The sequence below is a fragment of the Staphylococcus sp. KUGN1 genome, from assembly GCF_045984185.1.
Taxonomy (GTDB): Bacteria; Bacillota; Bacilli; order Staphylococcales; family Staphylococcaceae; genus Staphylococcus; species Staphylococcus warneri_A.
In genome coordinates, this window is the sequence record NZ_JBJQIL010000001.1 from 807,400 (window position 1) to 865,070 (window position 57,671).

Annotated in this window: 59 protein-coding genes, 4 pseudogenes and 1 riboswitch (1 of these 64 running past the window's edge); of the genes and pseudogenes, 18 read left to right on the forward strand and 45 right to left on the reverse strand. The window is 32.8% G+C overall.

The features are described from left to right. The first annotated feature begins 93 nt into the window (after nt 1–93). Both ACJQQZ_RS04030 and ACJQQZ_RS04035 read left to right on the forward strand, forming a co-directional pair. Nucleotides 94–867 (forward strand): HAD-IIB family hydrolase, encoded by a 774-nt coding sequence (locus ACJQQZ_RS04030; protein WP_124228321.1) that lies wholly within the window; start codon nt 94–96, stop codon nt 865–867. 58 nt (nt 868–925) lie between these two features. Beyond that, nucleotides 926–1,942 carry an ABC transporter substrate-binding protein gene (locus tag ACJQQZ_RS04035; RefSeq protein WP_408023073.1) on the forward strand — a complete coding sequence of 339 codons (1,017 nt, stop codon included), beginning with the start codon at nt 926–928 and terminating at the stop codon, nt 1,940–1,942. An 89-nt stretch (nt 1,943–2,031) separates the two neighbouring features. Here the strand turns inward: ACJQQZ_RS04035 and ACJQQZ_RS04040 are convergent, their stop codons facing one another. The 5 genes from ACJQQZ_RS04040 to ACJQQZ_RS04060 form a co-directional block, all read right to left on the reverse strand. After that, on the reverse strand, nt 2,032–2,739 hold the full coding sequence (locus ACJQQZ_RS04040; RefSeq protein ID WP_124228319.1) for an ABC transporter ATP-binding protein: 708 nt from the start codon (nt 2,737–2,739) through the stop codon (nt 2,032–2,034). Continuing rightward, complete coding sequence (locus ACJQQZ_RS04045; protein WP_124228318.1) at nt 2,732–3,505, reverse strand: ATP-binding cassette domain-containing protein; 774 nt, start codon at nt 3,503–3,505, stop codon at nt 2,732–2,734. Before ACJQQZ_RS04045 ends, ACJQQZ_RS04040 begins: the two co-directional genes overlap by 8 nt. 1 nt (nt 3,506) lies before the next feature. Next, nucleotides 3,507–4,322, reverse strand: a complete 816-nt coding sequence (gene nikC / locus ACJQQZ_RS04050; protein WP_145505252.1) for a nickel transporter permease — start codon at nt 4,320–4,322, stop codon at nt 3,507–3,509. Beyond that, on the reverse strand, nt 4,312–5,310 hold the full coding sequence (gene nikB / locus ACJQQZ_RS04055) for a nickel ABC transporter permease (RefSeq protein ID WP_145505256.1): 999 nt from the start codon (nt 5,308–5,310) through the stop codon (nt 4,312–4,314). The genes nikC and nikB overlap by 11 nt, the downstream gene beginning before the upstream one ends. Before the next feature lie 110 nt (nt 5,311–5,420). Continuing rightward, nucleotides 5,421–5,771 (reverse strand): hypothetical protein, encoded by a 351-nt coding sequence (locus ACJQQZ_RS04060; protein ID WP_075778807.1) that lies wholly within the window; start codon nt 5,769–5,771, stop codon nt 5,421–5,423. A gap of 198 nt (nt 5,772–5,969) precedes the next feature. Between ACJQQZ_RS04060 and pepF the strand changes: the two genes are divergently transcribed. Continuing rightward, nucleotides 5,970–7,781, forward strand: a complete 1,812-nt coding sequence (pepF, locus tag ACJQQZ_RS04065; protein ID WP_408023074.1) for an oligoendopeptidase F — start codon at nt 5,970–5,972, stop codon at nt 7,779–7,781. 118 nt (nt 7,782–7,899) lie between these two features. On the opposite strand, the gene phoU is transcribed toward pepF, so the two are convergent. The 6 genes from phoU to cvfB form a co-directional block, all read right to left on the reverse strand. Further along, nucleotides 7,900–8,547, reverse strand: a complete 648-nt coding sequence (gene phoU, locus ACJQQZ_RS04070) for a phosphate signaling complex protein PhoU (RefSeq protein ID WP_002451347.1) — start codon at nt 8,545–8,547, stop codon at nt 7,900–7,902. Between the two features lie 3 nt (nt 8,548–8,550). After that, a complete protein-coding gene (pstB, locus tag ACJQQZ_RS04075) occupies nt 8,551–9,426 on the reverse strand; it encodes a phosphate ABC transporter ATP-binding protein PstB (RefSeq protein ID WP_124228314.1) in 876 nt (291 codons plus the stop codon). Nucleotides 9,427–9,513: 87 nt separating this feature from the next. Then, the gene (pstA, locus tag ACJQQZ_RS04080) at nt 9,514–10,443 is read right to left on the reverse strand and encodes a phosphate ABC transporter permease PstA (RefSeq protein ID WP_002451349.1); all 930 of its coding nucleotides are present in this window, start codon (nt 10,441–10,443) and stop codon (nt 9,514–9,516) included. Nucleotide 10,444: 1 nt separating this feature from the next. Beyond that, nucleotides 10,445–11,371, reverse strand: coding sequence for a phosphate ABC transporter permease subunit PstC (gene pstC, locus ACJQQZ_RS04085; protein ID WP_002451350.1), 927 nt, complete (start codon nt 11,369–11,371; stop codon nt 10,445–10,447). A 188-nt stretch (nt 11,372–11,559) separates the two neighbouring features. Further along, nucleotides 11,560–12,540: a PstS family phosphate ABC transporter substrate-binding protein gene (locus tag ACJQQZ_RS04090; protein ID WP_002451351.1), complete on the reverse strand. Its 981-nt coding sequence runs from the start codon at nt 12,538–12,540 to the stop codon at nt 11,560–11,562. Nucleotides 12,541–12,881: 341 nt separating this feature from the next. Further along, the gene (gene cvfB / locus ACJQQZ_RS04095; RefSeq protein WP_002451352.1) at nt 12,882–13,790 is read right to left on the reverse strand and encodes an RNA-binding virulence regulatory protein CvfB; all 909 of its coding nucleotides are present in this window, start codon (nt 13,788–13,790) and stop codon (nt 12,882–12,884) included. 145 nt (nt 13,791–13,935) lie between these two features. Between cvfB and ACJQQZ_RS04100 the strand changes: the two genes are divergently transcribed. The 9 genes from ACJQQZ_RS04100 (at nt 13,936) to lysA (ending at nt 24,468) form a co-directional block, all read left to right on the forward strand. Beyond that, nucleotides 13,936–15,537, forward strand: a complete 1,602-nt coding sequence (locus tag ACJQQZ_RS04100) for an ABC-F family ATP-binding cassette domain-containing protein (protein ID WP_002451353.1) — start codon at nt 13,936–13,938, stop codon at nt 15,535–15,537. Between the two features lie 383 nt (nt 15,538–15,920). Then, a riboswitch (Lysine riboswitch) is annotated at nt 15,921–16,097 on the forward strand. 82 nt (nt 16,098–16,179) lie between these two features. Next, nucleotides 16,180–17,385: an aspartate kinase gene (locus ACJQQZ_RS04105; RefSeq protein ID WP_171970146.1), complete on the forward strand. Its 1,206-nt coding sequence runs from the start codon at nt 16,180–16,182 to the stop codon at nt 17,383–17,385. Nucleotides 17,386–17,443: 58 nt separating this feature from the next. Continuing rightward, nucleotides 17,444–18,433: an aspartate-semialdehyde dehydrogenase gene (locus tag ACJQQZ_RS04110; protein WP_124228312.1), complete on the forward strand. Its 990-nt coding sequence runs from the start codon at nt 17,444–17,446 to the stop codon at nt 18,431–18,433. 1 nt (nt 18,434) lies between these two features. Continuing rightward, nucleotides 18,435–19,319 (forward strand): 4-hydroxy-tetrahydrodipicolinate synthase, encoded by an 885-nt coding sequence (gene dapA, locus ACJQQZ_RS04115; RefSeq protein WP_124228311.1) that lies wholly within the window; start codon nt 18,435–18,437, stop codon nt 19,317–19,319. Further along, the gene (gene dapB, locus ACJQQZ_RS04120) at nt 19,319–20,041 is read left to right on the forward strand and encodes a 4-hydroxy-tetrahydrodipicolinate reductase (RefSeq protein WP_002451357.1); all 723 of its coding nucleotides are present in this window, start codon (nt 19,319–19,321) and stop codon (nt 20,039–20,041) included. The genes dapA and dapB overlap by 1 nt, the downstream gene beginning before the upstream one ends. 23 nt (nt 20,042–20,064) lie before the next feature. Further along, a complete protein-coding gene (gene dapD, locus ACJQQZ_RS04125; RefSeq protein ID WP_002451358.1) occupies nt 20,065–20,784 on the forward strand; it encodes a 2,3,4,5-tetrahydropyridine-2,6-dicarboxylate N-acetyltransferase in 720 nt (239 codons plus the stop codon). A 184-nt stretch (nt 20,785–20,968) separates the two neighbouring features. Further along, nucleotides 20,969–22,120, forward strand: coding sequence for an amidohydrolase (locus ACJQQZ_RS04130; RefSeq protein ID WP_037552151.1), 1,152 nt, complete (start codon nt 20,969–20,971; stop codon nt 22,118–22,120). Between the two features lie 3 nt (nt 22,121–22,123). Continuing rightward, entirely contained in the window at nt 22,124–23,200 is a 1,077-nt protein-coding gene (locus tag ACJQQZ_RS04135; RefSeq protein ID WP_124228310.1) for an alanine racemase, read from the forward strand. A 2-nt stretch (nt 23,201–23,202) separates the two neighbouring features. Next, the gene (gene lysA, locus ACJQQZ_RS04140; protein ID WP_075778799.1) at nt 23,203–24,468 is read left to right on the forward strand and encodes a diaminopimelate decarboxylase; all 1,266 of its coding nucleotides are present in this window, start codon (nt 23,203–23,205) and stop codon (nt 24,466–24,468) included. A gap of 289 nt (nt 24,469–24,757) precedes the next feature. Here lysA and cspA read toward each other — a convergent pair whose 3' ends face one another. Beyond that, nucleotides 24,758–24,958 carry a cold shock protein CspA gene (cspA, locus tag ACJQQZ_RS04145; protein WP_002433901.1) on the reverse strand — a complete coding sequence of 67 codons (201 nt, stop codon included), beginning with the start codon at nt 24,956–24,958 and terminating at the stop codon, nt 24,758–24,760. Nucleotides 24,959–25,144: 186 nt separating this feature from the next. Further along, on the reverse strand, nt 25,145–25,453 hold the full coding sequence (gene msaA / locus ACJQQZ_RS04150) for a regulatory protein MsaA (protein ID WP_145505267.1): 309 nt from the start codon (nt 25,451–25,453) through the stop codon (nt 25,145–25,147). A 157-nt stretch (nt 25,454–25,610) separates the two neighbouring features. Between msaA and ACJQQZ_RS04155 the strand changes: the two genes are divergently transcribed. From ACJQQZ_RS04155 to ACJQQZ_RS04165, 3 genes are read left to right on the forward strand one after another with little or no spacing between them, the layout of a single operon-like run. Then, nucleotides 25,611–25,880, forward strand: coding sequence for an acylphosphatase (locus ACJQQZ_RS04155; RefSeq protein ID WP_002451363.1), 270 nt, complete (start codon nt 25,611–25,613; stop codon nt 25,878–25,880). Nucleotides 25,881–25,906: 26 nt separating this feature from the next. Beyond that, nucleotides 25,907–26,530: a 5-bromo-4-chloroindolyl phosphate hydrolysis family protein gene (locus tag ACJQQZ_RS04160; RefSeq protein WP_049423448.1), complete on the forward strand. Its 624-nt coding sequence runs from the start codon at nt 25,907–25,909 to the stop codon at nt 26,528–26,530. A 24-nt stretch (nt 26,531–26,554) separates the two neighbouring features. Then, nucleotides 26,555–27,691 carry a toxic anion resistance protein gene (locus tag ACJQQZ_RS04165; protein WP_049423509.1) on the forward strand — a complete coding sequence of 379 codons (1,137 nt, stop codon included), beginning with the start codon at nt 26,555–26,557 and terminating at the stop codon, nt 27,689–27,691. 37 nt (nt 27,692–27,728) lie between these two features. Here ACJQQZ_RS04165 and brnQ3 read toward each other — a convergent pair whose 3' ends face one another. From brnQ3 to ACJQQZ_RS04190, 5 genes are all read right to left on the reverse strand, one after another. Next, entirely contained in the window at nt 27,729–29,072 is a 1,344-nt protein-coding gene (brnQ3, locus tag ACJQQZ_RS04170; protein WP_124228309.1) for a branched-chain amino acid-like transporter carrier protein BrnQ3, read from the reverse strand. 126 nt (nt 29,073–29,198) lie between these two features. Then, nucleotides 29,199–31,088, reverse strand: coding sequence for a vWA domain-containing protein (locus ACJQQZ_RS04175; protein ID WP_124228308.1), 1,890 nt, complete (start codon nt 31,086–31,088; stop codon nt 29,199–29,201). Nucleotides 31,089–31,100: 12 nt separating this feature from the next. After that, entirely contained in the window at nt 31,101–31,892 is a 792-nt protein-coding gene (locus ACJQQZ_RS04180) for an ATP-binding protein (RefSeq protein WP_002451190.1), read from the reverse strand. Between the two features lie 131 nt (nt 31,893–32,023). Then, complete coding sequence (locus tag ACJQQZ_RS04185; protein ID WP_002451189.1) at nt 32,024–32,227, reverse strand: DUF6501 family protein; 204 nt, start codon at nt 32,225–32,227, stop codon at nt 32,024–32,026. 36 nt (nt 32,228–32,263) lie between these two features. Beyond that, nucleotides 32,264–33,073: a VOC family protein gene (locus ACJQQZ_RS04190; protein WP_049423440.1), complete on the reverse strand. Its 810-nt coding sequence runs from the start codon at nt 33,071–33,073 to the stop codon at nt 32,264–32,266. Between the two features lie 232 nt (nt 33,074–33,305). On the opposite strand from ACJQQZ_RS04190, the gene ACJQQZ_RS04195 reads away from it, so the two are divergent. Further along, nucleotides 33,306–33,476, forward strand: coding sequence for a hypothetical protein (locus ACJQQZ_RS04195; RefSeq protein ID WP_002451187.1), 171 nt, complete (start codon nt 33,306–33,308; stop codon nt 33,474–33,476). A 101-nt stretch (nt 33,477–33,577) separates the two neighbouring features. Here the strand turns inward: ACJQQZ_RS04195 and ACJQQZ_RS04200 are convergent, their stop codons facing one another. The 22 genes and pseudogenes from ACJQQZ_RS04200 to ACJQQZ_RS04305 all read right to left on the reverse strand — a co-directional run bounded on the left by ACJQQZ_RS04200 (nt 33,578) and on the right by ACJQQZ_RS04305 (nt 53,048). Further along, nucleotides 33,578–34,282 carry a hypothetical protein gene (locus tag ACJQQZ_RS04200; protein WP_049423436.1) on the reverse strand — a complete coding sequence of 235 codons (705 nt, stop codon included), beginning with the start codon at nt 34,280–34,282 and terminating at the stop codon, nt 33,578–33,580. After that, on the reverse strand, nt 34,282–35,121 hold the full coding sequence (locus ACJQQZ_RS04205) for an ABC transporter ATP-binding protein (protein WP_124228307.1): 840 nt from the start codon (nt 35,119–35,121) through the stop codon (nt 34,282–34,284). Before ACJQQZ_RS04205 ends, ACJQQZ_RS04200 begins: the two co-directional genes overlap by 1 nt. A 165-nt stretch (nt 35,122–35,286) precedes the next feature. After that, nucleotides 35,287–36,573 carry a dihydrolipoyllysine-residue succinyltransferase gene (sucB, locus tag ACJQQZ_RS04210; protein WP_124228306.1) on the reverse strand — a complete coding sequence of 429 codons (1,287 nt, stop codon included), beginning with the start codon at nt 36,571–36,573 and terminating at the stop codon, nt 35,287–35,289. A gap of 17 nt (nt 36,574–36,590) precedes the next feature. Continuing rightward, complete coding sequence (locus ACJQQZ_RS04215; protein WP_408023075.1) at nt 36,591–39,395, reverse strand: 2-oxoglutarate dehydrogenase E1 component; 2,805 nt, start codon at nt 39,393–39,395, stop codon at nt 36,591–36,593. Between the two features lie 229 nt (nt 39,396–39,624). Next, nucleotides 39,625–40,983: a HAMP domain-containing sensor histidine kinase gene (locus ACJQQZ_RS04220; RefSeq protein WP_408023076.1), complete on the reverse strand. Its 1,359-nt coding sequence runs from the start codon at nt 40,981–40,983 to the stop codon at nt 39,625–39,627. Then, nucleotides 40,980–41,639, reverse strand: coding sequence for a response regulator transcription factor (locus ACJQQZ_RS04225; RefSeq protein WP_002451182.1), 660 nt, complete (start codon nt 41,637–41,639; stop codon nt 40,980–40,982). Before ACJQQZ_RS04225 ends, ACJQQZ_RS04220 begins: the two co-directional genes overlap by 4 nt. A 353-nt stretch (nt 41,640–41,992) precedes the next feature. Then, a pseudogene (locus ACJQQZ_RS04230) lies at nt 41,993–42,101 on the reverse strand (hypothetical protein); the annotation flags it as partial. A 189-nt stretch (nt 42,102–42,290) separates the two neighbouring features. Next, nucleotides 42,291–42,905: a phosphatase PAP2 family protein gene (locus ACJQQZ_RS04235; protein ID WP_049424726.1), complete on the reverse strand. Its 615-nt coding sequence runs from the start codon at nt 42,903–42,905 to the stop codon at nt 42,291–42,293. Nucleotides 42,906–42,917: 12 nt separating this feature from the next. Then, nucleotides 42,918–43,991, reverse strand: a complete 1,074-nt coding sequence (locus ACJQQZ_RS04240) for an undecaprenyldiphospho-muramoylpentapeptide beta-N-acetylglucosaminyltransferase (protein WP_145505275.1) — start codon at nt 43,989–43,991, stop codon at nt 42,918–42,920. Nucleotides 43,992–44,008: 17 nt separating this feature from the next. Beyond that, nucleotides 44,009–44,512, reverse strand: coding sequence for a GNAT family N-acetyltransferase (locus tag ACJQQZ_RS04245; RefSeq protein WP_002451179.1), 504 nt, complete (start codon nt 44,510–44,512; stop codon nt 44,009–44,011). 81 nt (nt 44,513–44,593) lie between these two features. Then, nucleotides 44,594–46,051: a S41 family peptidase gene (locus tag ACJQQZ_RS04250; protein ID WP_049424745.1), complete on the reverse strand. Its 1,458-nt coding sequence runs from the start codon at nt 46,049–46,051 to the stop codon at nt 44,594–44,596. A 425-nt stretch (nt 46,052–46,476) separates the two neighbouring features. Beyond that, a complete protein-coding gene (locus ACJQQZ_RS04255) occupies nt 46,477–46,698 on the reverse strand; it encodes a YozE family protein (RefSeq protein WP_002451177.1) in 222 nt (73 codons plus the stop codon). Further along, a complete protein-coding gene (locus ACJQQZ_RS04260) occupies nt 46,698–47,198 on the reverse strand; it encodes a PTS sugar transporter subunit IIA (protein WP_408023077.1) in 501 nt (166 codons plus the stop codon). The genes ACJQQZ_RS04255 and ACJQQZ_RS04260 overlap by 1 nt, the downstream gene beginning before the upstream one ends. A gap of 12 nt (nt 47,199–47,210) precedes the next feature. Beyond that, on the reverse strand, nt 47,211–47,639 hold the full coding sequence (gene msrB / locus ACJQQZ_RS04265) for a peptide-methionine (R)-S-oxide reductase MsrB (protein WP_002451175.1): 429 nt from the start codon (nt 47,637–47,639) through the stop codon (nt 47,211–47,213). After that, nucleotides 47,632–48,159 (reverse strand): peptide-methionine (S)-S-oxide reductase MsrA, encoded by a 528-nt coding sequence (gene msrA, locus ACJQQZ_RS04270; protein WP_408023078.1) that lies wholly within the window; start codon nt 48,157–48,159, stop codon nt 47,632–47,634. The genes msrB and msrA overlap by 8 nt, the downstream gene beginning before the upstream one ends. Nucleotides 48,160–48,256: 97 nt before the next feature. Further along, on the reverse strand, nt 48,257–49,099 hold the full coding sequence (locus ACJQQZ_RS04275; protein ID WP_145505279.1) for a DegV family protein: 843 nt from the start codon (nt 49,097–49,099) through the stop codon (nt 48,257–48,259). Nucleotides 49,100–49,111: 12 nt separating this feature from the next. Then, nucleotides 49,112–49,594, reverse strand: coding sequence for a dihydrofolate reductase (locus ACJQQZ_RS04280; protein ID WP_049424734.1), 483 nt, complete (start codon nt 49,592–49,594; stop codon nt 49,112–49,114). A gap of 168 nt (nt 49,595–49,762) precedes the next feature. Continuing rightward, nucleotides 49,763–50,719 (reverse strand): thymidylate synthase, encoded by a 957-nt coding sequence (locus ACJQQZ_RS04285; RefSeq protein WP_049424736.1) that lies wholly within the window; start codon nt 50,717–50,719, stop codon nt 49,763–49,765. A gap of 251 nt (nt 50,720–50,970) precedes the next feature. Continuing rightward, nucleotides 50,971–51,414 carry a bacilliredoxin BrxA gene (brxA, locus tag ACJQQZ_RS04290; RefSeq protein ID WP_002451170.1) on the reverse strand — a complete coding sequence of 148 codons (444 nt, stop codon included), beginning with the start codon at nt 51,412–51,414 and terminating at the stop codon, nt 50,971–50,973. Nucleotides 51,415–51,439: 25 nt separating this feature from the next. Then, complete coding sequence (locus ACJQQZ_RS04295; RefSeq protein ID WP_408023079.1) at nt 51,440–52,555, reverse strand: conserved virulence factor C family protein; 1,116 nt, start codon at nt 52,553–52,555, stop codon at nt 51,440–51,442. A 31-nt stretch (nt 52,556–52,586) separates the two neighbouring features. Beyond that, a complete protein-coding gene (locus ACJQQZ_RS04300) occupies nt 52,587–52,841 on the reverse strand; it encodes a NifU N-terminal domain-containing protein (RefSeq protein ID WP_002451168.1) in 255 nt (84 codons plus the stop codon). Between the two features lie 12 nt (nt 52,842–52,853). Continuing rightward, the gene (locus ACJQQZ_RS04305; RefSeq protein ID WP_124228301.1) at nt 52,854–53,048 is read right to left on the reverse strand and encodes a zinc-finger domain-containing protein; all 195 of its coding nucleotides are present in this window, start codon (nt 53,046–53,048) and stop codon (nt 52,854–52,856) included. Nucleotides 53,049–53,366: 318 nt separating this feature from the next. On the opposite strand from ACJQQZ_RS04305, the gene ACJQQZ_RS04310 reads away from it, so the two are divergent. Further along, entirely contained in the window at nt 53,367–54,071 is a 705-nt protein-coding gene (locus tag ACJQQZ_RS04310; protein ID WP_002451167.1) for a queuosine precursor transporter, read from the forward strand. A 162-nt stretch (nt 54,072–54,233) separates the two neighbouring features. Beyond that, nucleotides 54,234–54,632 (forward strand): ribonuclease HI family protein, encoded by a 399-nt coding sequence (locus ACJQQZ_RS04315; protein ID WP_049424743.1) that lies wholly within the window; start codon nt 54,234–54,236, stop codon nt 54,630–54,632. A gap of 58 nt (nt 54,633–54,690) precedes the next feature. Here ACJQQZ_RS04315 and ACJQQZ_RS04320 read toward each other — a convergent pair whose 3' ends face one another. The 5 genes and pseudogenes from ACJQQZ_RS04320 to ebh form a co-directional block, all read right to left on the reverse strand. Beyond that, nucleotides 54,691–56,499 (reverse strand): DUF1542 domain-containing protein, encoded by a 1,809-nt coding sequence (locus ACJQQZ_RS04320; protein ID WP_408023080.1) that lies wholly within the window; start codon nt 56,497–56,499, stop codon nt 54,691–54,693. After that, on the reverse strand, nt 56,486–56,734 hold the full coding sequence (locus ACJQQZ_RS12650) for a DUF1542 domain-containing protein (RefSeq protein WP_486387908.1): 249 nt from the start codon (nt 56,732–56,734) through the stop codon (nt 56,486–56,488). Before ACJQQZ_RS12650 ends, ACJQQZ_RS04320 begins: the two co-directional genes overlap by 14 nt. Before the next feature lie 120 nt (nt 56,735–56,854). Then, nucleotides 56,855–57,052, reverse strand: a pseudogene (locus tag ACJQQZ_RS12655) (DUF1542 domain-containing protein); the annotation flags it as partial. A 45-nt stretch (nt 57,053–57,097) separates the two neighbouring features. Then, nucleotides 57,098–57,250 (reverse strand): annotated as a pseudogene (locus tag ACJQQZ_RS12660) (hypothetical protein); the annotation flags it as partial. 63 nt (nt 57,251–57,313) lie between these two features. Then, nucleotides 57,314–57,671, reverse strand: a pseudogene (gene ebh, locus ACJQQZ_RS12665) (hyperosmolarity resistance protein Ebh); its annotated part runs 24,360 nt beyond the window's last position; the annotation flags it as partial.

Below are 57,671 nucleotides of genomic sequence, written 5' to 3' on the forward strand. Positions count from 1 at the left end.
GATATTCGATATAGGGGACCCTATTCTTCATTATATATTTGCTATGTTATAATTTATCCATATTTTTAATATTAACATTTAGGAGTTTTGTTTATGAATTTTGTTTTTGATATTGACGGTACCATTTCATTTGATGGTTACCAAGTTGATCAACGTATTGAAGAACGCATTTTTAAATTACAGCAACTCGGACATCAAGTCATATTTGCATCTGCACGTCCAATTAGAGATTTACTACCAGTTATACCAGAATTTAAAGATTTTACACTTATTGGTGGGAATGGCTCAATCATTTCTCAAAATGGACAGATTGAAGTGATTAAATCAATTGCACATGAGGATTTGCAACTGATTAAAGATATTATTCATGCATATCAATTAAAGTACATATTTGATGATAAATATAATTATTCTACTAACTTAGATGCAACGTATGAATTATTTCAACGCATTGATCCTAACCATACAGCAAAGGCTTTAGATATGAATGACATTGTTCAACCTATTAAAGCAATCATATTAGATATTCGACAAGATGATTTTGAAGAAATAGCTACTATATTAGCTGAAAAATCTCATTCCTTAGAGCTAATACAACATTTAAATGAAAGTTATATTGATATTACAGCTCAAGGTATTGATAAACATACTACAATTCAAAAAATCCTTGGAGCTACAACCGATTATATCGCATTTGGAAATGATCATAACGATATTCAAATGCTAGAACATGCATCTCACGGCTATTTTGTAACGAATTTACATATGGATCATACGACGTTTATTAATAATCCGCAAATTACTTTAGTCGACGACACTAATGAAGCAATATGTAATGAATTGGATAAATGGTTAAATAAAAAGTAATAACATTAATTGATAATGATTCTCAATTTCATTTAAAATAATGATAAGGAGGATCATTATGAAAAATACATATATACTACTTATTATTTTACTCATTAGTATTGCGCTAACTGCTTGTAGTCAAACGTCAGATCAATCTAGTAAAAATTCAAAGGACACTGTAAGTATCAAAAATACTTATGAGTTTAAAGATAAAAATAATACCCACTCACGTGGTGTAAAGAAATCAGAAACTGTTAAGGTCCCAAAAAATCCTGAACGAGTGGCTGTCTTAGATTATGGTGCATTAGACATCATGCAACAAATGGGATTACAAAGTCATGTAAAAGCAGTTGCTAAAGGTCAAGGGAATGCATTTCTCCCCCACGCTTTAAATGAATTTAAAAGTGATCAATATATTAATTTAGGCAATCCAGGACGTCCTAAATACGATAATTTAGCAAAATCTAAACCAGACTTAATCTTAGCCTCTTTTAGGCAAGCTCATACAAAAACACTCGATGAAATGAAAAAAGCTGCGCCCGATGCTCAAATTTTATTTGTCAGTCCTAATAATGATAGTTACATTTCTTCTATAGAGACAACAACCCAACATTTAGGTAAAATCTTCGATAAAAAAGATAAAGCCAACACACTTAATCGAGAATTAAAAGAAAAAGTAAATGAGACAAAACGTATGATTAATAAGGACAAAGTATTGCTACTAGTTCTAGATGATAAAGGTATGAAAGCCTTTGGACAAACTGGTCGATTTGGTGGTTTCTTGAATAAAGATATAGGTATACAACATGCGGACAATAACATGAAAGCCAATTCTGCAGGAAATCAAATCAGTTATGAGTATTTAAATAAAATCAATCCAGACAAACTATTTGTGATTAATCGAACAAAAGATGGCAATGATCAGCATTTACCTAAAGAACTAAATAATAAGGTCATTAAAAATATAAAAGCAATCAAAAATCATAACGTATATCAATTTGAATCTAATGCTTGGTATTTTGGTGAAGGTGGTCATCAACTTACAATAGATCAACTTGAACATATTCAAGACGCCTTTGAAAATAAAAAATAATTGATTCATAAATTCAATATAAAGAAGCCCAAAGTTACTTTGAATAAAAGTTTTCTTTGGGCTTCTTTGGTATAGTTTTATCACATAATTTAATTTGATTCATATAAAGCTACAAGTTGTTTGGTATAGGGATGCCTTTGATGACTGAACAGATGATCGGTATTAAAATCATCAACGATCGCCCCATCTTTTAATACAATTATACGGTGACAAATACGTTGTATTACAGATAGATCATGTGAAATTATGATTAAGGTATATGGGTGTTTACGATAGTTTTCAGTTAGGATATCTAACATATGTTGTTCTGCGATAACGTCTAGGTTTGAAGTAATTTCATCACATATTAATACTTTTGGTTTAACTAATAATGTTCGTAGCAAATTAAATCTTTGCAATTGCCCCCCACTTAATTCATATGGATACTTGCTAAGTAATGATAATGGCAAGTTAAATGATGACGTCGTATCTTGAATGATTTGGTCAATATGTTGATATTGAGTAGATTGTTTTTTGTAATACAAGAGCGGCTCTGCTAATGATTGTTGAATGGTTAACTTAGGATTGAAACTTTCAGACGCATGTTGGAATACGGGTAAAATATCATGTGTATCGACACGAATGGAACCAGTTGTTGGTTTTAATTCATGTAATAAAAGTGAACTAAGTGTACTTTTACCTGATCCACTTTCACCTAAAATACCAACTATTTCATTATCATCGATTGTTAAATTGATATGGTTTAATACGGATTGTTGTTTATGATAATGGAATGAGATATTGTCTAATTTAATCATGATATCCCCTCTTTATATGACTTCTAAAATGAAATAACCGTTGAGCGTATGGTGTCGATTGTTTACTTTCAAAATAAGAACGATTACCTCTATCAACAATTTGTCCATTTTGAATAACATCAATTTGATCTGCATATTTAAGAACATGACTCATATTATGTGTAACGATTAATAAAGTTTGATGATGGTCTCTAACAATATGTTCTAGTAAATCCATTATTTGTAAGCCATTTACCATATCTAATGATGCTACTGGTTCATCTGCAATGATAAGCTTAGGATCAAGCATAAGTACACTCGCAATATAAACGCGTTCTAGTTGGCCACCTGATAATTGAAAACTATAGCGTGTTAATATCTCATCACTTGGTAAATTGACCCATGTGAGTGCTTCTTTTACTTTAGTATTAGCAATCTGTTTAGATACATCATAATGTGTACGATAAATTGATATGAGTTGTTTACCTAATTTGGTATGGTCATTAAAACTTTGTGTATAGTTTTGAGAAATATAGCCAATGTCTTTTCCTAACTTATCATTTAAATGTGTCACAGCATGCCCATTAAACAAGAAATATTCATATTCGATTTGAAAATCTTTAGGTAATTGATTCAATATAAAACGCATAGTTACGGTTTTACCCGCCCCACTTTCACCAATAATTGCATTGATTTGTTGTTTCTTAATGGATAAATCAACACGATTTAAAAGTGGTTGACCGTTTGAATCGTTGATGGTGAGTCCTTTAATTTCTATGATATTCAATTTAGTCACCTCTTCCTTTTAATAGTCGATCACGTAGTGCATCACCTGTTAAGTTAATGATTAATATTGTCATAGCGATAACAGTCGCTGGTGAAATGATCATAATCGGATGAGAGGTTATAAAATCACGACCTGCTTGCAACATTGCCCCCCATTCTGGTGATGGCGGCTGTGCCCCCAATCCTAAAAATGATAAAGAGCTAATGTATAATACGATCTTGCCGAAATCCACAATGATTAATACAAGAATGGATGGTAATACTTTTGGTAATAAATGCTTAAATAAAATCGTTAATGTAGGTACTTTGAAAAGTTGTGCCATACGAATATACGATTGATGCATTTCTGTATTCACAATTCCTCTTGTCACCCGTGTGTAATTCATCCACTTAATTATGGTGATAGCAATAACTAGATTCCAAATACTTGGACGGAAGAAACTTGCGAGTGCAATCATGATGACAAATTCTGGAATACTTAAACCGATATCAATCATACGCATGATGATCATATCTATCCAGCCTTTTTTATAGCCGGACAGTAGTCCTAGAGGTACACCAATAATGACTGTAAATACTAAAGTAAGCACCGTGATAAATAACGTAGAACGTGCACCTACTACGAGACGAGTGAATAAATCCCTACCGTAATCATCTGTACCTAATAAATGTTGTGTACTCATAGGTTCAAATGTTTGAGATAAATGCACTTTTAAAGCAGCATCGTCATGAACAAAAAATTGCATCATAACAATGATGAAAACATATATGAAAAATACATAAAATATCCAATTCGAACGATTGATTTTAAATTTCATGATGTGTCGCCTCCTTATCATTATATGATTGAGACGATTTTAACCATGAGTGTTGTGTTAATCGTTGTTTAGGATCTAAACATATACTTAGTACATCAGCACATGTATTAATCAAAATAACTAATGTACCTATAAATAAGACGATACCTTGTATGACTGGGTAATCTCTTGAGCGAATACTATCAACTAAAAACGCGCCTAAACCAGGTATTTCAAATAAATTTTCAATAACGACTGTGCCACCTATTAAACTACCTACAGAAAGACCAATGAGTGGTATAGTTGGCAGTAAAGCTGGCTTGAGAAGGTCATGTAATAAAATATACTTTTCTGGCATTCCTCTTAGTCGTGAAGTTTGGACGATAGGACTTTGATATAAATCCAACAAATTAGATCTAATTAATCTAATGAGATAGGCGCACATACCGACACTCATAGTTAGGATAGGTAGAATGTATGATATCCATTGGCCATCACTTGCTGGAGGAAGTAAGTTTAATTTTAAATCAAATATATATAATAGTAGTATACCTATGAAAAATGCAGGCAAACTAACAGATAAAGAGGTGAAAATTCTAATCATGCGATCAATAGAACGATGATAATTGATTGCTGCAAGTATACCCAATGGCACTGAAATGATGATTGACATCATTAATGTCCCCAAGGTAATGATTAATGTAGGAGGCGCATATGTTGCAATCTCTTGACTAACAGGCTCGTTGGTTTGGTAACTTACCCCTAAATCTAAATGTAATATTTGAATTATCCAATGCCACCATTGTGCCAATAATGATTCATTTAGGCCTAATTTATCTTCGGTCGCTTTGATTTGAGCATTGGAAACTTGTGCAGTGTCTAAATGTAAAATTTTGTCTACTGGATTACCGGGAGATAATTTCATTAGAATAAAAGTAATTGTAGATAAGATAAACAATACTACAATCATTTGAAGACACTTTGAAGTGATTATTTTAATTATATTCATATGTATCTCTCCATTAGTTGTCTATGATATTTAAGGTATAAGTGAAAACTTAAATTGTAAAACCCAACTCTGTCAAATTATTTCAGAATTGGGCCTATAATCGTTATATATTAACGGCGACGAAATTGGTTAACATCTTGTTCGTGTTCAAATTGTTCATATCGACGCATATCTTTTTCGAGTTGCTTTTTCTTTCTTTCACGTCTCCAATTACGTGTAAAATACCATAATAGGAAACTGATAATTAGGCTCACAATTGCCATAAAAGCAGCATAACCTAGTAATGGTTGATATGTAATATCTTGGAAATTAGGAATTAAGAACGCTAATACACCTAATACTACAAAAGAAATAACTGCTGCAATAAACCATCTATGTAAGACTAAAGTGCAGAAAACAGTTAAAATGATAACTGCTAATATAGAAATCCATAGAAAATTCGGCATATCAAAAATAGTCATAAATGGATTCTCCTTATTTTAAATAATACTAACATTATTATACTATTTAATTTACTTTAACTAAACCTACTATAGTAGTATTTCTAAATGATTAATAACCGACTTAATTGCGGATGTATGATTGATATGTATCAACTGCGTTTCGAATTTAACTCATGTATAATAAAATTATTGATTACAAACAGGGAGTGAATCATATTGACACAAGGTTTACCAAATAGACAAGATATACCTAGTACTGAAACATGGGATTTAAAGGATTTATTCCAAAATGATGAAGATTTTTACCAAATATTAGATGAGACGCTAGCCTCTTCATTATCTTTTAATGAGCGTTATAATGGTCAATTAAAAGAAATTGATACGATTGAACATGCGCTTAAAGATTATGAAGCACTTTTAATACAAATTGATCGATTAGGCAATTATGCTGAATTACGTTTAAGTGTAGACACAACTAATGAAGATGCACAGACATTAAATGCTAAATTAAATACGTCTTATGGTAAAATCGCAAGTCGATTATCCTTTGTCGAATCAGAAATATTAAATTTGAGTAATGACACGTTACAGCAACTGAAATCTCAAACACAATATCCACATTACATTCAACAATTAATTGAACGCAAACCGTATCAATTAGATCCTAAAGTTGAACAAACATTAGCTAGTCTATCCCCTACTTTAAATCAACCTTATGATTTATACGGTACTACTAAAATGTTAGATATTGCATTTGAATCATTTAAACATAACAACATAGAGTATCCAATGGATTATGCAACATTTGAAAATGAATACGAGGATCATGCTGATCCTGAATTTAGACAGAAAAGTTTTAAGGCATTTAGCGATGCGATTAGACGTTATCAACATACAACAGCTGCCACTTATAATATGCAAGTACAACAAGAAAAAATTGAAGCGGATTTAAGAGGATATGACTCAGTGATTGATTATTTATTACAAGAACAAGAAGTGACACGTGATATGTTTGATAGACAAATTGATGTCATTATGAGTGATTTAGCACCTGTCATGCAAAAATATGCTAAATTACTGCAACGTGTACATGGATTGGAAAAAATGCGTTTTGAAGATTTAAAGGTTTCAATCGATCCTAGTTATGAACCTGAAATTTCCATTGATGAATCTAAATCTTATATCTATGGTGCACTTGATGTACTTGGCGACGATTACCATTCTATGATTGAATCGGCATACCAAAATCGCTGGATAGATTTCGCTCAAAATAAAGGTAAAGATACTGGTGCGTTCTGTGCTAGTCCTTATTTCACACACTCTTATGTCTTTATTTCATGGACTGGAAAGATGGCTGAAACATTTGTCTTGGCACATGAATTAGGCCATGCAGGTCATTTCACTTTAGCACAACAAAATCAGAATTTCTTAGAATCTGAAGCTTCAATGTATTTTGTGGAAGCACCATCAACAATGAACGAGATGTTAATGGCAAATTATTTATTCAACCATAGCGAAGATCCACGATTCAAACGTTGGGTCATCGGTTCTATACTATCTCGTACGTATTATCATAATATGGTGACGCATTTGCTAGAAGCGGCTTATCAACGTGAAGTATATCAGAAAGTAGATCATGGAGAATCATTAACAGCGCCAGTGTTAAATGATATTATGCTTAATGTTTATCAACAATTCTTTGGTAATGCGGTTGAAATGACAGACGGTACGGAGTTAACTTGGATGAGACAACCGCATTATTATATGGGACTCTATTCGTATACTTATTCAGCGGGCTTAACAATTGGTACTGTCATGTCACAAAGAATAAAAACTGAAGGACAACCAGCTGTTAATGATTGGTTAAATACGTTGAAGTCAGGCGGTAGTTTATCACCAGTTGCATTAGCAAAACAAGCAGGTGTTGATATCACAACAGAAGCACCATTGAAAGACACAATACGATATATATCTGAATTGGTAGATGAAGCAATTGCGCTTACTTATGAAATTGAGGCTAATTCATAAGTAAAACAAATCCCCTAAATGTAGCTAAGTGCTATCATTTAGGGGATTTTTATATATTTAGGTTCTAACAATTACGAAGATAAGTCATTTATATTTAAATTTGGGTTAAATAGGAATTTTAGCGACCTGCTTCGTAGTGTTCACCTGTGAGAAAATAGTACACGCTTTCAGCAATATTACTAATATGATCTCCGACACGTTCTAGATTTCTAGCAGCTAAGTGAGCTTGACCTGCTACAAACGGATCGTTATCAATTAAATATGTCGTATTGACAATGTTGATATATAAATCATCGATATCTTGATCTCGTTCAATAATTTCTTTAATTAATGTAATGTCTTCATTTTTGACAGCTGTATTTAAATCTTCAAGCATTAGCATAGCTAATTTGCCCATAGTCTTTAATCTTGTTAAGACATAATGGTCAGTTATTTTAACTCTGAGTCGAATATGAGCGATATTTGCAGCGTTATCACCCATACGTTCAAAGTCAGTAGAAATCTTTAAAGCTGCCATCATCATGCGTAAGTCTGTCGCTATAGGTTGTTGCTTTGTAATAAGCATGATGACTTTTTCATTAATTTCATAGTCTAAACGATTAATTTCTTTATCTTTTTCAATTGTCTCTCTTGCGAAAGTTCTCTTATCATCACTTAACGACACTAATGCATTTTCAATATTAAAATAAACACGAAGACCTAGACGACGTAAATCTTTGATTAAGTCTTCTAGTTGGCCTTCGTATTTTTGTCTAATCACTGCCATATATTAACCAAATCGTCCTGAAATGTAATCTTCAGTTTGCTTATCAGCTGGATTTGAGAAAATTTTATCAGTGTCGTCATATTCATTTATATAGCCGTTCAAGAAGAAAGCTGTTTTATCAGAAACACGAGCAGCTTGTTGCATGTTATGTGTAACCATGATGATAGAATAGTTTTCTTTTAATTCTTGAACAAGTTCTTCAATTTTCAATGTAGAAATAGGGTCTAAAGCTGATGTTGGTTCGTCCATTAAAATAACATCAGGTTCAATTGCTAAACATCTAGCGATACAAACACGTTGTTGTTGTCCACCAGATAATCCATACGCATTCATATGCAATCTATCTTTTAATTCGTCCCAAATAGCTGCGCCACGTAGTGATTTTTCTACAATTTCATCTAAAATCTTTTTATTTTTAATGCCGTGTGTTTTTGGTCCATACGTAATATTATCATATATAGATTTAGGGAATGGGTTTGGTTGTTGGAATACCATTCCTACATTCGTTCTTAATTTTTCTTTAGAATATTTTGCATCATAGATATTTTGATCACGATATAAAATCTTACCTGCAGTTTTAACTGATGGAACTAGTTCAACCATACGATTTAAAGCTTTAATGTAAGTTGATTTACCGCAACCTGATGGTCCGATAATGGCAGTTACATTGTTTTCAAGAATATCTAAATTGATATTTTGAAGCGCATGATTATCACCATACCATAAGTCTAAATTTTGTGTAGAATAAACGATTTTACGTTCACTATCAGAAATCGGATCGTGTTTATCTTGTGTAGTTACTATAGTAGATACGTCTTGATTTGAGTTGTCTTTCAATTGATCTAATGTTTTGTTTTCTTCGACTTTTGTATTAGCCATAATTTAAAACTCCTTCTAATTAACTAAGTTGATTTAATGTCTACTTAATCGTAAATAACGTTTCCCTGTTTTTATAACGACGTTAGCTTAAAATTTCTTACTGAATTTGTTACGGAAGAAAATAGCCAGTCCATTCATTAATAATAAGATTACTAATAATACGATAATGCCTGCTGATGCGACATTTTGGAATTCTTCTTGAGGCATTTTTGCCCAGTTATATATTTGAATTGGTAATGCTTGGAACTGATCCATAATACCGCTTGGTAAACGTAATAGAATTGTAGGAATACCAATTAAGATTAAAGGTGCTGTTTCACCTAATGCACGAGATAGCGCTAAGATAAAGCCTGTTAAAATACCTGGTAAAGCTGCAGGTAATACCACTTTATAAATCGTTTGCCATTTGTTAGCACCTAAACCATAAGAAGCTTCTCTTACTGAGTTAGGTACAGCACGAATCGCTTCCTGTGCCGCCACGATAATGACTGGTAAAATTAATAAAGACATTGTTAATGCGCCGGCAATGATTGATTTACCAAGTGATAATGATTCAACGCCCATACCACGAACGAATAATGTAAGTCCTAATAGACCGAATACAACTGAAGGTACACCTGCTAAGTTTGATATACAAACCTTAACAAAGTTCGTGAATGGATTTTTACGTGCATATTCTTCAAGATAAATTGCTGTACCTACACCTAATACGATTGATATTGGAATAATAGTAATCATTAACCATAATGTACCAACTAATGCACCTTTAATCCCTGCCATTGATGGTGTGGAAGATGAAAAGTTAGTAAAGAATGATGGTGTTAAATGCCCAGCACCTTTAATTAATGTATCAACTAATAAAGCTGCTAATACGATTAAACCAATTAATGTACAGGCTAAAAATATACCTTTGAAAATTTTATTTTTGGTCATACGACTCGAAATATTTTTATCGACTTGCTTTTGATCGATTAATGTTTTGCTATTGCTATTTGATGTATTAGTAGTTGTCGCCATATTAATACTCCTCTCTGAAACGTTTAGAAATCCATTGTGATAGTAAGTTCATTGCTAATGTGAAAATGAATAGCGTGAAACCTACTGCATAGATACTGTAATAAACGTCTGATCCGAAAGTAGCATCGCCTGTCGCAACTTGAACGATATAACCAGTCATTGTTTGAATAGAACCAGTTAAGTTAAGTGAAGCTGTAGGTGTACTACCTGCTGCAAGAGATACAATCATTGTTTCACCGATAGCTCTTGAGACAGCTAATACGATTGAAGCTAAAATACCTGAAGCTGCTGCTGGTAACACAACTTTAATTGCAACTTCTAATTTAGTAGCACCTAATCCCAATGCACCTTCACGAATCTTATTCGGTACTGATGCCATTGCATCTTCACTCATACTTGTGATAAGTGGGATAATCATAACCCCAACGACTAATCCGGGACTGATTGAGTTGAAACTACCTAACTGTGGAAATACTGATCTTAAAATTGGTGTGACAAAAGTTAATGCAAAGAAACCAAATACGATAGTAGGAATACCAGCTAAAATTTCTAAAATTGGTTTGATAATTCGTCTAACTTTGTCAGTCGCATATTCACTTAAGTAAATAGCAGCACCTAATCCGATTGGAACGGCGAATAATGCAGCAATGATTGTGATTTTTAACGTCCCTATGATTAATGCCCAAATACCATATGATGGTTTAGCAGAGAATGGGTTCCAATCTGTAGAGAATAAAAATTCTGTAATTGGTACACGTGTGAAGAACGTAATTGTTTCTGTAAGTAAAGTAAATAAAATCCCTAATGTAACTAAAATTGAAATCGCTGCAATGATAGCCAAAATAATCGGTACGATTTTATCGCTTGTACCACCCTTTTTGGCATTGTTCTTAGCAATCATTTCTCTAATATTTGTTTTTGAAGCCATTTAAAAACCTCTCTCTTATTAAATCTCCCAATTATAAAAAAAAGAGTGGGAATATTTCAGGCTATAGATGAGCTAGACTCATGATTTGTAATATGACTTATAACCTGAAAAGAAAATCAGACAAAGTGGTTATTGATTTTAACCACTTTGCAATGATTTTCGTTAGTATTCCCAAACTCTATTATTAATTATTTATCTTCTTTTTTATCAGATTTTTTATCAGAGTCTTTGCTGTTTTTCTTAATGTATTTTTTCAAATCTTTAAGCTCTTCTTTGTAGTCTTTCTTAGGAAGGGCTACATAACCAGCATCCTCAGCTGCTTTACCTTTATCTTCAAGTGTGAATTTCATGAATTCTTGGAAAGCTTTGTTATCTTTTAATGATTTCTCTTTAGCGTAGATGAATAATGGTCTACTTAATGCATAAGAGTTATCTTGGATTGTTTTCTTAGTTGGTTCTGTGTCTTTACCTTTATCGTCTTTGATTTTAACTTCTTTTAATTTATCTTTATTTTGTTGATAGAAGTTATAACCGAAGTAACCGATACCTTCTTTATTCTTTTCAACTGATTGAACGATAACGTTTGTATCAGCATTTTTCTCAGCTTTGATATCGCCTTTGTCCATTACTTCTTCAGTAAAGAAGTCGAATGTACCATGTGATTGGTCAGGTGAGAAAGCTTTAATTTTCTTATCTGGCCATTTAGAGTTAACATCTTTCCATGTTTTAGCTTTGCCAGAGTAGATTTCTTTAAGTTGATCTTTAGATAATGATTTAACGAAGTCATTATCTTTATTTACTGTAACTGTTACACCATCTTGTGCAATTTTGTATTCTTTGTACTTAATGCCTTTATCTTCTAACTTTTTCTTTTCTTCATCTTTAATTGGTCTTGAAGCATTTGAGAAATCTGTTTCACCTGAAATGAATTTCTCAAATCCGCCACCAGTTCCTGAAGTACCAGATGATACTGTAGCGTTAGGATAATCTTTAGCGAATTTTTCGTTTAATTTTTCAATGATTGGACCGACTGTTGATGACCCGTCACCTTTTACTTTTCCACTTACATCTTTACCTTCGCCTGAACCGCCATTGTTACCGCCGCCACAAGCGCCTAAAAGTACTGAAGCTCCTAATACAGTCGTACCGACTAATTGCCACTTTTTCATTGAAACATCCTCCTAATATAAATAACCCAAATGTTATATGTATTTCTTACAGTCCTAATACTAAAGGTTTATTGTTAATTAATAATAGAGCTAATGTAAATGTTTTGTTAAGAATGAGAATTGAATTGTAAATATGCTTTGAACACTGATATTACAGTGTTTTTAAAGTTAGAGATCTTGAAAAATAATATAATTATTGGGTTGTTAAAATTGCAAAATATAAAAATGATGGTTTTGGATACATAAAATATTACAAAAAAAGCGCTTATTGAAATATTTCATTCAATAAGCGCTATGGTGATATGATTCGACTATATTAATAGAAGAAATGCGTTTTTGTATTAAGAATTCTGTTCGTCTTCCGTACGAGACCAACCTTTTTTTGTTAAGCTGATTTTGCCAGTTTCAATATTAATCATCTTTTGTTTATATAAATGACCAATGGCACGTTTAAATGAACCTTTGCTCATATTAAATACCTCTTTGATAGCTTCGGGACTTGATTTATCCCAAAAAGGTAATTCGCCATCATATTCCACAAGTAAATCAAAAATGACTTGCCCATCATCATCTAATCTTTCATGAGCTAAAGGTAAAAATGAACCATTAAGTTCACCACGTTCATTATGACCAATAATACGAACGGTAACTAATTCACCTAATCTTGGCTCTGCTTTACGTTCTGATTCATGAACAAAAATTTTATAACCTTCGGTACTTAATAAGAAACTGCCCACTCTTAAAACACGATATGGTCTAGCTTCTAACATTTCATTTTGTTTACTATCGTCGTTAACGGGTGTGTACATGTTATCAACGATACCTTCACTTGCTAAACGTGCGAACATTTGGTTCTGACTATCAATTCTTAATGTCACGAGTAATTGATCTCCAGCTTCTGGCCATAATGTTTTAACCTTTGGTAAATCTTCCCATGGTATTAATACTTCTCTCGGTAGACCAACATCAACACGTGCGCCATCGCGATCGACTTTAAGCACCTTTGCAAAGTCATATTTGTCTTTCGTAATATCAGGCATATTTTGTGTTGCGAATAATTCACCTGATCTATTTGGATAAATAAAGAAACTGTATTCTTCACCTATTTGTAATTCGTCTTCTTCATTTACTTCGGATTGATTGAGTTTAACTTGTTCTCCATTGGGTCCTTTTAACATATATGTTGATCCTTGTAAGCCAGTCACTTCAAGAAATTCTATAGAACCTACGATATCTTTTTCTAGTGCCATTATATTCTCCTTCGAGTCTTTTATTCTTTTATAGTATAACACGAGTCATGTAATCTATCATTACAAGTTATCGGTGGTCGAAACTATCGTTATAATATGATATAATTCTTCCGTTAGAATAACGATATAAAAAAGGAGCAAATGCATGTTACAAGTAACTGATGTAAGTTTACGTTTTGGCGATCGTAAGCTATTTGAAGATGTAAATATTAAATTTACTGAAGGTAATTGCTATGGTTTAATTGGTGCAAATGGTGCAGGTAAATCTACTTTCTTAAAAATTTTATCTGGTGAGTTAGATTCACAAACAGGTCATGTGTCATTAGGTAAAGATGAAAGATTAGCGATTTTAAAACAGGACCACTTCGCATATGAAGATGAACGTGTACTTGATGTTGTGATCAAAGGTCATGAACGTTTATATGAAGTAATGAAAGAAAAAGATGAAATCTACATGAAACCAGACTTTAGTGATGAAGATGGTATTCGTGCTGCTGAACTTGAAGGCGAATTTGCTGAAATGAATGGTTGGAATGCTGAAGCAGATGCAGCTAACCTACTTTCAGGATTAGGTATCGATGCTTCATTACAAGACAAGAAAATGTCTGAACTTGAAAATAACCAAAAAGTAAAAGTATTGCTAGCCCAAAGTTTATTTGGCGATCCAGACGTATTATTACTAGATGAGCCTACCAATGGTTTAGATATTCCAGCTATTAGTTGGTTAGAAGACTTTTTAATCAACTTTGAAAATACTGTTATCGTAGTATCCCATGACCGTCACTTCTTAAATAATGTGTGTACACATATTGCAGATTTAGACTTTGGTAAGATCAAAGTATATGTTGGTAACTATGATTTCTGGTATCAATCAAGCCAATTAGCTCAAAAAATGGCTCAAGAACAAAATAAGAAAAAAGAAGAAAAAATTAAAGAATTACAAGATTTCGTTGCGCGTTTCTCAGCGAATGCTTCTAAATCAAAACAAGCAACGAGTCGTAAAAAACAATTAGAAAAAATTGAATTAGATGATATCCAACCTTCATCTAGACGTTATCCATATGTTAAATTCACACCTGAAAGAGAAATTGGTAATGATTTATTAACTGTTCAAAACCTATCAAAAACAATTGATGGTGAAAAAGTATTAGATAACATTTCATTTACAATGAATCCTAATGATAAAGCTATTTTAATTGGTGATAGTGAAATTGCTAAAACAACATTACTTAAAATCTTAGCTGGTGAAATGGAGCCTGATGAAGGATCTTATAAATGGGGTGTAACAACTTCATTAAGTTACTTCCCTAAAGATAACTCTGAATTCTTTGATGGTGTGGATATGAATCTTGTTGACTGGTTACGTCAATATGCACCAGAAGATGAACAAACTGAAACATTCTTACGTGGCTTCTTAGGACGTATGTTATTTAGTGGTGAAGAAGTTAAGAAAAAAGCAAGCGTGTTATCAGGTGGCGAAAAAGTTCGTTGTATGTTAAGTAAAATGATGCTATCAAGTGCTAACGTATTGTTACTTGATGAGCCTACCAACCACTTAGACTTAGAAAGTATCACAGCAGTCAATGATGGTTTGAAATCATTTAAAGGTTCATTGATCTTTACATCATATGACTTTGAATTTATCAATACAATTGCTAACCGTGTGATTGATTTAAATCAATCTGGTGCCGTTTCTAAAGAAATTCCTTATGAAGAATACTTAAAAGAAACAGGAGTATTGCAATAGATGACTTCGATTGAGCGTATGAATACATTTTGATGATGTATTTATACGCTTTTTATATACAGATATAATGAACATTCCCCTACTACTCTAGTTATTTATATTTTAAGGAATACACTCGTTTTGTTATCCGAGTGCACAAGAGATACTAACCATTAAAATGCACTAAAAGGTTTACAATCGTTTAGCAACGATTGCATAAAAGCCACTATATTTTTAAAAGATTCAAAAGGAATACACTCGTCTTGTTATCCGAGTGCACAAGAGATACTAACCATTAAAATGCTAAGTATCTCTTTGAAATTTTCTGTTTATTTTAAAAAATCGCAATTATCGGTTTACAGTCACATGTGGTATATGTATAATAAAAACATATCAATTGAATAAGATTTTGATGAGGCGCATTAAACATGAGTAAATATTAGGCAACTGTCTGCTAACAGCTAATATTGAAAGGGGGCAATGCCGAAACGAATGATAATAGCAGGTATCATTTGTTGGACTTTTTGGTTAAGAGCTAAGAGTTTGTCATTATTTCATAATAATGGAGTGCATCACTTGTACATAAATGTAGAACAAGTCGCATTCCAGACTTGTTCTTTTTTTATTGAATGGATGTGTCTCCCTACTAACTGAGGAGGACAAATATTGAATAGAAGTGTTTTGAAATTTGGCGGTTCTTCCGTCAGTGATTTTACAAAAATTAAAAATATAGCAGGTATGCTAAAAAATCGTGTTGAACAAGGTGAACAACTGATTGTGGTGGTTAGTGCAATGGGCAAAACCACGGACCAATTAATGGAAAATGTGTCCACATTAACATCAACACCAAAAGAGCAAGAACTCGCCCTACTGTTAACTACAGGAGAGCAACAAACTGTTTCATATTTATCAATGGTTCTCAATGATATTGGTATTAGTGCAAAGGCAATGACAGGATATCAAGCAGGTATCAAGACCATTGGTCATCATTTAAAAAGTAAAATTGCTGAAATTGACCCATCAACCTTTGAAACAGCTTTTAATAAGTACGATGTACTTGTCATAGCTGGATTCCAAGGTATCAACGAGGATCATGAATTAACTACACTCGGCCGTGGCGGTTCTGATACGACAGCAGTAGCTTTAGCAGCAAGTAATCAGATTCCTTGTGAAATCTACACAGATGTTGATGGTGTGTATGCTACAGATCCAAGAATATTGAGTCATGCCAAACGTTTGGAGTATGTATCATACGAGGAAATGATGGAAATGAGCGCATTAGGTGCTGGTGTACTTGAGACACGTAGCGTAGAGTTGGCAAAAAATTATGATATACCATTATATTTAGGAAGAACATTATCAAATGTGAAAGGAACATGGATTATGTCTAGAAGTGATTTATTAGAGAAAAAAGCAGTTACTGGGGTTGCATTAGATCAACACATGATGCATGTAACGATCACTTATCCCCTACCAGATAATCAATTATTAACACAACTATTCACAGAGCTAGAAATAGGTTCTGTCAATGTAGATATGATTTCACAAATCGTTAACCACGAAGGACTACAATTATCCTTCAGTATAAAAGATACAGATGCACATCAAATCACAGCTATTTTAGAGCAATTAGCCGTCGATTTTGAAGCATTGGATTTCAAAATTAATGAAGCATATGTCAAAATTTCATTAATTGGATCCGGTATGAGAGATATGTCAGGCGTAGCATCTAAAGCATTTATTACATTAATCAATGCGAAGATACCTTTTTACCAAACAACCACTTCTGAAATCAGTATTTCTTATGTCATTGATGCTGAAAATGGTGAAAAAGCCGTCGAAGAATTGTACGGTGCATTTGATATATAATTGATTTTAACTTAATTTTTCACAATATTAATAATATTTAAAACGGAGTGACTTAGACATGACAAAATTAGCAGTAGTTGGTGCAACAGGATTAGTTGGAACAAAAATGTTAGAAACTTTAGATCGAAAAGAGATCCCTTTTGATGAATTGGTTCTATTTTCTTCAGCACGTTCAGCTGGTCAAACAATCGAATTTCAAGGGCAAACGTATACAGTACAAGAACTTACAGATGAAGCAGCAAGTGAACACTTTGATTATGTATTGATGAGTGCTGGTGGTGGTACAAGTGAACACTTCGCCCCACTATTTGAAAAAGCTGGCGCTATTGTCATTGATAATTCTAGTCAATGGCGTATAACAGAAGATGTTGATTTAGTTGTACCTGAGGTTAACGAACCCCACTTTACAAGAGGCATCATTGCTAATCCAAACTGTTCTACGATTCAATCAGTCGTACCATTAAAAGTATTGCAAGATGCATTTGGATTATCAAGAGTAGCTTATACGACATATCAAGCGGTTTCAGGATCAGGAGTTAAGGGTAAGAGAGATTTATCTGAAGGTGCAAATGGTAAAGCACCAGAAGCTTATCCTCATCCAATTTATAATAACGTATTACCACATATTGACGTATTCCTTGAAAATGGTTATACAAAAGAAGAACAAAAAATGATAGATGAAACACGTAAAATTTTAAATGACAAAGATTTAAAAGTGACTGCAACTTGTGTACGTGTGCCAGTTCAAGATAGCCATAGTGTTGAAATGGATGTTACTTTAAAACAAGATACTACCGTTGAAGCAATTCAAGAACTATTCGATAAAGATGATCGTGTTGTTCTTGTAGATAATCCTGCTAAAAATGAATACCCTTTAGCAATTCACTCAACAGGTAAAGACGACGTGTTTGTTGGTCGTATTCGTCGAGATGACACATTAGACAATACTTTCCACGTATGGTGTACATCAGACAACCTACTTAAAGGTGCAGCATTGAATGCCGTTCAAGTTTTAGAACAAGTTTTAAAATTGAAAGGAGTTCTTTAATATGACACACATGTTTGAAGGTGTAGGCGTCGCATTAACAACGCCATTTGTAAATAATGAAGTAGATTATGATGCATTAAGACGACACGTTACATTCTTATTAGAAAATAATGCACAAGCGATTATTGTAAATGGAACTACAGCTGAAAGCTCTACACTAAACGATGAAGAGAAAGAACATGTTTTAGAAACAGTTGTGAATTTAGTTAACAAACAAGTTCCTGTGATTGCAGGTACAGGTACAAATAATACTGAAAAATCTATTCAAGCGTCTGTACGTGCACGTCAACTTGGTGCAGATGCAGTGATGCTAATTACACCTTATTACAATAAAACAAATCAACGTGGTTTAGTTCAACACTTTGAAACAATTGCGAATGCAGTTGAATTACCTGTTGTCTTATATAATGTACCTTCACGTACGAATATGACGATTGAACCAGAAACAGTTGAAACGTTAAGTCAAAATAAATATATTGTAGCGCTTAAAGATGCGACAAATGATTTGGATTATTTTGAAGAAGTTAAAAAACGTGTGAATCAAGATGAATTTGCCATTTATAGTGGTAATGACGACAATGTGGTTGATTTTTATCAACGTGGTGGTAATGGCGTGATTTCAGTTATTGCTAACGTCATTCCAAAAGCATTTCAACACTTATATGATGCTAAACAAGATGGGGACACATTGGCAAAGGCATTTGAACCGATTGGCCAATTATTAGACGCGTTATCAGTTGATGTTAATCCTATTCCAATTAAAGCATTAACGGCTTATGAAGGATTTGGAAGCTATGAATTACGTTTGCCTCTTGTACCACTTGAGGATAATGATCGTCAAACATTAGAGCAAGCTTACGAAACATTTAAAGCAGGTGAAAAATAATGAAGATCTTATTAATTGGCTATGGTGCTATGAACCAGCGTGTTGCTAGATTAGCTGAAGAAAAAGGCCACGAAATTGTCGGTGTTATTGAACCGATGAATAGTGATTCATCACCATACCAACAATTTGAACATATTGCAGATGCTAAAGAAGCAGATGTAGCAATTGATTTTTCTAATCCTAATTTATTATTACCCCTATTAGATGAATCATTTGAATTGCCATTAGTCGTTGCGACTACTGGTGAAAAAGAGAAAATCACACAAAAATTAGAAGCATTAGGTAAAAAGATGCCAGTATTTTTCAGTGCAAATATGAGTTATGGTGTTCATGCACTTACTAAAATTTTAGAAGCTGCAGTTCCCCTATTACAAGATTTTGATATTGAACTGACAGAAGCACATCATAATAAGAAAGTGGATGCGCCTAGTGGTACATTAGTGAAGTTATATGATGTTATAGAAGGATTACGTGATAAAACAACTCCAGTATATGATCGCCATGATAAAACTGAGAAACGTACACCAGACGAAATTGGCATCCATACAGTTCGTGGCGGTACGATTGTTGGAGAACATGATGTGTTATTTGCTGGAACAGATGAAACAATTACGATTTCACATAAAGCACAATCTAAAGACATTTTCGCGAATGGTGCAATTGGTGCAGCTGAAAAATTAATCAATAAAGAAAACGGTTTTTATACATTTGATAATTTATAAAATATAACTAAAGGAGCAAAATTATGGTACAACATTTATCAGCACAAGAAATTATTCAATATATTAGTGATGCAAAAAAATCAACGCCTTTAAAAGTTTATGTCAATGGTACATTTGATGGCGTCAACTTCCCCGAATCATTTAAAGTATTTGGTTCAGATCATTCTAAAGTGATCTTTTGTGAAGCGGATGATTGGAAACCATTTTATGAGTCGTATCAAAACAAATTTGAGGATATTGAAATTGAAATGGATCGTCGTAATTCAGCCATCCCATTAAAAGATTTAACAAATACGAATGCACGTATTGAACCAGGTGCTTTCATTCGTGAACAAGCTGTAATCGAAGATGGTGCTGTAGTCATGATGGGTGCAACAATTAACATTGGTGCTGTTGTTGGCGAAGGTACAATGGTAGATATGAATGCTACTCTAGGCGGTCGTGCGACAACTGGTAAAAATGTACATGTTGGTGCAGGATCAGTATTAGCTGGTGTAATCGAACCACCTAGTGCGTCACCTGTTGTCATTGAAGATAATGTGTTAATTGGTGCAAATGCAGTTATTTTAGAAGGTGTTCGAGTTGGTGAAGGTGCGATTGTAGCAGCTGGCGCTATTGTGACGCAAGATGTACCTGCAGGAGCAGTTGTTGCCGGGACACCTGCTAAAGTGATCAAGCAAACGTCTGAAGTCGAAGATTCTAAACGTGAAATTGTATCAGCATTACGCAAATTAAATGATTAAATTATTATAATAATACGGCAGTTGAAACAAAGGAGTGGCCTATGGTTTGAACTTGAACGTGAGTGTGTTTAACGCCCTACCGTTCAAATGATCACATTGCCTCTCCTCATTGTTTCGACTTTTTATTATCATGATATTTAATAGTATATATTTTGGGATTTTTATGGTGAAAGGAATGATAATGATGAATGAATTAGAATTTGTAACAACACACCGTCGACATTTACATCAGCATCCTGAATTAAGTTTACATGAATATGAAACTACTCAGTACATTACTAATTTCTTAACAGAATTAGGCGTACCATTTGAACGTCCATTGGAAACAGGTGCGATTGCATATCTTGAAGGTAATAGTCAGCATACTATCGCTTATAGAGCAGATATAGATGCATTACCCATTTTTGAAGAAAATGATGTAGAGTTTCGTAGCCAAAATGATAACGTGATGCATGCATGTGGCCATGATGGTCATACGACGGCACTGATGTTATTTGTTAAGCGTTGTAAAGCAATGGCAGATAAAGGTACTCTCCCTCACAATATTGTATTTATATTCCAACCTGCAGAAGAAACAGGTGGTGGTGCACATCGTCTTATAAAAGCCAAGGCTTTTGATAATTACCCTATTGAAGCTGTATTTGGTATTCACGTTAATCCTTTTTCTGATGAAGGCACAGTTGTCATTCGAGACGAAGAAATTACGGCAAGTGCGACAGAGTACCGATTCTATTTAACAGGACTATCTAGTCACGTTGCTGATAAAGAACAAGGTCATTCATGTGGCGAAGCCTTACAACACGTCTTAACACAAGTGGGTCAAATACAACAATTTCATTTGAATGGATTAAAACGAAATATAGTACATATGGGTCATTTTGAAGCTGGTGAAGCTATCAATACAGTACCAAGTAATGGCTATTTAGAAGGAACAATTCGTACATATGATGTCGATGATTTAACTATTGTAAAAAATCAAATGCAAAAAATTGCTGAAAGTGTATCATTATTATTTAATGTGACGTGTGAAGTAAAATTTGAGGAAGGCTATCCACCTACAATGAATAGTCCGAAATTACGCGAACCTGTTGAACAGGCACTTAAAAATGCAAATCTAGAAGTCATCGACAAACCAACACCATTCTTATTTGGTGAAGACTTTAGTTTCTATGGTCAATTATTAGCACCTGCTTACTTCGTCTTCGTTGGAACTCGCAATAAAGATAAAGGTTATGTGACAGGATTACATACGTCTCATTTAAATTTTGATGAAAAGGTATTAATAGACGTAGCCAATTATTATGAACAACTACTATTAAATTATAAAGAGGTGTAAGCATTGACAGCAATTTGGTCAGTCGATACAGAAGCATTTTATAACAATGCTAAGAAAGTGAAAAATCAACAACCCATTATGGCCGTTGTTAAAAATAACGCTTACCACTATGGCTTAGAATTTGCGGTAAAGCAATTTTTACGTGCAGGTATCAATACATTTAGTACGACGTCACTTAAAGAAGCGGTTCGTGTACGTGAATTAGCACCAGATGCAACGGTGTTTCTTATGAATGCGGTATATGATTTTGATACTGTACGTGATTATCATATTCATATGACCTTACCTTCTTTAAAGTATTATTACGAGCATAAAGAAGATTTACGAGATATTCATGTGCACTTAGAGTTTGAAAATTTACTGCATCGTTCTGGATTTAAAACACTAGAAGAGATTCAAGAGGTATTACAAGATCATCAACATAATAAGAACCCTAAACGCATGATTATTTCTGGTTTATGGACACATTTTGGTTATGCTGATGAATTTGGTGTAACTGAATATGATGTAGAACGTTCAGCCTGGTTGAATGTTTTACATACATTATTAAATGAAGGGTATCAATTCGACTATATACATTCTCAAAATAGTGCAAGCTATTATCGAGAAGGACAAGTCGTTCTCCCCCACCATACACATGCTAGAGTGGGTATTGCTTTATATGGTTCACGTCCATATAGTGGATTGAATGAATCATCCATTCAACAAGCATTGACTGTAAAAGCGAATGTCATACAAATTAGAGAAGTTCAAAATGGTGACTATTGTGGCTATAGTTGGGCATTTGAAACACAACATGACAATACTAAGCTTGCTGTGGTAGATGTTGGTTATGGTGACGGTATATTAAGAGCAAGAGCACAACATGAAGCATTGATAAACGGTAAGCGCTACCCTATTCGTGCCCTAATGATGAGCCATATGTTTGTAGAAGTTGATGAACACGTACATGCACAAGATCAAGTTGTATTATATAATGAAAGTATGCGCATTGATGAATATACCTTTAAGGGTGTGGGAGCAAATTCAGAACAACTGAGCGCTATGAATCACGATTCTCTTATAAAGGAGTACAGATAAAGATGACAGTAGAATATAACGAATACGGCGAATTAACAATGGGAGGTACAAGTCTTAAAACAGTTGCACAAAGTTTTGGTACCCCAACGATTGTTTATGATGAAGAACAAATACGAAATCAAATGCGTCGTTATCATAAAGCATTTCAACAAAGTGGATTAAAATATAATATTTCATATGCTTCTAAAGCATTTACTTGTATACAGATGGTTAAATTAGTCCAAGAGGAAGATTTACAACTCGATGTTGTATCTGAAGGAGAATTGTATACTGCATTAGAAGCTGGCTTTGATCCAAGTCGTATACACTTCCATGGTAATAATAAAACGAAGCATGAAATTAAATACGCTTTAGAAAATCATATTGGATATTTTGTCATAGATTCTTTAGAAGAAATCGATTTAATTGATCGATATGCAAGTGAAACAGTACAAGTAGTTTTAAGAGTTAACCCAGGTGTTGAAGCACATACACATGAATTTATCCAAACAGGACAAGAGGATAGTAAATTTGGCTTATCGATACGCTATGGCTTAGCTAATGAAGCAATTGATAAAATCAAACAAACTAACCATCTTCATTTAAAAGGTGTACATATTCATATTGGCTCACAAATTGAAGGAACAGAAGCATTTATTGAAACTGCAAAAATAGTTATGAATTGGTTAAATGATCAACAAATTCATGTTGATTTACTTAATCTTGGTGGTGGTTTTGGTATTAAATATGTTGAGGGAGATGTAAGCTTCCCTATTGAAAGCGGCATTGCTGAAATCACTGATGCAATCAAAAATGAAGCACAACAGTTAAATATGGAAACACCTGAAATAGGTATTGAACCCGGTCGTTCTATCGTTGGCGAAGCTGGAATAACATTGTATGAAGTGGGAACGATTAAAGAGATACCAGAAATTAATAAATACGTATCTATAGATGGTGGTATGAGTGATCATATTAGAACAGCACTTTATGATGCTAAGTATCAAGCTTTATTAGTAAATCGCCAAGAAGAAGCGGATGATACAGTTACTATTGCGGGTAAATTATGTGAGTCTGGTGATATTATCATTAAGAATGCAAAATTACCAAGTTCTGTACAACGTGGTGATTATTTAGCAATATTATCAACAGGTGCATATCATTATTCAATGGCATCTAATTATAATCAAATGCAAAAACCTTCAGTGTTCTTTATCAAAGATGGAAAAGCTCGTGAAGTGATTAAACGTCAATCATTAAGACAACTAATTATTAACGATACTAAATAATAAAAGTTAATCTCGTATGGCATTTTATAAGGCTATAACAATTAGTTTAATGGAACTCGTTGTTATAGCCATTTTTTTAATCTTGAGAGTTCATCTCTCTAAATGATGCTTTAGTATTTAAACATAAATAAAACGTGACTTAACACTGAGAGTTAAAAGTCACGTTTTTAATGATAGTCTAAAAAGTATCCTATATCATCACATAGCACATTGAATGAATCGCATAAAAAAACACCTTACATCTTGGTAAGGTGTTAGTTAATAAAGTCAATTAATTACAATCTATTTATTATAGTTTTACAACGTTCGCAGCTTGTGGTCCGCGGTCGCCTTCAACTACTTCAAATTCAACTGATTGACCTTCTTCTAATGATTTGTAACCATCTTGGTTAATTGCTGAGAAATGTACGAATACGTCGTTTTCTCCTTCAACTTCGATGAAGCCGAATCCTTTTTCAGCGTTAAACCATTTAACTGTACCTTGTTTCATAATCTGAAACCTCCAAGACTAAAATTCATTCAATATGCGTTATTCGCATATTACAAAAAATACATGACCTAATTACTCATAACGATAATAGCAAATATTTTTTGCAATATGGAATAAAACTATTGCTTACTTGATATTATAATTTAAATAATGCAAAATTGCAATACAATTATAGGAAATTATCATTTAAACTATTTTTGGAGGATTATAATAAACTTCATTATTTTTTAAAACAATAAAACTATAAAATATTTGTAAATCCTCATCACAATCTTCACAGAAATTTAAATCACAATTATTGTAAAATGCGTACATATTATATTTCCCCATTACGCAATTGTCGTAATATGCGTTACAATCTTTGATTAATTTACAGTATGCATCTAACATGTCTTCATATGTAGAAAACTCGGATTGTTTAACAATCTTCTCTGGCCAATCTTCAAACAACCACCAACCTTCATAGTCAGCTCTAATTTTTGCAACCGTCCACATATGTATCCCCTTCTTTTTAAAATTCTATATTGATAATTTTAACTGGTTGTATATCAAAATCAAGTTAGAAGACTCATACTTTTGACTGATAGACGATATAGCAAATATTAGTTTTTTTACGTCTTTATCCTTATAATAGTGATATGAGGTGATAATAATGGAACGTAAACATATACAAGTATTTGGCACAGTACAAGGTGTCGGCTTTAGATATTATACGCAGAGACTAGGCAATCAACATCACGTCGTAGGTACAGTGCAAAATGTTGAAGATTATGTTGATATATATGCTCAAGGAGAAAAAGACAATTTAGAATCATTTATAAATAGTGTTATTGAAGGTGCTTCTCCTGCCTCACATGTAACTAACTATCAGATAGAAGACTTAGATTTAGACGAATCATTAACTGATTTTAAAACAATTTAAATCAATACTAAAAAGGAAGATGGCAGTTGAGATATAATATTTCAAGAGTTTTGGGGACCATGGTAGGCATACCGGTAGCGATGATTGCTTGGATGGTAAGTATCTTTGGATTTGATTTGTCTTTTATCATAGACGGATTCATCGGTTTGGGAGGATTTGTCGTGTCTTACTTCCCTACTCAGCGCTTGACTTCACGTAAATATCTAAATGAAATAGGTTTAACTCGAAGAGAATATCGATATGTTAGAAGTCAATTAAACCAAGCCCAATCTAAAATACGTTTGATTTTCAAATCATTTATCAATATTCGTTCTATTAAAGATTTTAGACAGGTTAACGACATTTATAGAATCTCTCGCTCGATTTATATGAGTGTAAGACAACGTCCAGGAATGTTTTTTAAAGTAGAAGGATTCTTTTATTCGCATATTGATAATGCCTTGAATTTAGTAGATTCATATACGAGATTAACTAAAATGCCTAGAAAGTCTCCCGAAGAAAAGCAGAAATTAGAACAAACAAGAATTACATTAGACGAAGTCAAACGTACGTTAGTAGCAGATTTAAAACAACTCAATGAAGACGATTATGAACGATTAGATGTAGAAATGGAATTAAATAAATTAGAACAACAACGTCGAAAAAAATAATATAGATAAGGAGAGTAAATGGATATGGCAAATGAACATGAACGTACCCCATCACACCCTCTTGATCAATATATCAATCAACAATCTGAGCAACCGAATACGGTTGTTGAAGATTTTGAACATCAATTTACTGAAGCTGATCAAAAAAGGATTAATGAAATTAGTGAACAAATAAAACCACTTGATCACGATGGCTTATTATCTTTTGGTACCAACTTGCAACAAAATATGTCACAGTTTTCACATCAAATGTTGGATGATGTTCAATCGAAAGATATTGGACCTATTGGAGACTCATTAAACCAATTGATGAGTAAATTAAAATCTGTGAACCCTAATGATTTAGATCCTAATAAACAATCTAGGATAAAACGTATCTTTAGAAGAACCAAAGCTTCTATTAATGAGGTATTCTCTAGAATGCAATCAGTGAGTTCGCAGATTGATCGAATTACCATTCAATTGGAAAAACATAAAGGTAACTTAACGAAAGATATTGATTTATTAGATGGGTTATATGATCAAAATAAGCGATATTTTGATGATGTGACACTTTATATTGCAGCAGCACAACGTAAAAAGCAAGATATACAACAACATATCATTCCTGATTTACAGAAGAAAGCTGAAACAACAGGTAATCAAATGGATATTCAAGCAGTCGCAGACATGGAGCAATTTGTGGATCGATTAGAAAAGAGAATCTATGATTTACAACTTTCAAGACAAATTGCTATTCAAACTGCACCACAAATACGAATGATTCAAAATGTAAATCAGGCATTAGCTGAAAAAATTCAAAGTTCAATTCTAACAAGTATTCCATTATGGAAGAACCAAATGGCTATTGCGTTGACATTGATGCGACAACGTAATGCAGTATCAGCACAACGTGCAGTCACAGATACAACGAATGATTTATTAACTCAAAACGCATCAATGTTGAAACAAAATGCAATTGAAACGGCAACAGAAAATGAACGTGGTGTCGTCGATATTGAAACATTGAAACAAACACAAAGTGATATTATTGATACGATAGAACAAACATTACAAATTCAACATGAAGGTCGTCAAAAACGACAAGCTGCAGAAAAAGAATTATCTGGTCTTGAAAATGACTTGAAGCAACATTTATTATCAATGCGAAAAGAATCTTAAAAAAGCTTCCCTACTTACTTTAGGGAAGCTTTTTTATCTATTCTTTTTGATAAACGATAGGTTGTTGTTTGATAAATATACCAATAATGTATGCGATGATGGTAGTAATGACCGCAATTGGGAACCATTCTAATGAATAATCTTTTAGCCATAGATGATCCATGAAGCTCAGTTGTAACCATCCTTGTGTATGAATCACACTCAAGATAGATACAATAGCAACAACTATAACAGTGATTTGTTGTGTAATAGGTTTTGTCGGAATAAATCTTGCTATCAATATGAGTAACACAACTGTGATTGCCACAGGATAGATGACGCTAAGTACGGGTTGTGACATTGTAATCACAGCATTTAGACCTTGATTCGCAATAATAAAACTAATAATAGTAAAGATAATGACAAATGTTTTATACGAAATTTTAGGAATAATTCTGTGGAAATACTCACTTACAGCAACTATTAAACCACATGCAGTTGTTAGACAAGCTAATGCTACAATGATACCTAATAAATACTTACCGAAAGTTCCGAAGCCTGTAGATGCCATTGTCGTTAATAAAAATGTACCTACATTTTGATCTTTAGCAGCAAGTGATTTTAACTTGGCATCTGAAATATCAATGTGATTGCCGATAAATCCTAAAGAAATATAGATAAAGATTAACGCGACAGCAGCGGTTAAACCTGCCATTAAGGTTTGCTTAAATATCTTATCAGCATGATTGACACCTGTTGCCTTAATCGCATTCACTACAATCATTGAAAATGCAATAGCAGCAATAGCATCCATTGTTAAGTAACCTTGTGTAAACCCTTGAGAAAAACTACCAATATTACTGTTAAAAAGTTCTGTATTACCATGACTTGATGTATGGCCACTAAAATCGATAAACCCTTTAACAATCATTGCTAAAATAGTAATCAGTAATAGTGGCGTAAGTAATGAACCGATACGATCGACCATTTTATTTGGATTAATACATAAATATAATACGATAATAAAATAAATAAGTGTAAATATAAATAGAGCTAAATTGCCATTCGTATGTGCTATCGGTGTGACAGTCATTTCAAATGATGTTGAAGCTGTACGAGGTATAGCAAATAATGGTCCTATAGTTAAATAAATCACTATTAAAAATATTATCGAAAAAACTGGTGATATTTTATTAAATGCACCAATATAACCTTGTTTATCAAGTGCACCAACGACAACGCCAAGTAAAGGCAATCCTATACCAGTTAGTGCAAATGCGAGAATCGCAGGCCAAAAAAAGTGTCCACTATCTAAACCTAAGTTCGTTGGAAAGATTAAATTACCTGCACCAAAGAACATGGCAAAAAGTGTGAACCCTACAATCCATGTATTCTTGTTCATAATGCTGCTCCTTTGTCCTTAAATATGCAACATTAAACATTCTAGCATAGATATAATTCATAAGTCTATATAATTTCAGAAAATTTAAAAACTTAGTTGATTTAAATTTAGCAAATAGACATATTTTTAAAAAGATTTAAGTAATAGTTTTTTCAATAATGGTGATAACAAGCTTGGTAAATGTTCAACACCTTCAACAAATATAGAATACTCACCATAAATATTATGAATCGTCTGTTCAATATCTTCGGTAATTGGATCTTGACTCAAGAATACATTAAAGACTTCTATACCGAACTTACGGGCATTTTCAACAGCTTCATACGTATCTATGATGCCATCTTGACTATAATTATATGCAGAAGGTTCCCCATCAGAAAACACAATGAGAAATCGCTGATGATGACTGCGACGAATTAATCTATCACTCGCAATTCGAATGGCAACCCCATCGCGATTATCATCTTGTGGTTCTAAAGCCATGATACGCGGTCCATCTTTTTTCAATGTTGAATAGTCGTAATGGATAATCTCATCTATAATATTAGGTTGCCTCGTTTCATCTGAAACAAAGGCATCTTCGTTAAAGGCCAATATTTCATGTTTGACGTTCAATTCTTTTAACGTCTCGTGGAAGAGTACGACACCTTTAATCGTTTCATCCATTTTGTCATGCATGCTTGCTGAAGCATCGATTAATAATGTAAATGTAGCATCAAATGATTGGCTTAAATCTTGTTTTTTATAGAACAATTTATATTGATCATCTATAAACCAATTGATTAAATTCTTCTGTAGTCGACCTTTAGTGAGATTATGTCTCTCATCTTGATGTTCGCGTTCGATCGTCTTTTTAATAATTTGGATTAAATCCTTAATTTCAAATTGCACATCATTTTTAACATCTTCATAAGCTTGGATGTATTCAGGTAAAATATCAGGGACTTTCCATTTAATATCAACATTTTGGTTAATGCCTTCTAATGCAAAGGCGCTATTTTGTCCAATAAAGCCGCCTTCTTCACGATCTAGCGTGTTTTGTGACCCCTTACCTTTTTTAGTCATCATATCGGTCATATCATCGGATGAATCCCCTTCTCTAGCTGTATCATTGTCAGCCATCACTTCACTATTTTCACCCTCATGTAGTTCCATTTCGAGATAAGCGCCACCTTCAGAAGAACTATCAGCAGCTTTGGTTTCTGCTTCAGCTGTCACTGCATCATTTTCCTCTTGCGACTGATCTTTACCATCTGTATTAGCAGCATCTGTTCGTTTTAGATCTTCAAACAAGTCTTGTTGAATATTTTCATATAGATTTTTAGGAATATAGTAATATTCATTTAACATATCTTCTTTTAATAAATCATCTACTTGATATAATATGCGTTCAGCTAAATACATATTGTCTTCAGAACTTTGATTCTGAAAGAAGTTAGGCAAATATTGATACATATTAACTAAAACGTCATCAAATTTTGGATGGATGGATGGTATGTCATAGAAGTTTTGTTCAATAAAAGCATGCTCTAAATATAAAAATAATAAATCAGTATATAGTGTTTTAGTTTTATAAACATTAATTTGTGATTCAGTAAATGTAAGTCTTGTATTTAAACGTAAATCTATATATTTTATTGTGCTTGGACGTTGTAATTTAATCTCATTGAATATACGTATATCTTCTAATAGTTTGAAAAGTTGATGGAAAAATTTAGGGTGTTTAAATTCATTATTATGCAACACCTCATTAACGATATCTACATCCATCATTTGATAGCCATAGGCCGCTAACATAACATCTGTTTTGAGACCAGCAGCTTCAACTGCTTTTGGACGGTGAGACCAGAACCAACTTGTAATTAGTGTATTACTGAATGGATTATAATAAGGGAATTTTTGAATTTTAACTTGTGTTTGTTCGTTTTTTAATAGTAAACGAGCTAAGTCTTGTAACATCATTACTTGTTTAGCATCTAACTGTTCGTCGTTAAATTTAATGAAACGGTCGCTCATGATTATCCCTCTCTAAAAGTTAAGTTCTATTGCATTAATAATGGCTTGCTGTTCTCGTTCATCCTCAAGTTTATCTATAATTGTACGTTTAATGGCACGTTCGATTGGCATAACTGTTGCTAAGTCACTTAAATCAATGAGTGCACGTATACTTGCAGCTTCCTCTGAAATTTGACCTTGTTTGGTCATTGTACGTAAATCTTCGTTGAATTTAATGATTTTTTGGATAGTTGTATCATCTTGTAAACGACTTTGTTCTTTAATAACATGACTTAAAATATCGCCGTCGATATAATCCACTTGAATCACAACAAATCGGTTTTTAAGTGCTTCGTTCATTGGTAGCGTACCTACATAGCCTTCATTGATTGCGGCAATCACGTTAAAGCCAGGTTTTGCTTGAATGACTTCTCCAGTAAATGGATTAGTTATACGTCTGCGGTAATCTAACACACCATTTAAGATAGGCAATGTTTCCGGTTTAGCCATATTGATTTCATCAATATATAAAATATGTCCTTCTTTCATAGCTTTAATAACGGGCCCATCAATAAATACTATTTCTTGATGCCCTTGTTCATTTGTCTTAATCGTTTTAAATCCTAGTAGACTCTCTGCGTCTAAATCTACTGAACAGTTAACTTGATACATAGGCGTATTTACCACTTCACTTAATGTTTCTGCCAGTTTCGTTTTACCGGAACCTGTTGGCCCTTTTAATAAAATATTTTTATTTAAATCAAATAATGCTTTTGCATCATTAAAAACTGAAACGTCCGCATTTTTATATTGTGCTTGTACCATGATTAATATGCTCCTTTTTTATCAATATGAAAAAAGACTAAGACATGTGGGTTTGGGTTTCCAATTGTCTTAGTCTTGTTGACTGTTATCTTTATATACTTGTTTGATAGTCTAAACTGATTGCAACGATTTTAAACTTCTTTAAAGTATGTTTTGTAATAGCCACCAACTAAACCTGAATTATCGATGATTTGATAATATTCTTCAGTTTCATTAATGACATCATATTGTTTACCAACAGTTAGCATATCAGATACAGTGAACTTCTTCGCATCTGTATTTGTAACTTCTACTTTTTTAATTGGTGTACGCTCTTTCCATGTTTCGTGTAACATCTTTAATTCCCTACCTCTATAGTTATTTTAATAAGTTTATTTTTCCAGTGTATAAATGAATGAAATACCACTTTTTTCAGTAATACGTAATGAATCAGAATCATCTTGTTCTAACGTTTGATAAGGTATACCTATGTCATCTAACGTTTGTTTAGCGTTTTCAAATTCCGACTTATTTTGAGTGGAAAATTCTATTTGTTCAACCATACCTACATCTTCATTATTGATTTCTGTCTCTGCTTCATATAGATGCAATTCACCACCAAGACCACCTTCTCCAATTTTAAATACTTGGATGGCTTGTGTTGAATCTTCATATGGATGATATTCTGCAAATATATTTAATCCAAATACATTTGTAAGGATAGATGCTGTGATAGGCAATTCATTCACCTTAAGAATCACAGGGCCTAAGCCTTGAATTTGATGTAGCGGATTGACAGTACTTTCAAATGATGGCATACCTAATGGAACGCCTGTGTTATGTTCATTTGAATAGATATCAAATAATTGTTGATTATGATCATTGAAGTTAAAGTGCTTATTACCATTGAGTTCAGTAATTGAGCTATAAGACATTTGATGATTGGTAAAAATAGATTGATATTCATCTAGACCTGAGTCTGATGGAGTTCTTAATCCAACGCTATCGATATGTAAGTTTTGATAATTGCTTTTAGGTACTTCAACAAAATGTATACGAGTACCAGGACTTAAATTGGCATCGCCAAATCTTAAAGCATTTTCACCCTTTTTAGATGAATTAAAACCTAATATATTTTCAAATAAATCTTTAGTTTTAGATAGGTCACTAGTACCTAACGTGACACTTCTAAGTCCGCTCATTTACTGACACCCCTAATCATTTATCGTTACATTATTATTATAACGTATTTTTACGATGATTTATATGATGAACTATTACGATGATGGATCATATGAATGGATAAAAGTTTAAATTGTATTGTGAAAAGTTTGGTTGTAATTAATTTTTCAAAATTAAGTTAAAATTCATTTTGGTATTGTTGTCAAAGTGTATTAAAATATAATTATAGAGATAAAGTAAGGAGGCATACACATGTCTACGATGTGGATAGTATTTGCAATTACTGTTTTAATCGCTGCTTATTCAGGTATACAAGTTTTTACGAATTTACAGAATAAGCAAAAGCCTAATTTTAAATATTTCTTAATTGCATTTATTGTATTTATTATTTTAGCAATTATAGAGATTATCGTCTTATACTAAAAGTTACCCTATAGTTTTAAATGTTAAAACATAGAAATAGCCAGTAAATGATGTTTATATTGACCCATTTACTGGCTTTTTTAGACTATTTAAGCAAGTGTTTATAAATATTCTGATTTAGAAAATAAATAATACAACCCGATTATAAAAATAATGATATAACTCAAAATCCATACAGTAATAAGTAAGAATTGAATTGAAATCAATTGATTTAATGGATATTGATATATTTGAATGAGCTCACCTACTGGTGGTATGAGCCATAATATATATTTGGTCACTGGTAGGCTTATTACTAAAGTGTGTCGCATTATAGATATTAAAAGAATTAAAATCAATAATAACCAACTATACTTTCTCGACATGACGTTTTGAATACAAATAAAGGTACCGATTAATACTCCGAAGATGACAACAATCACATGTATATGTATTGCAAGAGTCATATGTACGATAGACACTTTTTCTGAAAAGCGATTGAAAATGATTGGATAAAGTATTGAAAAAATGATTAAAGGTATTAATGTTAAAAAACTAAAATATAACTTATGTGTCAGATAATTGAGTTTAGAATTAAATTGTATAAATAACAACTGTCGTTCTTTATTATTTTCTAATTGATATATATTAATCGTTAACCATGCCGACACAGATAATAACACAATAGTTGAAGATGCGTAGCTCGATAAAATGGACTGCCCACTATAAACATAAAGCATAGCTATCCAAATCATATAAACGATATAAGGAGGTATAAATGTGTAAGATCTTATTAATTTTTTAAATTGATAGTTTGTAAAACGCATCAGTCGCCCTCCTCGTTAATAACAGCATCGATAGTTACGTTAGCAATAATTAACTTTTTCAAAACAACGTTGGTCTCTTCTACAGGGACTTTTAATTTGATGTACGATTGCGTAGTCGTATTTTTTGAAATAGTAATGTCATATTTCATTTTAAAATAATAGATTAAATCTTCCATATCTTCTATATTTTCTATGATGAAACTCACTATTTTATATTCTGACAATGTAGATGTCATTTCTTTAAAGTCTTGGTTTTCAAGATCAAAGGTATGAGTGATAATGTCATGATAAATACGTGAATCATGAGAAGTTAATATGATAGTTGCTTTATTTTTTAATAACTTAAGTTGGGAAAGTAAATAAGCTAATGATGATTGATCCAGTCCATTAAACGGTTCATCAAATAAGTATACATCTGCCTTTGTAGTTAGGCATTGAATCAGATTTACCTTTTGTTGTGTTCCTTTAGAGCAATTTTTTATCCTGTGTGATAGAAATGGTTCAAGTTGCATTTTTGAAATCATATCGTTTAACGCTTGATCATTGATTGGTATATGATTGAGTTGTCGAATAAAGGATAGGTACTCTCCTACAGTTAAATTTAAATCATTGGGCAGATAATCAGGTGCATAACTGATACGGCCGTTAACTTTAATATTACCTGTTGTGGGACGAATAAGTTTTGCTAACAATTGTAATGTGATTGTCTTGCCGGTACCATTGTGTCCTTGTATGTGTGTGATACTATATTTTGGAATGGTTATCGATAGGTCATTTATAATTTCTTTATGATTGATTGATTTTGATATGTGATTTGCAATAATTGCCTCGGTTGTCATCAAAATCCCCCCAATTAAAATACATTTACGTTCATCTTTGAAGTAAGCGTATCATGCATTTTATTAAAATTATATACTACTAAAGTATTATTTAATACATAAAGAACCAACGGTGATTCATATCACCGTTGGTTCTTAAATTATATTCAACGTTAGTCGTTTGAATTAAGATTCTAATAATAAATCTTCAGGATTTTCAATTAGGTCTTTGATTGTTTTTAAGAATCCTACTGCTTCTTTACCATCAATAATTCTGTGGTCATAGCTTAATGCGATGTACATCATTGGACGGTTTTCGATAGTATCTTTGTCAATTGCAATTGGACGAGTAATGATTGAGTGCATACCTAAGATAGCAGCTTGACTACCATTGATAATTGGTGTACTCATCATTGAACCGAAGATACCACCATTTGTAATTGTGAATGAACCGTTAACCATGTCATCTAAGCCTAATTTTTTGTCGCGAGCTTTGACAGCTAGATTAGCGATTTCTTGTTCGATTTCAGCAAAGTTTTTCTTATCGCAATCTCTTACGAATGGTACTAATAAACCATCGTCAGTAGATACAGCAATACCGATATCATAGTATTGTTTAGTAATCATGTCTTCGCCATCAATTTCAGCATTGACTTCTGGATATTTTTTAAGTGCAGCAACTGCAGCTTTAGTGAAGAATGACATGAAACCTAATTTAGTACCATCATGATCTTTGATGAATTGTTCTTTTTTACGTTTACGTAAATCCATAACGTTTGTCATATCAACTTCATTGAAAGTTGTTAACATAGCTGTATTATTAGATACTTCTAATAATTTTTTAGCAGCAGTTTTCTTTCTACGTGACATTTTTTCACGAATAACTGGTTTAGATGGTTTGTCACTAGATTTTTTAACTTCATTACCAGAAGGTTTGTTGTCATTTTGTGATGATTGTTTAGCTTGATTCTGACTGTTGTTTACATCTTCTTTTCTAACAACATCATTTGATTTTCCAGCAACTTCACTTAAGTCAACACCGTTAGCGCGAGCATGGCGACGAGCTGAAGGTGTTGCTTTCACACGTTGGTTATTAGCTGAATCATCTTGAGATTGATCTGATGATTGAGTATCGTTTGATGGTTGAGAAGTTTCTTTAGATTGTTGATCATCTTTATTAGTTTCATCATTACTTTGTGGAGTTTGATTATCTGATGAACCACTTGATGCATTACCACTGCCTTCACCAACAACTGCGATAGCTTGACCTACTTCAACTGTATCGCCTTCATTAGCAAGTTGTTCTGATAAAACACCTGCTTCTTCTGATACAACTTCTACGTTAACTTTATCTGTTTCTAATTCAAGAATAGCTTCGCCTTTATCTACGCTATCTCCAACATTTTTTAACCACTCTGCAATGGTACCTTCTGTAATTGATTCTGCTAATTCTGGAACTTTAACCTCTGGCATTTTGAATTTCCCCCTATTTATTTAGTAATGCTACTTTCAATAATATTATTTTGAACAAGTTTATGAATTTCTCCATCACCTTCAGCTGGTGCTGCCCTTTGGATTCTTCCATGGTAACTTAAATCGTATTTATCACCAACTAGTGCTCTTAGGTAAGGATAAACGAATAACCATGCACCTTGGTTTTTAGGTTCTTCTTGAACCCATGATACTGATTCAAGATTTGGTAGTTGATCGAAAATTTCTTGGATTTCCTCTTCAGGGAATGGATATAATCTTTCAATTGCTACAAGTAATACAGATTCGTCAGGATTTTTAGCTAAATATTCTTTTAAGTCAATGAATACTTTACCTGAAGCTAATATTACTTTTTTAACTTTATCAGCTTCATAATCTTCAGCAATGATTGGTTTGAAACCACCAGAAGTAAACTCATCAATTGGCTTAGCAACTGTTTTGTTACGTAATAAACTTTTTGGTGACATAACAATTAATGGTCTCATTTCTTGAGTATCTAAGCTTGCTGCTTGAGCACGTAGTAAGTGGAAGTAGTTACTTGCACTTGATAAGTTCACTACAGTGCTATTGTTTTCTGCTGCAAGTTGTAAGAATCTTTCAAGACGTGCTGATGAATGTTCTGGACCTTGCCCTTCAAATGAATGAGGTAAGAATAATGTTAAACCTGAACGTTCGCCCCATTTTGCACGTGCACTTGATAAGAAGTTATCAAACATCATCTGTGCCATATTTGAGAAGTCCCCATATTGTGCTTCCCAAATATTGAAACTTCCTTTATTTTCAACATTGTAACCATATTCAAAACCGACAACAGCTGCTTCTGATAATGGTGAGTTATGAATATCGAATGATGCTTTTTGGTCTGGTACATGATGTAATGGTGTGAATGTGTCGCCATTTTCTTCATCATGTAATACTGCGTGACGATGACTGAATGTACCACGTTCACTGTCTTGACCAGTTAAACGAATAGACGTACCATCTTGTAAAATTGTTGCGAAAGCAAGTTGTTCCGCTTGTGCCCAATCTACTAAGCCATCTTCTTTTTCAAATGGTTCTTTACGTTTTTCAAGTACTTTATTTAATTTTTTCAGTACATTGAACCCTTCAGGATAAGTTAACATCGCGTCATTGATTTCTTTTAAGTGATCAAATGAGAATTCCTTATCATCACTTTTAAGTGGTTGTTGTAAGGATTCTGGTTTTTCCATATCTGGATTGTCCATTTTATCTGATTTGTCAATTTTATCATGTGCTGCACGCATTTCTTTTTGAACACTATCAATGACTTGATTCATTTCATCTTCACTGATAATGCCTTCATCTACTAACTTTTTACCATAAACCAATTCTACTGAATCATGCTTACGGATATTTTGATATGGTAATGGATTTGTAATTGACGGTTCATCCATTTCGTTATGACCGTAACGTCTATAACCTACTAAGTCGATGACTACATCTTTATGGAATTCTTTACGGAATTCCATAGCGATATCAATGGCTTCGATCGTTGCTTCTACGTCGTCAGCATTAACATGTAAAATCGGAACATCATAACCTTTAGCAACATCTGTTGAGTATGTTGTTGAACGGCCATCTGTTGGTTCAGTTGTGAAACCGATTCGGTTATTTGTAATGATGTGTAAAGATCCACCAGTTGAGTAGCCTTTTAAATCACCTAAGTTCATTGTTTCAAAGTTAATACCTTGACCAGGATATGCAGCATCACCATGTATAATGATTGGCATAGCTTTATGGAAGTCAGTTTGTGGCGCGGCAGCTTGTTGTGTATTATCTTGCGCAGCACGTGTACGACCTTCAACAACGGGCGCTACAATTTCCAAGTGACTTGGGTTGTTTGCTAAAGCGATTCGTTGTTCAATACCGTATGAATTTGTAGTTTTTACGCCACCTAAGTGATACTTCACATCGCCAGTCCAACCAGCAGTTAATTCTAAGCTACCATCTTCTGGCAAGAACTTCATTGGGTCAGTGTGCATGAATTCTGAAATCATCATTTCGTATGGTTTCTCTAATACGTGAGTCAGTACATTTAAACGACCACGGTGCGCCATACCGATTTGAATATTTTTGATTCCAGCTTCGCCAGCTAGTGTAATTGTGTGTTGTAGCATTGGTACTAGAGCATCGACACCTTCAATAGAGAATCGTTTTGCACCAACGAAGTTTTTGTGTAAATATTTCTCGAAACCTTCGACATGAGCCAATTTATTAAATAATTCAGTTTTTTGTTTATTATTTAATGTTGCTTTATATGGTGTTTCGATACGACGTTTTAACCATACACGTTCTTTATTGTTATTAATATGCGTATATTCGAACGCAATAGGACCTTTGTATCTTTTTTCCATACGAACAATAGCTTCATATGCATTAACATAAATATCAGTAAAGTGTTCTGATACGATTCCAGCTGAGATATTTTCCAAAGTAGCTTGATCTAAATCGAAATCTTCTATTTCTAATTTAGGAATATTTTTACGCTCTGGAGGATTGACTGGATATATATTTGCTTTTAAATGTCCGTATTGTCTAATGTTATCGATTAATCTCATGACACGTTTAATTGTACTGTCACCAGATTGTGAACCACCCTCATTAGCGGCTGGTTTAGCCTCGATATGAGCTTCCCCTGTTTGAATTGTACTAAATAGGACTTGTAAATCTTCGGGTACTGATGATGGATCTTGTAGGTAATCATCATATAAATCTAGCATTAACCCTAGATTTGCGCCGAAGTTTACAGGTGCCTCTGTAACCTCTCTCTTGTCCTTTGTCATATTACACCCTCCACAAAAATGTTGAAACGCTTACAAGACAATAATAGCATTATTTCAAATTTTGTTAAAGTAGATTTACCTATTATTGTAAAAAAACAGAACCAAGATAAATTTGGTTCTGCATTAATTTCATAATATTAAAATGTTGGTCATAAAGATGTAAACTAAAAGCTTAATTAGGTACACAAAATGTATGATTTACAAAGGATTTTCGTTCTAATTGATGTCTTTAAAATATGATTTTAAAGGTTGTGTAATGATCAACTTCACTTTCTACTTGAATAAATCCACCATTTAATTGAACGATTTTATCAGCAATAGATAGACCTAAACCATTACCACCTTGGCTGCGAGCTCGAGATTTATCTACACGGTAAAAACGGTCAAATATAAATTCTAGGTCTTGCTTTGGAATACCTAAACCGTGGTCAGTAATCTCTATACTAATTTGTTTGTTTTTAAGTTGAGTCTTAATCTGAATTAATTTATTTTCAACATCATATTTCATCGCATTGTCTATAAAGATTAAAATGAGTTGTTCGAATTGATGACGGTTCATATTAAGTTTTAAAGGTTTTTCATCTAGTTCAATATCAAACGTATAGTCTGGGTGTAGTTGTTTAAGAGAATTAACTCTAGATAATATTTCAGAATTGATATTTACGAGTTCTTTTTCAACTTGGCCATTTTTAACATTGTCTTTAGTTAATAATAATAATTCTTCAACTAATTTGGTGATTCTGTTCATTTCTTCTAAAGAAATATTTAGTGATTCTTCTAGCACGGCTGGATCTTTTTTACCCCATCTTTGAATTAAATTCAAATGACCTTGAATAATTTGTAATGGCGTTCTTAATTCATGGGATGCATCTTCTACAAATTGTCGTTGTTGATTAAACGTTTCTTCGATATGGAACATCATCTCATTAAATGTAGCGATGAGATTATCAGTTTCCTCATAGTTTGTCGTCAACTCTAATTTATTTTGGAAACCGTCACGCCGAATTTGATTCATTTTATTAGACATGGTCACAATGGGTTTGGTGATTTGTGATGAGACGATATAACTTACAATGGCAGTGATAAATGTTGCTATTAAGCCAAATGCAATGGCTACAATATATAAAGATTGTACAAGATGTTCATAATTTTCTAATGAATGAATTAATACGCTATATCCATTAAAGTTTTGAGTATGGATACGTTCTGTGATTGCTAAGTAATCAACGCCTTTATATTTAATGATTTTGACTCTTTCTGGGTGAGAAAGGCCTATATTAGAAGGTACAGATGGCAAATTTTCATTTGTTGTTTGAAGTAATTTTTTTCCTTTAGTATTAAAAATAGTCACTTCTTGAAAGTTTTCTAACGAAGCATTTAAATCTAAGGCCGATATTTCATCTAAGGGTTTGGCATGAAATAAATTGATAATATCGTCAGAACTACGTTCAGCTTCGTCTAATTCACTATCATGTAAGGCATCCTTTAAAAAGAAGATGATTACCAGACAGAATAAAACGATAGTGATAAAAGTGATAAATGTGGTGATTAACATCCATTTATATTTGAGTTTCCGTTGTTTCATCATCGAATCACGTACCCTACACCACGTACTGTTTCAATGACTTTATCTTTACCAAAGGGTTTTAGTTTGTTTCTTAAATAGCGGATATAGACATCTACGACATTCGTTTCAACTTCAGTATTATATCCCCATACATGATTTAAAATTTGTTCACGTTGTAATACGTGATTTTTATTTTCTGCTAACACGTAGAATAAGTCATATTCAGTTTTAGTTAAATCTAATTGAGTGCCATCTACTGTAACCTCAAAAGCTTCTTTATCTATAATGATACCGTTAATATTAATAGTATCTTTTTTAGGTTGACGACGAAGAATGGCTCTAATACGAGCAAGTAATTCTTCGATATCAAATGGTTTAACAATGTAATCATCAGCACCATAATCTAAACCAGCAACTTTATCATAAGTATCACTTTTAGCAGTAATGATGATAATAGGCGTTGTTTGCTGTTGACGAATTTGACGACAAATCTCTAAACCATTTATATTCGGTAACATTAGATCTAAAATAATGAGATCGTAAGTTTTATTCAGTGCTTTGTCTAGACCAGTAGCACCATCATTTTCAATATCGACTTGATAATTTTCATGTGTTAGTTCAAGTTCAATAAATCGAGCTAAGTTTTTTTCATCTTCTACAATTAAAATGTTTGTCATCTTTGCACCTCTTAATATGGTTATGCACAATGTTAAATAAAACTCATTTAACATATGATTGATGTATTTATCTTTAATATATTCATTGATGTTGAATGTAGACATCTGATTTCGAAACTTAGTCATTGATTTCGTGAATGTTGTGAATCTACATGTCAATGATTAATTAGATGACTTAATTCATATGCCTTTGCCTCTTTGTGTATAACCCATTAATTGTATTCTTAACTAAATTTTATCATATTTTCAATCGTTACATAGTCGGTATTGAGAAGTATTTTATTATTATTTCCAGTATTAGAAATAGCTAAAATCGTTGGTAGTTAGTGATCGCAAAATAAGTTTATCATTTTTTATTGTTTCTAATTGACAATGATTCTCATTAGTGTATAATAATAGTTGAAAATGATTATCAATACCAAAAAGAACTTTCCCCCCCACATATATTTCGTTCTTAAGGATTGGTCATTTTCATATAATCCCCTTTTATATGCCCGTAAAAGACTAACGTTGAAAAACGTTTTAATAAAGCAGTAGACCTTTAGACACTTGAGGTTTACTGCTTTTTTAGTTCCGCTAATGATGACAATTAATGATAAAAGAAAGCACCACATTTCCTTAAGTTGAAATGTGGTGCTTCACTGTCTTATTTTATTTTGCTAATTGCTCATTTAAGATTAGTGTTGATAATACAATGCTAAATGCGCCACCAATGATTCCTGCAATAATATCAGTTGGATAATGTACACCTAAATACACACGTGATGTTGAAACCATCAAAATGAGTGAAGCTGCTAACCCTATTAAAATGCCTTTTGATAGTCCAGAATCCGTTCTGTTCAAGATATAAATGATACTACCGAAATAAGATGTTGATCCCATTGCATGTCCACTCGGGAAACTAAAACCAGTAATATCAATTAAGCGCAATAATGTTGGTCGTTCTCTATCAAAGATATTTTTTAAAACGGGGTTTAATATGCTTGATAAACTCATCACGATAATAAAGAATAAAGTTTCAATTCTTAGTCGTTTTAACATTAAATATGCGATAAGCATTAATGATAAACAAACCATAGCCCATACTTCACCTAGTTTGGTAGCACCAAGCATGATTGAAGTTGTAATAAAGCTTTCTGATGCATAAATGAATTCGTAAACTTCATTATCTATCCATTTACCTAAGCGTGATTCATGGAAGAATGCTATGATTCCAAATATCAAAGTAAAAATGATAAGTAATGAAATTCGTTTTAATCGACTCATTACATTGTCCCCCTAATTGTCTAAAGCATCATTGATTATTTTATCGAATAAATCTTCTTTAGTGTAACTTTCTTTATAAGTCTGCATTAGTTTAATGATATCCTCACGATTTGTTTCAATGTGATTCAACTCTTCTAACAATCTTACTTGCGTCAATTCATCTTCAGGAATGGCTTTACCATAACCTTTAGACTCGAAGTTTTTCGCGTTATCAATTTGGTCGCCACGTGATTGATCAAGACCAAGTGGTATTAATAGCATTGGAATTCGTAACGTAAGGAATTCATAAATAGCATTTGATCCTGCACGACTTACTACTGTATCAGTAATCGCAAGTAAATCTGTTAAATCATCTTTAACAAATTCAAATTGTACATAGCCTTCTTTTTTAATTGAATCGTCAACTAAACCTTTACCGGTTAAATGTATAACTTGATATTGGTGTAATAAAGCTTCTAGGTTTTCACGAATAGCATCATTTAATTTTTTACTGCCTAAGCTACCACCCATAACAAGTAAAACCTTTTTATCTTGCTTAAATTCAGTTAATTGATAACCACGTTGTTGATCTCCTTGTTTTAAATCTTCACGTACTGTCGCACCCACAAAATCTGCTTTATCTTTTGGTAAATAGTTTAATGTATCTTCAAACGTTGTATAGATTTTCTTAGCGAATTTTAATGCAATTTTATTTGCTAAGCCAGGTGTTAAATCTGATTCGTGAATGATAGTAGGAATCTTTAACGAACGTGCCGCAATGACAACGGGTACAGACACAAAACCACCTTTTGAGAATAGTAAATCTGGCTTTTGTTTTTTTAAAATTTTACGTGCGTCAAGTACCCCTTTTAGAACTTTAAATACGTCTTTCGCATTTTCTAATGATAGGTAGCGGCGTAATTTACCACTCGAAATAGGATAGTATGCAATATTAGGTAATTGTGATTCTATCATTTCTCTTTCTATACCATTTTTAGAACCAATATAAAACGCCTCATGCCCTTTGTCTAATGCAGTAGGAATCAGACTTAGATTGACTGAAACGTGTCCAACCGTTCCGCCTCCAGTAAATGCGATTTTAGTCATAAATATAACCTCTATTCTTATATGTTTTTATAATATGCGTAAAATGGTGCACCACGATCGAATGGATGGTAATCAATTTCGGCTTCGCCCACTTTAGTAAATCCAAACTTTTCAAATAATCCTTGTGCTGGTTTATTAAGCGCAAACGTATCTGTCAAAATGACATGGACACCATGGTCTTCTGTCAAATCAACTGCAAATTGGAATAATTCAGTTGCTGCACCTTTATATGATTGTGAACCAGCTAATCGATGGATTACGTATGCACCTTTACGATCAATTGGCCATTCTAATTCATCATACCATTCTGACTGATTTTGGTCGATGACAATAAAGCCATAAATTTCATTATCAACATCTAATACATAAAGTGTTTCAGATTCGATATCTTCTTCAAAATGTTCAGTTACAGGGTATTTATCATCCCATTGATTGTTGTTGAATTTCTCCATTATTTCTTTTGCTTCTTCTACTAATATTTCAATTCTAGAAAGATCTTTTTTCGTTGCTAATCTTATCATAATCTAAAACACCTCTTTGTATTTATGTTTATTAGTTAAATACTCTCATCTTTAAATTCACGCTTTTTAATCATTTTAAACTTATTTTAACTTCTTAAGTAGTTGGTCTAAAACAGTATCATTTTTATTTGATTTTTCGACTAATTTTTGAGTGAACTTATCATTTGTTTCTTTATCAAATTCACCGTTAACAGTTAAATCATTGTCTTTTTGGAAGGCTTTAATTGCTGACTCTAAACTTGTATCAAATGATTTAGTTTCATTATCTACTTTGAAACCAAGCGCTGTTAAACCAATTTTCATTGTTTTGACATGTTTATTGTTATCTCCTAACTTATACGTTTTATCATTAGGAATCACGCTTAATGATTGATACTTAGGTGTAGCAATTTCGATATCGGGTTTAATCCCTTTACCGTGAATATAATGACCATCAGGTGTTAACCATTTCATTTCAGTATATTTTAATAATGAGCCATCGTTGAATTCACGTGTCGTTTGTACAATCCCTTTACCAAATGACTTAGAACCATATACTTTAGCTTTATGATAATCTTTGAGGGCGCCAGTAAATACTTCTGAGGCACTTGCTGAACCTTCATTGATTAATATAGATACTTTCATATCTTTGGCTTCTTTTAAAGGATCGTTTTCGGTTTTAAGCTGTTGTTTGTCATCACCTTTTTGAAGTTGAACAACTGTTTTGTCTTTATCGATGAATATATTTGCCATTTTAACTGCTTCGTCTAATAATCCTCCAGGGTTATTTCGTAAATCTAATACGATGTTACGAACGCCTTGTTTATGCGCTTTCTTAATCGCATTTTTCAATTCGCCTGATGTGTTGTTTTGGAATTTATTAATTGTAATAACACCAACATTGTCTTTTTTCTCATATTCAACACTTTTAACATGGATTGTATCACGTTTAATGGCAATATCTTTTTCTACTGAGCCACGTTTAATCGTTAATGTGACTTTGGTACCTTTTTTACCACGTACCATTTTTACAACTTCATCTAATGGTTTATTTTTAATTGATTTGTGATTAACTTCAGTAACCACATCTTTTGGTTTGATGCCAGCTTTTTCTGCTGGAGAACCTTTCATTGGACTCGTAATACTGATTTGATCATTTTTCTTTTGCATTTCTGCTCCGATACCTACGAAATCACCAGACACACCTTCATTGAATGATTTGGTTTGCTCTTTGGTCATATACTCTGAATAAGGATCTTTTAATTCCTTGACCATCCCATCTATTGCCGCTTGAGAAAGTTTATCGGATTTTTCATTTTTATAGTAATCTTTATTTAATGTTTTATAGACATATTCAATTTTATGTAAATTAGCACGTTGTTCCTTATTCAGACCACTCATTTGATGACTGATTAACAATGTAGCTGCAACGGTAATTGCTACAGTAATCAAAATAATGCCAATAATGAGTATAATCAAATGCCATAATTTAAGATGAATTTTCTTTTGAACTTTATCTTTTGTTTTCTGCTGTTTTAAATCTTGTTGATCTTGTTCGATTTGTTCGTCTTTATCATTCGTCACATAATCACTCCCTTAATCTATGGTGACCATTCAAATAGATGTCTTACATTGAAACATCTTTATTACATTATTATTCTAGTATGTTGCATTTTATTTAACTAGCAATTTGATTTCCAAAAAAGGTACTTATAGTATGTATGGATTAATTTAGAAAATCAACTGAAATATCAATGATTAAAGCACATGATAAATTGATTTTAAGATGCAATTTAAAAGTATAAAAGAAAAGAGGTTGAGACAATAAGGTTTAATGCTCTAGAAACCGATTCAATGGTGTCTATAAAGCAGGTTTGAAAGATTTGCTATCACGATTCAACAAATATGGTATTATCATATTTGTTTATCATTTTAAGCAATTCAAATCTTAAACGCTTACGTCCCGACCTCTTTAAATGTGTATGCTAAAATTTTAACCATTCAGTGTATTCTTCGTATAAATCATCAAACACAGACATAGATAATGTAAAATCTCCATGCGTTTCTATATAGTCAGAAAGAGTATTGAAATCATTCTCGTGACGCGGAAATGCTAAATCTTCAAAAATTTGTTCAGCTAAGCGTCCTTTATCATCTTTTCTACCTCTAACTGTCATAGCAAATTGATAAAATGAATAGTTCTTCATTAGTTCATAGTCACATCAATAACTTTTTTTTCGCCTTTAACAACTGCGTTGACATCTTCAAAATGAATTGATGCTGTTTGATCAGAGTTAGTAATAATGACTGGAGAAATGACTGATTTTGCGTTGTTTCTAATGTATTCAACATCAAATTTAATAATTGGATCTCCAACCTTAACTGTATCTCCACTGTCTACAAGCACTTCAAAGCCTTCTCCATCAAGTTGAACTGTATCTAACCCGATATGCACTAATAATTCAAGGCCATTCTCTGCTTTTAATCCAATTGCATGTTTTGTAGGGAATACATTATCTACATTACCTTCAATTGGAGATACTACAGTACCTTCAGTTGGATTAATACCAAAGCCTTCACCCATCATTTTTTGAGCAAATACAGGATCTGGAATATCCTCGATTTTTACATATTCTCCTGATAATGGTGCATAAATTTGAATATTCTTATCTACTTCTTTACCTTTGCCAAATAATTTTTTAAACATAGTATTTCACTCCTATTTCTCAAAGTGTTGTATTAAGTCACCGTAACCTAATTCTTCTAATTTATCATAAGGAATAAATTGAATTGCTGCTGAGTTAATGCAATATCTCAATCCACCCATTTCTTTTGGTCCATCATTAAACACATGGCCTAAGTGACTGTTGGCATCTTCAGAACGTACTTCTGTTCTAATCATACCAAACGTTTTATCTACTAATTCAATGATTTCGTCATCATCAATGGCTTTTGAAAAACTTGGCCATCCACAATCAGATTCGAATTTTTCTTCTGATGTAAATAGTGGTTTGCCTGATAGTTTGTCTACATAAATACCTTTTTCAAAATGATTCCAATATTCATTTTGAAATGGTGGCTCGGTACCATTTTCTTGGGTAACAAGATATTCCATATCATTAAGTTCGTCTTTGTTCTTTTTAATCATGTTGAGACCCCCAATGTGTTTCTATAAATGCTTTTCTGCCTGAACCACGTTGGTATTGTTCATAGTGTGTAGGATTCTTCTTATAGTAATCCTGATGATAATCTTCTGCAGGATAGAAATTTTTATATGGTTTGATTGGTGTGATAACCGGTTTCTTAAATATACCTTGTTCATCAATTTGTTGTTTCTTTAAGATAGCAGCTTTACGCTGTTCATCGTCATGATAAAAAATGACAGGTTGATAACTTTCGCCACGATCGAAAAATTGACCGCCATCATCTGTTGGATCAAATGTCTTGAAATAAACATCTAATATATTTTCGAATGAAGTTATTTCTGGATTATAATTAATTTGGACAGCTTCTACATGTCCTGTTTGATTTGTACATACTTGTTCGTAAGTAGGGTTTTCTACATGACCACCACTATATCCAGAGACTACTGATTCAATGCCAGGATATGATGTGAATGGTTTAACCATACACCAAAAACAACCACCAGCTAATGTCGCATAAGCCATTTGATTGCCTCCTTCCTATTCTTGTTAATAATTTACGATATTATTAGTTAGAAATAAAGATAAACGCTCAAAGGCTTTAAGACATTGAAAGCGATTATTATTTTTCTCGAACGACAACTAAACCAATAGCACCTTTTCCTGTATGCGTCGTGACAACAGGTGTTGTGATATTAACATCGTATTCTTGACAATTAAATGCCTCTGTAAAAGTGCTTTTAATTTTATCTACAAAATCTAATGCACTTGCATGTGTGATGCCTACTGATTTAATTTTATGATTTTCTATGAATTCTGAAATTTCTTTTTTTAGATAATTAATACTAGTATTTTGAGTTCTCGCGTTATGTACTAATTCTAATTTGCCATCATTTAAAGTACCTATTGGTTTGATTTTCATGATATTACCAATAAGTCCTTTAGTCTTACTTACACGGCCACCTTTAATCAGTTGATTTAATTGTCCAATGACTACAAATAACTTAGTGTTTTCTTGTAATTCTTTAACGCTTTTTACAATGTCAGTTGTAGATGTACCTTGTTCGATCAATTCAACAATATGTTTAATTTGATATGCTAAACCATTTGAAATTGATTTAGAATCAATGACTGTTACATTTGCATCTACCATTTCACTCGCTTGATATGCAGTGTTATATGTACCACTTAAGCCAGATGACATGTGAATACTAATAATCTCTACATCGTCTCCTGCAAGTTCTTCATATAGGTTGATAAATTCACCGATAGCAGGTTGACTTGTCTTAACATCAGCATCTTGTTCCATATATTCAATATATTCTTCAGAAGTAATTTCAATTTGATCAATATATGATTTACCATCAATCGTAACATTCAAAGGTATAACATTAATTGAATTCTCATTTAAATAGCTTTGGGGTAAATCTGATGTAGAATCCGTAACGATAACTTGCTTAACCATAAATAACTCCTCCTATGACTTTTTCCTTATTAAATGTAAAAATGTGTGTGGAATTGTACTTTTTTCATCTAGTTTCCCTTCAACTGATGACTCAACTTCCCATTCTTCAAAAGTGTAAGGAGGAAAGAATGTATCACCTTGAAATTTTCCATCTACCACAGTAATAAACATATCGTCTACTTTATCGATCATTTCTTCAAATAGTGTTTGACCACCAAAAATAAATACGTGGCCTTCTAAATGTTGAATCTCTTCAAAAGAATGAATGACATCCACACCCTCGGGATGAAATGACTTATTTTTAGTCAAAACCACATTTCGTCTGTTGGATAAAGGTTTTCCAATTGATTCATACGTTTTTCGGCCCATTACTAACGTATGGCCTGTCGTTAATTGTTTAACGTGTTTAAGGTCGTTAGGTAAGTGCCATGGTAATTGATTTTGGTACCCTATGACTCTTTGTTGATCGTGTGCGACTAAAATAGATAATGTCATTTCGTTGTCCTCCTTGGTATGTGGGCATTAATACATCAGTTTCATAAATTTAATGTAACATAAATTGAATGCAATTCGTTACAATAACGTCGTTGATACTGATAATTTTATGATAAAAATTGAAAAATTTCTCATAATTATACTAAGATACAAAAAATATTTTAAATACTATACAGCTATTGGTGCTTTGATAGCTGGATGTGATTCATAATTGATTAATTCTATGTCTTCGTAATTAATATCAAATATTGATTTATCAGTATTAATCTTAATTTGTGGTGGATTGAAACTATCTCGAGATAATTGTGTTTCGACTGCATCCATGTGATTAGAATAAATATGTGCATCACCAAAAGTATGAATAAATTCACCAACTTCGAGACCACATTCTTTAGCAATGAGATGAGTAAGTAATGCATAACTTGCAATATTAAATGGTACGCCTAAGAAGATATCGGCACTACGTTGATATAATTGACAACTTAATTTCCCATCTTGTACATAAAACTGGAACATCGTATGGCATGGTGGTAACGCCATAGTATCAATCTCAGTAGGATTCCAAGCAGACACGATATGTCGTCTTGAATTAGGGTGATGTTTGATTTGTTCAATCACAGTTTTAAGTTGGTCAACATGATTACCATCTTTGTCTTCCCAATCTCTCCATTGTTTACCATATACATTGCCCAAATTACCGTATTTTTGCGCAAATGTATCATCGTTTAAAATATTTTCTTTGAATTTTTTCATTTCAGCTTTATATAATTCATTAAATTCACTATCTTGTAGAGAACGATGTCCGAAGTTTGTCATATCTGGTCCATGATAGTCTTCTGAGTTGATGTAATTTTCAAAAGCCCATTCGTTCCAAATATTATTATTATATTGAAGAAGATATTTTATATTTGTATCTCCTTTAATAAACCATAGTAATTCTGTTGCCACGAGTTTAAAAGATACTTTTTTAGTGGTTAATAATGGAAATCCCTTAGACAAATCAAATCTTAGTTGATGTCCAAATTTAGAAATGGTTCCTGTATGTGTACGATCATCTCTTTGATTTCCTATTTTTAGAATTTCTTCACAGAGACCGTGGTAAGCTGCATCAAATGAATTGAGCATAATGATGACATCCTTTCTTAATAGTGTGTATTGATGTATCTTTGGCATGACTACCAACATTTAACATTAATTTTATTATACTGAGATTTAATCGTTGAAAAAAGTAGTAAGCCAGATATGTGTAAAATTTAATTTATTTAGTCAAAAAAGCATACAAAAAGAGTAGCACAGCCTCGCACCTCAAAGTGTTCTAAGAAAACTGTACTACTCTTACTACCCTATAATTATCATTAATATGTGATGAAATTTGATTATTTTACGTCACAATGATCATCAAAAGCATCTTTTAAGTCCATTGCAATGTCATTGATATCTCTACCTTCGATATGCTCTCTTGGCATAAAATGGACTAGATTTTGACCTTTAAATAATGCAAATGATGGACTGGATGGTACTTGTTGAATATATTCACGCATTGTTGCGGTTGCTTCTTTATCTTGTCCGGCAAATACAGTGACTTTATTTGTTGGTTTCGCTTCGTTTTGTTCTGCAACTGCAACGGCTGCTGGTCGTGCTAATCCGGCAGCACAACCACAAGTAGAGTTGATAACGACGAAAGTTGTGTCATTATCATTGACTTGTTTCATGTATGATTCAACAGCTTCACTCGTTTCTAAACTTTCAAATTGGTGATCTGTTAGTTCAGAACGCATTTGTTGAGCGAGTTCTTTCATATATTGTTCATATGCATTCATTTTGACATGCTCCTTTATTAATTAGTTAGGATTTATTTCTATTCGCAATTTGTTTCCAAACAGAGCCGAGGGCTTCATCGCCCTTTTCTATTCTAGAAATGGCCATTTCGATTTGTAATTTTACTTCATACGCTGGATCATCGGCATGTGCTTTTAGACTATCTAATTGTTGTTCGTTTCCTTCATCAAATATAAACATAGCTGCTCTCCAACGAACGATTTTTTGAGGATCGTCAAGTGCTTGTTCCATTTCTGGTAGTGCCTCTTTAAATCCTAAATCGCTTAGGCAGTCTCCTGTTGTACGTCGTACTGCTGGACTTTTATCATGTAATCCTTTGTATATATATGGTAGGATTTGACGATCTTCAATCATTCCTAATAACACAATCGCTTCACGACGGAGTGGCACCTTCTCTTCATTTAATGCAGCGTCTAATAAAGGAATATCATCAAAAGTCGGTGTTGGGAATGATTTCAACATTCTTAATTTTTCTTTCCAGTCTGAAGCTTGTTGATACGTTTCAAGCGATACACGATGATATTGGCTTTCTGGAATGGCAATATCTGTTTCTAATGCTTCTGTAATGAGTTGTTGAATTCGTTCTTCTGGATATAGTGCTAATGTTTCTTCATATACGTCATTCATAACATCGTCGATATCACCATATCGAATACCAAAGTCTTCCCATTTTCTTAAAAATACTACGTTATCGCTATCTTTTTGAGCTTTAAGCATACTATCTACATAAAATTCAGGTAATTGTTTACGCTTTTCATCATGTCCAGTGGATAGTTTGATTTGATATGGTATCCCCTTAAACATTAACACCTCAGCTTTAACTTCTCCAAAGTGTTCATCTGGTTGTGTTTCTTGTTGTGAATGTTCTTCCTTATTTAAGGTAGAAGTAATTAAAGGTAGGACGTCTTCCCAATCGGCTTTAGGCTGTTTATCGATTGCTAAGAAATCCATAACATAGAAAATGGACTTCACACCATCAAGTTCTAATAAGTCATTGATAAATTGTGGTTGTTGATCATTAATGGTTGTATAAGTATTAGATTGATTATCTTGCCTTTTCTCTGTCAAGACGACTTTCATCGTATTAGGACTCGGTGTAGGTTCTACACGTAAAATTTCCATAGTCTCTGTCCCTCCATGCAATCAGATTTACTTATTGATTGAATTTATCTTCTATTTGAGGGATTAGCGTTTGCCAATCTGCTTCATCCTCTTTATCAACTGAAATGAAATCCATGACATAAAAAATAGATTTCACACCTTCGATATCAAATAAGGCATTTATGAATTCGGGTTGACCTTCTTCTGCTGATGTATACGTATTCGATTTCATGTCTTCTCGTGTTTCGTTTAAAGTGATTTTCATTGTATTGTGATTCGGTGTTTCTGAGATTGAAACAATTTCCATAACAATAACCTCCTATTGAAGTCCATTTCCTATTTGTTTAATTTGTTTACCAATTGAACATTCATTGATACAAAAATGATGTGCCTGTGTCTTGTTTTCAGTCTTTCTTATATGCGACTTTAATGGACATTGATGACAATACGTAGTCAATAATTGATCAATTTGATTTATAGCTTGTTGTTCGGAATAAGTAAGGATACTCTCCACTCCCTTTAGCTATAGAATTTTTTTATGTCGCAAATAAAGAGTTCGTGACATTAGTGTAGCGCATATGACATTTCTTTTGTGCCAAGCTCATCTAATCTACTGTCTTAGACTCATTAATTCACATGTCGATATTATAGCATTTATTAACCATGATTGAACAACAATCAATTTGTCTTTCTTATATTTCAATATTCATAGAATTTAACATTTCGTCGATTTGGAAAACGGATTGCATAAAATACTGTTTTAGAGTAAAATGGTTAAGTTATTTTAGCGGTTTCTAAACACCCGCATTAACAAAATTTAGGAGGAAATGATATGTATAATGAATTGTTTGGAGTTGCAACGTTTTTAGTGACGTTTATTTTAATGGTAGCGATGTATCGTATGTTTGGAAAACAAGGATTACTAGCATGGGTTGCGATTGGTACGATTATAGCAAATATACAAGTTATCAAAACTGTAGAAATTTTTGGCATTTCAGCTACTTTAGGTAATGTAATGTTTGCTTCTATTTATTTAGCGACGGACATTTTAAATGATATATACGGAAGAAAGGTCGCAAAACGTGCAGTTTGGTTAGGTTTTTCCTCAACACTGGTTATGATTATCGTCATGCAAATGTCTTTACATTTTATTCCATCCCCAGAAGATACTGCACAAAATGCTTTTCATGCCATCTTTGATGTTGTACCTAGAATTGCTTTAGGTTCAATTGTTGCTTATATCATTGGTCAACACGTGGATGTATTTATATTTTCATTAATTAAAAAGCTATTTAGTTCAGATAAAACATTCATTATTAGAGCATATGGAAGTACAATAATTAGCTCTATCATTGATACAGCATTATTTGTATCCATTGCATTTATAGGTAGTTTACCTGGTATGGCAGTTTTTGAAATTTTTATAACGACATATGTTTTAAAACTTGTATCTACTATTTTTAATGTACCATTCGGATACATTGCCAAATCATTCTACCGTAAAGGTAAAATTACTAAGTTAGATGAAGGTTTTTAAGTTACCTATTAAATATCAATCGCTTTGCTTAATTTTCTAATTGAGTAAAGCGATTTTATTTATAATAATTGAAATTGGATGAATTTGTACTTATTATTGTGATTTAATTAAAGTACAGATGATGAGACTAGTTTAGAACATATAAATGAAGTAGGTGTAGATATGGCTAAAATTAATTTTGATGCTGCGACTAAAGGGAATCCTGGAAGAAGTGCATGTGCTATTGTTATTAAAGAGGAAGATCAACATCACGTGTTTACTCATGATTTAGGAGAAATGGATAATCATAGTGCTGAATGGGCAGCTTGTATCCATGCATTAGAACATGCTAGAGAACTAAAAGTGAATAATGCCCTACTTTACACTGATTCAAAGTTAATTGCAGATAGTGTAGAAGCAGGATATGTTAAAAATGCTAAATTCAAACCTTATTTTGAACAATTAGAGATTTTAGAGCAAGACTTTGATTTATTGTTTGTAAAATGGGTACCTAGAGATCAAAATAAAGAAGCTAATCAACATGCACAACAAGCATTATATAAAATATTAAAAGCCAAATAATAAAAAGGAGCACCGATTGAAGTGATTTCAATCGGTGCTCCTTTATTTTGAGGAACGATTACTTTTTACGTTTAGAAGATTTTTTAGATTTCTTTTTCTTCTTTTTGGAAGCGACGACTTTTTTATTTTTAGTTGGTGCTTTTCCTTTTGTATTCGTTGATGTCTCTTTGCTTTCTCTTTTCTTTTTAGCAATCAGTGGTGCAACGTGTGAATCATCTCCCTTTAGTATGTGTTTCTTTTTAGATGATTCAGTTACTTTCTTATTGCTTTCTTCTTCATTGTTCTTTTTCTTTTTAGCTACTAACAATGGTGTGTGGTCGACGTCATCGATTAGGTGTTTGTTCTTCTTAGTTTCTTGTGAATGAAGATCTACGGTTTCATCTTCCTCTTCTTTTTTACGACGTTTCGCTAATATGAACCAGAATCCCGCTAATAAACTTGAAATACCTACAAATCCAAGTGTATTTTTTAATAAATCTACGAATCCATTTGAATTTTTATGGTGTTTGAAGTCGTCATTTGGTTCGTCAGTGTCTTTCTTCGCGTGTTCATTTGTTACAAGATCTTTTAGACTGTCTGTCGCATTGCCGTTAGTACCCATAAATGTTTCTAATTGGTTAATGTTAAGTGCGCTTGTTAAATCTGACAAGTTTGGACGAGTATGTGTTGACTGAGTCGGATTATTTGAATTCCATCCTACTATTTCAACAGATAGAATACGTGGGATACCTTCATTTAACGCTTGATCAACAGCTTGATGTGATTGGGCATTATCTATATTTCTAATTGTATTGTTTAAGATATCATAGATTTTATTTAATGCATCTTGTTTTTGGCTACGTGTTCCAAAAGGACTATTTTGGATACTTCTAGATTTTTGATGAGCAACTTGATGAATAGATGAAATGGCATTGTTCTTATGTTTCGCTAAGTCGTTAGCAACAGGTTTGAATTGGTTAATTGTTACTTGATATTGATCTTTTTGCTTATTGATTTCAGATAAAGATGTTGCTTTGTTAATTGCTTGGATAGCATTGTCTTTCAACTTATTAAGTTGTTTGATTGCATCTTGTTTTTCTTTATCAGATAGATCTTTTCTAGCGTTAATTTCATCTATTTTTTGTTTGATTGCGTCTTCAATCGATTTTTGTGCTTTAACTTTCGCTTGATCAATTGTAAATGTATTAGGGTTAAAGTGGTAAATTTGGTCTTGACCACTTTGTTTAGCATGATCAACGTCCTCTTGATTCGTTGCTTTATTGATATTGTCAATGGCTTGTTGTTTTAATTTATTCACTTCAGCAATCGCAGCATCTTTTTGTGCTTTTGTTAAAGTAGTGTTGTTATTAATATCGTTAATTTTATTTTGGGCTAGACCTTCTATATCTTTAATGGCTTGATTTTTAGCTACTATTAACGCTTGTTCAATTACTTTAACTGGCACATGAACAATCACTTTTGATCCATTAGCTAGAGTGATTTCAACGCGTGCCTCTAAATCATCAGAGATGTTTGTCGTATTAGGTGTGTCTAATACTTTAGCTGTAATTTGATCACTTAAGTTGATATGTTTAAGCACATCTTCGTCAGTTATCACTTCGTCACGTTGGGCAATAATTTCACCATTAACTAATACCTGTTGAGCTGATGCTTTTGGTAATTCATGTGTGACTGGTTGTTGATCTACTTCCCAAATAGGTGCATTTTGAATTTGATCAATGGCTTTAGTTAATGCATTTGAAATGTCATCTTTTGTTCTTGCATTTTCGATATTAATCAATGCTTTATTTTCAAAATCATCGATTTCTTTTAATGCTTTTGCTTTCTGATCATCTGTAAGATTTGGATTGCTATTAATTAATTTCATCGCGTTTTGCGTTAGCGATATCTTTTATCGCTTGTTTAGCATCTACTTTAGACTGAATTAAATCTTTAAGTTGATTTAATGCATTATTGAATTGATCTTTGGCATTTTGAATTTGTTCTTTAGTTGTAGCACCTGTAATATTAACATTCGCTTGTTGTTGTAATTGACGAATTTGATCTTTTAATGCTTCTTTTTCTGCATTAGATAGATCTGGATTATGGTCGATTGCATCCAATAATTCTTGACTTTGTCGATTAATATCTTGCTTAGCATCATTTTGAGCTTTCGGTATTTCATTAGCATGAATTTGATCAATAGCTTGACTACCAATATTTTCAACATTATCAACTGCTTGATTCGTTGTTGCTTTATTAATATTATTGATTGTTTGATTAGCCATTGCTTCGGCTTTATTTTTAGCATCTATCTTATCTTGCTCAGTCGCATTTGCATTATCAATATCATTTAATTTATCTGCTAATGCTTTATTGATAGATTGAATTGCTTTGTTTTTAGCATCTTGTAATCTAGCATCGCCATTCAGTTGATTCATAGCATCTTTAAGTGCTTGAATTGCACCTTGGATATCGTTTGTATCTCCAACTTCATCATCAGTACCTTTTAATAATTTTATGGCTTGATCTTTAGCTTGAGTGAAGTTCGCTTTAGTATCATCATCTGCATTTTGGTAATTAATACTATTTTCACTATTTGGAACATCATTATTTACAATATCTTTCAATGCTTTCATCACATCATCTAAATCAATTTGATTATTAATGATGTTATTAAGGGTATCTAAATCATCAGCTTGAGCAACTAATTGATGTGCTTTGTTTCTTTGATTTGGATTTAAATTTTCTAAATTATCGATAAATTGATCTGCTTTACCTTTAGCTTTAGTAACATTTTGATCACCATTAAGGGCATTTTCAGCATTAATGATCGCTTGTTTTAAAGCCTCTACTTCAGCATTCGTTAATGCAATACCTTTAGCTTTGTTCAATACATCATTTGCACGATCTAAAGCAGTGTTATAATTCGCTTTTAACGCCTCATCAGCATCGATGTAATTTGAACTTGCTTTCACTGGCGCTTCTGTTCGTTGAACATATTGATTTAAACTATTCATTGATTGATCTAAAGTTGCCGCTTTTTGAATTGCTTGAGTC

What these genes read in the sequence shown, in the direction of transcription:
- ACJQQZ_RS04030 (WP_124228321.1), top strand. Translation starts at nt 94, where the DNA reads ATGAATTTTGTTTTTGATATTGACGGTACCATTTCATTTGATGGTTAC.
- ACJQQZ_RS04035 (WP_408023073.1), top strand. Translation starts at nt 926, where the DNA reads ATGAAAAATACATATATACTACTTATTATTTTACTCATTAGTATTGCG.
- ACJQQZ_RS04040 (WP_124228319.1), bottom strand. Translation starts at nt 2,739, where the DNA reads ATGATTAAATTAGACAATATCTCATTCCATTATCATAAACAACAATCC.
- nikC (WP_145505252.1), bottom strand. Translation starts at nt 4,322, where the DNA reads ATGAAATTTAAAATCAATCGTTCGAATTGGATATTTTATGTATTTTTC.
- nikB (WP_145505256.1), bottom strand. Translation starts at nt 5,310, where the DNA reads ATGAATATAATTAAAATAATCACTTCAAAGTGTCTTCAAATGATTGTA.
- ACJQQZ_RS04060 (WP_075778807.1), bottom strand. Translation starts at nt 5,771, where the DNA reads ATGACTATTTTTGATATGCCGAATTTTCTATGGATTTCTATATTAGCA.
- phoU (WP_002451347.1), bottom strand. Translation starts at nt 8,547, where the DNA reads ATGGCAGTGATTAGACAAAAATACGAAGGCCAACTAGAAGACTTAATC.
- pstB (WP_124228314.1), bottom strand. Translation starts at nt 9,426, where the DNA reads ATGGCTAATACAAAAGTCGAAGAAAACAAAACATTAGATCAATTGAAA.
- pstA (WP_002451349.1), bottom strand. Translation starts at nt 10,443, where the DNA reads ATGGCGACAACTACTAATACATCAAATAGCAATAGCAAAACATTAATC.
- pstC (WP_002451350.1), bottom strand. Translation starts at nt 11,371, where the DNA reads ATGGCTTCAAAAACAAATATTAGAGAAATGATTGCTAAGAACAATGCC.
- ACJQQZ_RS04090 (WP_002451351.1), bottom strand. Translation starts at nt 12,540, where the DNA reads ATGAAAAAGTGGCAATTAGTCGGTACGACTGTATTAGGAGCTTCAGTA.
- cvfB (WP_002451352.1), bottom strand. Translation starts at nt 13,790, where the DNA reads ATGGCACTAGAAAAAGATATCGTAGGTTCTATAGAATTTCTTGAAGTG.
- ACJQQZ_RS04100 (WP_002451353.1), top strand. Translation starts at nt 13,936, where the DNA reads ATGTTACAAGTAACTGATGTAAGTTTACGTTTTGGCGATCGTAAGCTA.
- ACJQQZ_RS04110 (WP_124228312.1), top strand. Translation starts at nt 17,444, where the DNA reads ATGACAAAATTAGCAGTAGTTGGTGCAACAGGATTAGTTGGAACAAAA.
- dapA (WP_124228311.1), top strand. Translation starts at nt 18,435, where the DNA reads ATGACACACATGTTTGAAGGTGTAGGCGTCGCATTAACAACGCCATTT.
- dapB (WP_002451357.1), top strand. Translation starts at nt 19,319, where the DNA reads ATGAAGATCTTATTAATTGGCTATGGTGCTATGAACCAGCGTGTTGCT.
- dapD (WP_002451358.1), top strand. Translation starts at nt 20,065, where the DNA reads ATGGTACAACATTTATCAGCACAAGAAATTATTCAATATATTAGTGAT.
- ACJQQZ_RS04130 (WP_037552151.1), top strand. Translation starts at nt 20,969, where the DNA reads ATGAATGAATTAGAATTTGTAACAACACACCGTCGACATTTACATCAG.
- lysA (WP_075778799.1), top strand. Translation starts at nt 23,203, where the DNA reads ATGACAGTAGAATATAACGAATACGGCGAATTAACAATGGGAGGTACA.
- cspA (WP_002433901.1), bottom strand. Translation starts at nt 24,958, where the DNA reads ATGAAACAAGGTACAGTTAAATGGTTTAACGCTGAAAAAGGATTCGGC.
- msaA (WP_145505267.1), bottom strand. Translation starts at nt 25,453, where the DNA reads ATGTGGACGGTTGCAAAAATTAGAGCTGACTATGAAGGTTGGTGGTTG.
- ACJQQZ_RS04155 (WP_002451363.1), top strand. Translation starts at nt 25,611, where the DNA reads ATGGAACGTAAACATATACAAGTATTTGGCACAGTACAAGGTGTCGGC.
- ACJQQZ_RS04165 (WP_049423509.1), top strand. Translation starts at nt 26,555, where the DNA reads ATGGCAAATGAACATGAACGTACCCCATCACACCCTCTTGATCAATAT.
- brnQ3 (WP_124228309.1), bottom strand. Translation starts at nt 29,072, where the DNA reads ATGAACAAGAATACATGGATTGTAGGGTTCACACTTTTTGCCATGTTC.
- ACJQQZ_RS04175 (WP_124228308.1), bottom strand. Translation starts at nt 31,088, where the DNA reads ATGAGCGACCGTTTCATTAAATTTAACGACGAACAGTTAGATGCTAAA.
- ACJQQZ_RS04180 (WP_002451190.1), bottom strand. Translation starts at nt 31,892, where the DNA reads ATGGTACAAGCACAATATAAAAATGCGGACGTTTCAGTTTTTAATGAT.
- ACJQQZ_RS04185 (WP_002451189.1), bottom strand. Translation starts at nt 32,227, where the DNA reads ATGTTACACGAAACATGGAAAGAGCGTACACCAATTAAAAAAGTAGAA.
- ACJQQZ_RS04190 (WP_049423440.1), bottom strand. Translation starts at nt 33,073, where the DNA reads ATGAGCGGACTTAGAAGTGTCACGTTAGGTACTAGTGACCTATCTAAA.
- ACJQQZ_RS04195 (WP_002451187.1), top strand. Translation starts at nt 33,306, where the DNA reads ATGTCTACGATGTGGATAGTATTTGCAATTACTGTTTTAATCGCTGCT.
- ACJQQZ_RS04200 (WP_049423436.1), bottom strand. Translation starts at nt 34,282, where the DNA reads ATGCGTTTTACAAACTATCAATTTAAAAAATTAATAAGATCTTACACA.
- ACJQQZ_RS04205 (WP_124228307.1), bottom strand. Translation starts at nt 35,121, where the DNA reads ATGACAACCGAGGCAATTATTGCAAATCACATATCAAAATCAATCAAT.
- sucB (WP_124228306.1), bottom strand. Translation starts at nt 36,573, where the DNA reads ATGCCAGAGGTTAAAGTTCCAGAATTAGCAGAATCAATTACAGAAGGT.
- ACJQQZ_RS04215 (WP_408023075.1), bottom strand. Translation starts at nt 39,395, where the DNA reads ATGACAAAGGACAAGAGAGAGGTTACAGAGGCACCTGTAAACTTCGGC.
- ACJQQZ_RS04220 (WP_408023076.1), bottom strand. Translation starts at nt 40,983, where the DNA reads ATGATGAAACAACGGAAACTCAAATATAAATGGATGTTAATCACCACA.
- ACJQQZ_RS04225 (WP_002451182.1), bottom strand. Translation starts at nt 41,639, where the DNA reads ATGACAAACATTTTAATTGTAGAAGATGAAAAAAACTTAGCTCGATTT.
- ACJQQZ_RS04235 (WP_049424726.1), bottom strand. Translation starts at nt 42,905, where the DNA reads ATGAGTCGATTAAAACGAATTTCATTACTTATCATTTTTACTTTGATA.
- ACJQQZ_RS04240 (WP_145505275.1), bottom strand. Translation starts at nt 43,991, where the DNA reads ATGACTAAAATCGCATTTACTGGAGGCGGAACGGTTGGACACGTTTCA.
- ACJQQZ_RS04245 (WP_002451179.1), bottom strand. Translation starts at nt 44,512, where the DNA reads ATGATAAGATTAGCAACGAAAAAAGATCTTTCTAGAATTGAAATATTA.
- ACJQQZ_RS04255 (WP_002451177.1), bottom strand. Translation starts at nt 46,698, where the DNA reads ATGAAGAACTATTCATTTTATCAATTTGCTATGACAGTTAGAGGTAGA.
- ACJQQZ_RS04260 (WP_408023077.1), bottom strand. Translation starts at nt 47,198, where the DNA reads ATGTTTAAAAAATTATTTGGCAAAGGTAAAGAAGTAGATAAGAATATT.
- msrB (WP_002451175.1), bottom strand. Translation starts at nt 47,639, where the DNA reads ATGATTAAAAAGAACAAAGACGAACTTAATGATATGGAATATCTTGTT.
- msrA (WP_408023078.1), bottom strand. Translation starts at nt 48,159, where the DNA reads ATGGCTTATGCGACATTAGCTGGTGGTTGTTTTTGGTGTATGGTTAAA.
- ACJQQZ_RS04275 (WP_145505279.1), bottom strand. Translation starts at nt 49,099, where the DNA reads ATGGTTAAGCAAGTTATCGTTACGGATTCTACATCAGATTTACCCCAA.
- ACJQQZ_RS04280 (WP_049424734.1), bottom strand. Translation starts at nt 49,594, where the DNA reads ATGACATTATCTATTTTAGTCGCACACGATCAACAAAGAGTCATAGGG.
- ACJQQZ_RS04285 (WP_049424736.1), bottom strand. Translation starts at nt 50,719, where the DNA reads ATGCTCAATTCATTTGATGCAGCTTACCACGGTCTCTGTGAAGAAATT.
- brxA (WP_002451170.1), bottom strand. Translation starts at nt 51,414, where the DNA reads ATGAATGCATATGAACAATATATGAAAGAACTCGCTCAACAAATGCGT.
- ACJQQZ_RS04295 (WP_408023079.1), bottom strand. Translation starts at nt 52,555, where the DNA reads ATGGAAATTTTACGTGTAGAACCTACACCGAGTCCTAATACGATGAAA.
- ACJQQZ_RS04300 (WP_002451168.1), bottom strand. Translation starts at nt 52,841, where the DNA reads ATGGAAATTGTTTCAATCTCAGAAACACCGAATCACAATACAATGAAA.
- ACJQQZ_RS04310 (WP_002451167.1), top strand. Translation starts at nt 53,367, where the DNA reads ATGTATAATGAATTGTTTGGAGTTGCAACGTTTTTAGTGACGTTTATT.
- ACJQQZ_RS04315 (WP_049424743.1), top strand. Translation starts at nt 54,234, where the DNA reads ATGGCTAAAATTAATTTTGATGCTGCGACTAAAGGGAATCCTGGAAGA.
- ACJQQZ_RS04320 (WP_408023080.1), bottom strand. Translation starts at nt 56,499, where the DNA reads ATGAAATTAATTAATAGCAATCCAAATCTTACAGATGATCAGAAAGCA.